The sequence below is a fragment of the Allomuricauda sp. M10 genome, from assembly GCF_020782875.1.
Lineage (GTDB): Bacteria > Bacteroidota > Bacteroidia > Flavobacteriales > Flavobacteriaceae > Flagellimonas.
This window is the reverse complement of the sequence record NZ_JAJGBN010000004.1, coordinates 57672-115116: the sequence shown is the minus strand read 5'-3', so window position 1 is coordinate 115116 and position 57445 is coordinate 57672. Positions and strand designations below refer to the sequence as shown.

The window sequence follows — 57445 nt, the reverse complement described above, 5'->3', positions numbered from 1 at the left end:
CCAGATATATTGAGGCCCGACTTTCCAAGTTTGCCTTGGAAGTGGTATATAGTCCAAAAATCACAGAGTGGCAACTTTCGTATGACGGCAGGAAAAAGGAACCCATCAACCTTCCCGTTAAATTTCCTTTGTTATTGGCACAGGGAGCGGAGGGAATTGCCGTGGGGCTCTCCACTAAGATTTTACCACACAATTTTGTGGAGTTGATCGATGCTTCGATTAAACATTTAAAAGGTCAGCGTTTTACCCTGTATCCCGATTTTCCAACTGCAGGGATCATCGATGTAACCAATTACAATGAAGGTCTTCGAGGCGGTAAGGTCAGGGTTCGGGCCAAAATATCCACTTTGGATAAATACACTTTGGTCATCACGGAAATCCCTTACGGCACCAATACATCCACTTTGATTGATTCCATTCTCAAGGCTAACGAGAAAGGAAAAATCAAAATCAAAAAAATAGAGGACAATACGGCAGCCGAAGTGGAAATTTTGGTCCATTTGCCCCCGGGCATTTCACCGGATAAAACCATTGATGCGCTATACGCCTTCACGGCTTGCGAATCTTCAATTTCACCATTGGGCTGCATCATTGAGGACAACAAACCCAACTTTGTTGGAGTTAAAGAAATACTTGAACGTTCCACTGATAATACAGTTGAATTACTGAAATCTGAGTTGGAGATCCAACTAAGCGAATTGGAGGAACAATGGCATTTTGCTTCCTTGGAGCGCATCTTTATCGAGAACAGGATCTATCGCGATATCGAAGAAGAGGAAACTTGGGAAGGAGTGATTGCGGCTATCGATAAGGGACTTCAACCCCATATTCAACATTTGAAACGCGCTGTAACTGAAGAAGATATTGTTCGGTTGACGGAGATTCGGATCAAGCGTATTTCCAAGTTCGATTTGGAAAAGGCACAGCAACTCATTGAGGGACTGGAAGAAAAGATTGCCCAGACCAAGCATCACTTGGAGCATTTGATCGAGTTTGCCATAGATTATTTCAAGGAACTCAAAAAGAAATATGCAGCGGGCAGGGAACGCAAGTCCGAAATCAAGATTTTTGATGATATCGAAGCTACCAAGGTGGTCATCCGAAACACCAAACTCTACGTGAATAGGGAAGAAGGCTTTGTTGGAACTTCCCTGAAGCGCGATGAATATGTAACAGATTGCAGTGACATAGACGACATCATCGTGTTCACCGAAAAAGGCGAAATGATGATCACCAAAGTCGATTCCAAGGTTTTCATTGGCAAGAACATCATCCACGTGGCCGTCTTCAAGAAAAAAGACAAACGCACCATCTACAATATGATCTATAAGGATGGCAAGGGAGGTCCTAGTTATGTAAAACGGTTCAACGTTACGGGAATCACCAGGGACAAGATGTACCCCATGGCTGGTGATCAACCTTCCGCTGAGGTACTTTATTTTTCAGCCAATCCCAATGGAGAAGCAGAGGTGGTCACAGTTTTATTGAGACAATCCGGTAGCGTAAAGAAATTGAAATGGGACTTGGATTTTGCCGACGTGCTTATCAAAGGTCGGGCATCCAAAGGAAATTTGGTCACCAAGTATCCCGTAAAACGTATCGAGCTTAAAGAAAAAGGGGTTTCCACACTGAAGCCACGTAAGATTTGGTTTGATGATGTGGTCAGTCGTTTGAACGTAGATGGCAGGGGAGAACTGTTGGGTGAATTTAAAGGAGACGATCTTTTGTTGGTCATCGACCAAAAAGGGATGGTCAAGACTATCGCACCCGATTTGCTTACCCGATTCAATGACGACATGATCGTGCTGGAAAAATGGAATCCGAACAAACCAATCTCTGTTGTTCATTACGATGGGGAGAAAGACCGATATTTTCTGAAACGATTCTTGGTAGAAAACCCCAACAAGGAAGAATTGGTCATTTCCGAAAGTCCAAAATCCCACATGGAATTGGTGACAACGGATTGGCGACCCATGATCGAGGTTGAATTTGTAAAACCTCGAGGCAAAGATGCCAAACCCAATCTAGAAGTCAATGTCGAGGAATTTATTGCCATAAAAGGTATAAAAGCTCTGGGCAATCAATTGACAGCGGAAAAAATTAAGGGGATCAATGTTTTGGATCCATTGCCATACGAAGAACCGGAAGAAGTTAAGACTGAGGACATTGAAGTCGTGGATGAAGAAAACATAGAAGATGACGATATGGATATAGATACAAAAAATGAAGGTTCCGATCAAACTTCTTTGTTTTGAACCTTTTTCTACCTATATTTTCACACAGAGACACACACCTAAACCGACGCTTAATACATCTATATGGATTTCACCAACCCGCTGGTCTACGGCGTACCAGTATTTATTGCCTTTATTTTAGTTGAATTGACTTATAGCAAAACCCACGGAGACGACCATCTGTACAATTGGAAGGATTTGGCCGCCAGTGGATTCATGGGAATCGGCTCCGCCATATTGGGTCCGCTTTTTAAAGTAGCCTTTGCCATAGTCCTGTTTGAAGGAGTTTACGAGCTGTGCAACCCTTTGGTTGATGGAGTTCGTGAAAATGTGCTGGGCTATGAATCCTTTGGTTACGCCTGGTACATTTGGATCCTTTGTCAATTGGCCGATGATTTCACGTATTACTGGTTCCACAGGGCCAACCATGAAATCCGGATTCTTTGGGCGGCACACATTGTGCACCACTCCTCGGACAATTTTAATTTGGGTACAGCGGTGCGTAACGGGTGGTTCACCATTTTGTACAAACCCTTCTTTTATGCCTGGATGCCAGCAATCGGTTTTCCACCAGAAATGGTAGTGGTATGTCTGGGCATTGAAGCGCTTTGGCAATTTCAGTTGCATTCCGTTTACATTCCCAAATTGGGCTTTTTGGAAAAATTCATGAATACCCACACCATGCACCAAGTGCACCATGCACAAAATGTGGAATACTTGGATAAAAACCATGGAGGTTTCCTCAATATTTTCGACAAGATGTTCGGCACATGGAAAGAATTGGACGATGACATCGATGTGAAATATGGCGTTATCCATTCACCGGATTCCTTCAATCCAGTCGTAATTCTAACCCATGAATTCAAGGACATCTGGAATGACGTGAGGAAAGCGGACAAGTTTTCACACAAATTGATGTACATCTTCGGTCCTCCGGGTTGGAGTCCAGATGGAAGTACATTGACCGTAAAAGAACAGCAACGATTGTTTAAAAAGCACAAACATAGCAATCCCGGCTTGGTTTACCAACGACCGAATTAATCTTTTAATGATTCTCGATAACTTCCTGTCCTTCTTCAGGTTGGGAGTTTTTCCTAATTCTTAGGTTTAAGAATTCGACCATGAGCGAGAACGCAATGGCGAAATAAAGATACCCTTTGGGTATGGCGCCAACTTCGTTCCCAAAAACAATTAAATGGGATAGGTGTGCCGATTCGGCAATCAACATAAACCCGATCAAGATTAAGAATGATAATCCCAGCACTTGAATGGAAGGGTGACGATTGACAAATTCCCCAACAGGATTTGCAAACAACATCATGATTACTACCGAGATCACAACGGCAGTAATCATCAAAATCAATGCATCCGTTGGATTTGGGGAGATTCCGTTGGTCATACCGATTGCTGTTAAAATCGAATCGAAGGAAAAAACAATGTTGATTACGGTAATCTGAACAATGGCATTCATCAAGGATGAAGACCTGGATTTTTCCACTTCACGCTCGTCGTGACCACGATCTTCTATTTTTTCATGTATCTCCTTGGTACTTTTATAAAGCAAGAACAAGCCACCCGCGAACAAAATAATGGCCTGCCAGCTTATTCCACCCGTTACCCAAGATTCATTTAATATCCAAAACGGCTTCTTCATTTTGGTAAGCCAGGTGATTCCGAACAACAGCACAATCCGCATCACCATAGCCAGTACAAGACCAATATTGGTTGCTTTTTTTCTGTTTTTCTTCTCCAGCTTGCCAGCAGCAATAGATATGAAAATAATGTTATCAATCCCTAGTACAATTTCAAGAAAAGTTAGGGTCAAAAGTGCCATCCAGGCATCTGGGCTTGAGAAGATATCGAACATGGTCAGTGTATTTTGTATGCGGTTCCTTTAAATTTACGTGTATCGCCAATGGCGTTGTATTCAAATGTATAAGAAGAATCTGTGGTAGTCAAAATTTTAATGTGGATAGATTTTTCTTCGGACATGTTTTTAGGATTCAAATTTTTGAGAACATATTCACAGTCATTTATCCATCGAACACTTGAAGAATCCTTTTTTCCTTCGAATTCATCAACTTCCATATTTTCGGTTCGATAAAAAACGGTTTGTTTTTCCTCGCCGTTAATAGTGGTCGTAAAAGAGAATTTCCCAGTCTTAAAATCACTGCAATTACGTTGGGGAGGCTGTTTACAGGCTCCGATTAAGGCAAGAAGACTCACAATTAAAAGATGTTTTCCCATGACCACAAAATAACGGAAAGTACTTGAAAGGGTCAATCAATTTTTGGATGGAATGATTCAAAAGTTCCATCGGGGTAGAATATCACTATTTTGACTGGATTATATCCATCACCAACATTCTTTACAGCCTGAAGTGGCATTTCATTTTTCATGGGAAGTTCAGAATCCAAGACAGGTTCAACCTGTTTAACCTCGCTTGATTCAATCTGGTAGTTGGAGGTGGGAAAATCTCCTTCCCCTTTTAATAACCAATATAGATTTACATCAGGAAATGTTTGGACCAATTTTAAAACAAAGTCCAGACTCGGTTTGTTCCTTCCACTTAATAGGTGAGAGATACTGGAACGCTGCACGCCAATCTTATCGGCAAATGCAGAAACCGTTAAACCATAAAAGTCGATTACCGCTTGAATCCTTGAAACTAACCCTTCGTTCACAAATGTAAATTTATACTCTTCAAAGATAATGCAATTTTAATTTGATTATAGAAAACAAGCCATCCGAAACCTCCTTGATTTCAATTATACATTGAAAGACATACTATTTATGTGCTGATATTTAAATATTTAAGAACAAGAGTTAAACATCTGTTTACTTTTGTGACATCTTAGCTGCTGTCGGGCCTACAACAATCATAATACTGTTTACACATGTGATGAGTGTAGTGTAACAAATGTAAATTAGTTGTTGTTTACTTTTGTGACCTTTACTTGATACCATATATGATCCAGCATTCCGATTATAAGGAAGCAACCATCCAAGGACGCTATGTTACCATGGACAAGTTGCAACAACATTGTTTTACCAAATTGAAGTCAGAAACCATCATTATAGGTTTTTCCGTACTAGGAGTTCCTATCCCTGCTTTTACTTTGGGACATGGGAAACAGAAGGTTTTGATGTGGTCCCAAATGCACGGAAACGAATCCACCACCACAAAAGCGGTTTGGGACATGGTCAATTTTTTAAACTCCCCAAACGAAATGGCCAAAACCATTTTAGAATCCTGCACCTTGATGATTGTTCCCATGCTGAATCCGGATGGCGCCAAAGCCTATACACGGGTAAATCATAATGAAGTAGATCTGAACAGGGATGCCAAAAATCTATCCCAACCCGAAAGTGTGGCATTAAGAACTTTGTTTCAAAAATTTAAACCCGATTTCTGTTTTAACCTTCACGATCAGCGCACCCTCTTTAGTGCCGGAAAGACAAACAAACCGGCAACGGTTTCCTTTTTATCCCCGGCCAGTAATATGGAAAGGGATATTACACCTTCAAGGGAAGTGGCCATGAAACTGATTGCCGCCATGAACCAGACTTTGCAAAAAATGATCCCGGGCCAGGTGGGGAGGTTCGATGATGGCTTTAATGATAATTGTGTGGGCGATTCGTTTCAAATGGAAAAAGTACCGACCTTATTATTTGAAGCCGGGCATTTTCAAAAGGATTACGAAAGGGAAAAAACCAGGGAATTCCTATTTTATTCTTTATTGGAAGCATTGCAAACCATTGCCGCAGATAAAATTTCCAATTACTCCATTGATGATTATTTTGCTATTCCAGAGAACGACAAATTGTTTTTTGACATCATTGTCGAGAACCCACAGGTGACCAATCCTATTATTATGGACACCGATAGGGTTGGAATCCGCTATAAAGAGGTGTTGTACGGGGATAAAATACATTTTGAACCCGAGGTGGCAGAAGTTGGTGCACTTGAAGGGTTTTACGCACATCAAACCATTGAAGGTGCTGATTTACTGGATTTTGACAATGACCCCGCTAAACAGGCCATTAGAGCAATCCTCTCGTCTATAAACGAATAATGAAGTAATTATATCGTGAGCTTGCGTTTTATTTAAAAAAGAACCATTTTTATTACGTAAATTTCCTTTTTTAACTAATTTAGCTGAAAATTTCAATGTAATGAATAAAGTTAAGCTTGACGAGATTGATCACCAGATACTGGATATGTTGATTGACAACACCCGTACTCCCTTTACAGACATCGCCAAAAAGCTGTTGATTTCAGCTGGTACGGTGCATGTACGTGTTAAGAAAATGGAGGAATCTGGGATCATCAAAGGTTCATCCCTTACCTTGGATTATGTAAAACTAGGCTATTCCTTTATAGCTTATGTGGGTATTTTTCTTGAGAAAACCCATCAGACCAAGTTTGTATTGGAGCGCTTGAACCAGATACCATATGTGACCGTTGCACACATCACCACAGGCAAATTCAATATTTTCTGTAAGATTAGGGCAAAGGATACCACCCATGCCAAAAACATTATCTTCAAGATTGATGATATTGATGGTATCAGCAGAACAGAAACCATGATTTCTTTGGAAGAGAGCATCAACGACAAAAAACGTTTGATGCACACCATTTTCAACGAGATGTAATTTAATTTCGATAGATGCTAGTTTCGGATTTATCGATTTCAGAATACAATCCTTTTTACCAAACCTATATCAACGCATTGGGCAATGTTGACCTAATGAATGAATTGGTTCAAGGTAAAAAGGATTTTTTGATGTTGTTGGAACAGATTCCAAATTCAAAATTACCTTTTTCCTATGCTGAAGGAAAATGGACCTTGGCAGAAGCTTTGGTTCATATGATCGATACGGAACGTATTTTCCAATATCGGTCATTGCGTTTCGCCAGAAATGATAAAACCGACTTGGCCGGATTTGAACAGGATGAGTATGTGCCCAATTCTAACGCCAAGAACAGGGCCATAAAGGATTTAATGGAAGAATATTCCTCTGTTAGGGATGCCACCTTGACCCTTTTTAAGTCATTTAACGAAGAGATGCTCAAGAGGATGGGAAAAGCGAACGGTTTCCCGATGAGTGTTCGTGCGATGGGATTCATCATCAATGGCCATCAGGCACATCACATGAAAATCATTAAGGAGCGGTACTTGCCCTAGTTAAAAAAGCCCTTCGTTATCGGCTTCTTCAGTATCAAATTCCGGAGAAGGAAAAGAATCATGGTCCACTTCGGCCATTTCCTCAGGTTCCAGGTCTTTATCCAGTTCCCTTTCAATAGTTTCCTCAAAATTGGAGATGAATTGGCTAAGGCTTTTGCTGATTTTCACTAGATAGATGGTATCCTCCGTGCGTACCTCTACGGCTTCAAGAATTTCTCCATCTGGTTTTCTAATGGTAATGATATCATCATCCCCATATCCATCTGGGTAAGAGTCGATTAAAATGGCGGCCACCTTGTGGTCCAACTTTTTGTAGTCAATCAAAATCCGTTTCACAATGGTTAGTTATTACATATTCCTAAACTAGGAAAATTCGGATTTGACCCACTCAAAGAGTTGCCAACGCAAAAAAATAGTATATGTATTGCTTATTCCCTGTAGTAAGCAAATGCTTCTTCGAAAAGATTTTCAGGAACTTTAACATCCGTTACCGCCACACCGATGGATTGCAACAGCACAAAGTTGATGTTGCCGTGGGAATTTTTCTTGTCGTATTTGAGTAGTTTTAAAATAGAATCGATATCATGGTCATCAAACTCCTCTTTATCAAAATGTTGTAAAAACGTTTCCTTGATTTCGTTCAACGAAAGTTTGGGCAGGCCTGTTAATTTATGAGATAAATATCCTTCCAGAATCATACCCACAGCAATGGCCTCTCCATGCAGCAAGGTCTTTTTGTCATAGTTTTCCAAACAATAGGATTCTATGGCATGGCCCAAGGTATGTCCAAAATTCAAGATTTTACGAATGCCTTTTTCAGTCGGATCTTGCATGACCACCTCATTTTTTATGGCGATGGATTTTTGAATGTTGACTGCAGCCTCGAATGCATTTTGGGTTTTCAACAAGTCCCAATAGGCTTTGTCTGTAATCAATCCATGCTTCAACATTTCGGCATAACCACTACGGGTCTGTCTTTCGTCCAGGGTTTTTAGAAATTCAGGAAAAATCAATACCATTTGAGGTTGGTTGATCACTCCGATCTGGTTTTTCAACGATCCAAGATCCACTCCTGTCTTTCCGCCGATGGAAGCATCAACCATAGACAAAAGGGTAGTGGGGATGTTGATAAAGTCTATACCACGTTTAAAGGTAGAAGCTACAAATCCTCCAAGATCCGTAAGTACCCCACCGCCTAGGTTGATCAACAGACTTTTACGGTCGCCATCAAATTGGGAAAGATGTTCCCAAACTTGCATACAGGTTTGAATGTGTTTGTTTTCCTCCCCAGATTCAATTTCAAAAATGGAATCAATGGTGCCCGCGAACATTTTTTCAAAGCTCGGCAAGCAATATTTTTTGGTGTTCTCGTCCACCAATAAAAATATTTTAGAATAATCATATTTGGCAACATGCTGGTTCAGTGCCGCTTGTGCAAGCTCATCAATATGAACCTCGTAAGATTGTGCTTTTACCGATTCCATAATTCAAATTTCACCGCTAAATAAAGATTATTTTATGGATAAGATTATGCATTCCGTACTTATCTTTGAATCTTTAATCGGAATACAAATAATGCAACCTAATTTTGAGAATACCGCAATAGCATTTGAGCTCAAATCCGACTCCCAGTTGGAGCGCGCTTACTTTTTGTTCAAGATGATCGCCAACGAACCTTTGGTCAGGATTGGTACCGCAGTGACCAATTTTGCCATCAAGGCACACTTGCCTGTGGATGGTCTGATCAGGGCTACCGTATTTGATCATTTTTGTGGGGGCGTGAATGAAGAGGATTGCCTTCCGATCATTGATAAGATGTACGAAAAGGGAGTCTGCTCCATTTTGGATTATTCCGCTGAAGGCAAGGAAGTGGACAATCAATTTGATTTTGCATTACAAAAAACCCTTGAAATTCTTGATTTCGTCAAGGAAAAAGATGCCATTCCTTTTGCTGTTTTCAAACCAACCGGGTTCGGCCGCATGAAATTGTTCGAAAAAATGAGCATCGGCCTGGATCTGACCAGCGGCGAAACGGAAGTTTGGAACAGAATCGTAAACCGATATGAAAAAGTCTGTAAAAAGGCCCACGATTTGGATGTGGCCCTGCTGATTGATGCCGAAGAAAGTTGGATGCAGCAAGCTGCCGATGACCTTGCTTTGGAAATGATGCGCAAGTACAACAAAGAAAAAGCCATTGTTTTCAATACCTTCCAGATGTACCGTTGGGACCGATTGGATTACATTAAAAAACTACATGCCCTTGCCAACGAAGAAGGCTTTAAAGTAGGGGCCAAAGTGGTTCGCGGTGCCTATATGGAAAAGGAGAACGAACGTGCCCAAGAAAAAGGCTATAAAACCCCGATCTGCAGTAACAAACAGGAAACCGATCAAAATTTTGATGCGGCGATCAACTATTTGATGGACCATTTGGATTGCTTCAATGTATTTGCAGGTACCCATAACGAGCAAAGCTGCCATAAATTGATTGATTTAATGGCGGAAAAGGGGCTGGAGCCCAATGAACCAAGGGTTTGGTTCGGGCAATTGTTCGGGATGAGCGACCACATTACCTATAACTTAACGGCCGCCAACTACAATGCGGTAAAATATGTGCCCTATGGCCCAGTGAAAGATGTAATGCCCTATTTGATCAGAAGGGCAGAGGAGAATACTTCCGTAGCGGGTCAAACATCAAGGGAGCTCTCACTTTTACAAAAAGAACGGAAGCGTAGGAAGTTGGAGGATTAACCCTCAAAACAGCTCTAATTCAAACAAATAACTGGATAAAAAATAAAATTTATTATCCCTGAATTGTAACAATTTGGCATATTTCAACACAAATAAGTCAAATCTTACATCTATGGAATTGGACCTACTTAAAGAAAAATGGCAAAAACTGGATTTTGTTCCCCAAGACAAAATCGCAATTGATACCACCCCCTCCAAAAGCCATACGAAATTAGCTTTTGGTACAATTACAAAAAGACTTTTCATTTTTTCATTGATTGAATTCTTCCTATGGGGAATACTAGGCATTGGGTTTCAACTATACTTTAAAGAATACACCCCACCTTCATTTTTGAAATTTGAACCTCTGATTTATTTAGAGAAAGTAAACTATGTAATTCTAGGTGTATTTGTGACGGCCTTCCTTGTTTCTTTCAATACCATTCGAGCACTTGACGGCGTTAAAGATCTCATAGTTAACATTTTAAAAACAAAAAGAATAGTAAATATTTATATTTATTATAATCTGGTTGTTTTCGTCATCACCTTTTTGACCAGTTTTATTTGGGAACTGTCCTATAATGAAGAAATCAAGAGTGTACTAGAAAATAAAGCGGCATTTGTCTATTTGGTGATAATGGTTTTTGGAACTGCTTTTACTTTTGCATTCACCTACTTAATTTATAAAGTATACTTCTTCACTTATGGAAGGTTTATTATCGATTTCAAAAAACTTGCTAAGAATTTAAAGAAGTTAGAAGATGAGATTGTGCAATAAAAAAGCCGACATTTAAAGCCGGCTTTATTCCTAGATTTTAATTTCTTAGATCAGAGCATCAATGATAGTTACAATGATTTCTGCTAATTTTTTAGCTAATGCAGCCATAATCCATAAATTTGTAGGTTAAACATTTTGACTTAATTCAGTCAACTTCTACAGGAAAAGTATTACAGATTATAAAACTTCAATCTATAAATTGATAGATGATGCTTTTGGATTAATGAAGGCTTTATTCCAGTTGATGATTATTCTTTTTGGATTGATTCTATCTTGACTTGGTCTGTACAATTTGTAGCTTTTAAAATAAATTTTTCGTTTTCAATTGTATTCGAAATAACATACACCTTACAAGGCTCTGCTTTGGTATCGCTTTTGCCGAAATCCACATCGCCATCGGTCAAGAATTGAAGGATAAGTGTAGTGTCCCGATACTGTTCGGGTAAGGATTCCCCAAAGGTCAAAGGTTTGGACCTCATGTCCTTGAGCACCCGACAATTGGGTAGGTAACAAAACTCTATGCCATTTTCCCCGGATTTTTTCTTTAAAAAGAAAACCAAGAATACCAATCCAATGGATAGCCCTACCAAATACCATCCCAACCGCTTCAAAAAACCCATCTAGCTTAAAAAATAAGAAAATTAATATCGTTGTAACTCATGCCGAACCAATCGCCCACCGATTTATTGGTCAAAATACCGTGGTACATGTAGAGACCGTTACGGAGTCCTTTATCAAATCGAAGGGAATGTTCCAAACCACCTTCTTCCCCAATTTTAAGCAAATATGGGGTGAAAATGTTACTGATGGATACAGAGGATGTTCTAGGGTATCGGGACGGAATATTGGGAACACAGTAATGGGTGACCCCGTATTTTTCATAAGTGGGTTTGGTATGCGTGGTGACTTCGGAAGTTTCAAAACACCCACCCATATCAATGCTCACATCAATGATCACGGCGCCTTTTTTCATATGTTCCACCATAGTACTGGAAACCACCACGGGAGAACGGTCCTTACCGCGTGTAGCCCCGATGGCCACATCGCACCGTTTTAGAGATTTGATTAAGTTTTTGGGCTGTATGGTAGAGGTGTACAAAGTCCTATTTAAATTGGTCTGCAAGCTTCGCAACTTGCTAATGGAATTGTCAAACACCTTTACATTGGCGCCCAGTCCCAAAGCGGAACGTGCGGCAAACTCGCCCACGGTTCCTGCTCCAATAATGACTACTTCCACAGGCGGCACACCACTGATATTTCCGAACATGAGACCGTTTCCCTTATTAGTGTTCGCCATTAATTCCGAAGCGATCAAAATGGAAGAAATCCCGGCAATCTCGCTCAAGGAACGAACTGCTGGATAATTTCCGTCTTCGTCCTTTATAAATTCAAAAGCAATGGCTGTCAATCGTTTTTTGGCCAAGGCCTCGATATATTCTTTCCGTTGTGTTTTGATCTGCAGGGCAGAAATCACAATTGTTTGGGGATTGATAAAATCAATTTCGTTGAGGGTAGGGGGCTCCACCTTTAATAGGATGGGGCAAGAAAACACTTTTTTGGTGTCCCTGGTAATTTCGGCTCCTGCATTGGTATAGTCAATGTCCGAGAAATTAGCGGCATCCCCTGCACCGGATTCGATCAACACCCGATGGCCATGAGCCGTAATGGCATTGACAGCGTCCGGGGTTAGACAGATTCGTTTTTCCTGATATTGGTTTTCCTTGGGAATACCGATGAAAAGTTCCCCTTTTTGTTTGATGACCTCCAAGGTTTCTTCCTGGGGCAACAATTGTTGTTTGCTAAATGGGGAGGACGGTTGGTTCATAGGCCGCAAAAGTGTTCAACATACCAAATTGGTAAGGAACAAATTTACATTTTTTTCGAAAGGGTTTTTTGGCGTTCTTCCAATTTCTCCCTTTCCTTTCTAAGTTCCTCTTTTTCCTTTAAAATCTGAAGTTCCGTATCCATGGCTTCCAAATCAATACCGTGTACGTGCTTGTCCACCAATTTCAACCTGATGAAATACACAATGGGCACCACTACCATGGTAACGGCAATTACATATAGGATTTCGTTTTCGTCAACTTTTTTGGAAGAATAATTTAAAACACTGTAAAGCTGAAAGCTGTACATGGCTATTGGAATAAGAATTGCATGGTACCACCAGTTTTTGGAAGTTACGAACCAAATCACTAACAATAGAAATGGAACCAACTTGCTGAAATAGTAATAAAACGCAGTGCTAATCAACCCAAAGTCGTTCTCCTTAAATTCAATACCCAAAAAGGTCCATGTAGTAGCATCAGGGGGGAGGTACTTGTAGCTATAGAACACTAATGGGGATATAGCAATAAATAATGCTATGGCCCCTTCTATAATAAAACGTTTCTTTATCGTAGACTTTTTGCTCATTACATTGTTAACTGAAAAAGTCCAAGATTATTGTAAAAAAAAAATCCCTTTTCGAAAAAAGGGATTTTTAAACGTACTGGATGATAAGTTTAGATTTTGATAATCTTATCCTTATCAATACTAGCCTTTTGGTTCTTGTCAATACTTGCAGTCGAAACAGCGGTCATTGCCAAAAAAGCAACAGCTAGCAATCCAAAAAAAACTTTTTTAGTGTTCATCGTAAAAGAGTTTTTGGTTAATAAATGAATTCATTCACAGGACAAATGTAGGAAAATATTTCAACTTCACCTACACTTCATCGATAAATTTGGTTTTTTAACGTAAAAACCGAACGGTTTATCGAATTGGACTTGTTCCGTAAAAGAATACGTTGAAGATAATGGGATCTCGCATTAACAAACATTTAACTCGATTGAACGCGTATTTTCATCGATAAAATGCAGAAAAACACTTACAGAATCTTCTGGCAGCAAAGACTGGATTTTTTCGGGCCATTCAATGAACAACCACTTGCCCGAGTTCAGATAATCCTCAAACCCGATGTCCAATGCTTCCATTTCATCGTTCAGCCTATAAAAATCGAAATGATAGGCCAGGGGACGGCCAGCGGCATCATCATATTCGTTCACCAATCCAAAGGTGGGGCTATTGGCTACATCCACTGCACCCAGTTCTCGTATCAGCTGTTTTACGAGGGTAGTTTTACCGGCACCCATTTCGCCATACAAACAAATGGTTTTGTTGGGAACTGCAGCCAAGAGCGTTTTGGCCACTGCGCCAATGCCCGATAATTGAAAGGTTGTTTTCAAAAGGAATTATTTTGGGTCCAAAACTACAAAAGGAACAATCATTTCTTCCAAAGAAACCCCACCATGTTGGTAAGTGTTCCTATAATAACTCACATAATGGTTGTAATTATTGGGATACGCAAAGAACAGGTCGTTCTTGGCAAAGATGAAACTGCTGCTCAAATTAATGTTGGGCAAATGGATTTCCTGTGGATTTTTGGTGGCCAACACCTCTTTATCTTCATATGTAAGGCTCCTTCCCGTTTTGTATCGAAGGTTTAAACTGGTTTCCCGATCCCCGATCACTTTGGATGGCTGCTTTACGTTGATGGTGCCGTGGTCCGTGGTCAAGATCAATTTCATCCCTAAACTTTGGGCCTGTTGAATGATTTCCAACAATGGGGAATTCTTGAACCAACTCAAGGTCAATGAGCGATAGGCCTTGTCATTGGAGGCAAGTTCCTTTACCACGTCCATTTCGGTTTTGGAATGCGATAACATATCCACAAAATTGTAGACGACCACCGTCAAATCGTTTTCCTTTTGAGACCTGAAGTTTTGGGCCAGTTGTTTACCTTGTTTAAGATTGTTGATTTTATGGTACTCCCATTTTAAGTTGAGTCCCAATCGTTTTAATTGCTCGCCTAAAAATTCGGCTTCAAAAAGGTTCTTACCACCCTCATCGGTGTCATTTTTCCACCAATTGGGATAGCGTTTTTCCATTTCCAACGGCATGAGTCCAGCAAAAAGGGCATTCCTTGCGTATTGGGTGGCCGTAGGCAAAATACTGTAATAGGAAGACTCCTGTTTCTTCTTATAATGAACGGAAAGGGTTTCTTCAAACGCCAACCATTGGTCATATCTTAGGTTGTCGATGACGATCATCAGGGTCTTGTTGCCTTCCAGTTCGGGTTGCACTTTGTTGCGGAACAGGGTGTGCGACATGATCGGGGCATCCCCATCCTTGAACCAACTTTTGTAGTTCTTGTCCACAAACTTGCTGAACTGGTTATTGGCTTCCACTTTTTGGGATTCCAAGATCTCGAACATGCCAGAATCCTCAATTTGCTCCAATTGCAACTCCCAATAAATCAGTTTTTTATAGAGTTCGGCCCATTCTTCATGGCTGTTGACCATAGAAAGGTCCATGGCAATTTTTCGAAACTCCTGCTGATAATTAGCCGTGGTTTTTTCGGATATCAACCTAGAGTTGTCCAAACTCTTTTTGAGGGACAACAATATTTGGTTGGGATTTACCGGTTTAATAAGGTAATCGGCAATTTTGGAACCGATGGCCTCATCCATAATATATTCCTCCTCACTTTTGGTGATCATCACTACGGGAATGGAGGGTTCGTATTTTTTAATCTCGTTCAGGGTCTCAAGACCGGAAAGCCCTGGCATGTTTTCATCCAAAAAAACAATGTCGAAAAAATTTTCCCTGATTTCCTCCAAGGCATCTTGTCCGCTTTGACTTGTAACTACTTTGTAATTTTTGTTTTCGAGGAAAATGATGTGAGGTTTTAGTAGGTCTATTTCATCATCGACCCAAAGAATTGTAATCTTGTTCATATAGTAGTTATCTTTGTGGCATTAAAACAAAAATCCTTGGTAAAAACCAATAAGCTTAACGTTTTTAACGATCCAATTTACGGTTTTATTGGAACTCCAAACGAACTAATTTTTAGGCTGATATCCCATCCCTATTTCCAAAGATTGCGGCGGATATCACAAATGGGCATGTCCTACATGGTATACCCCGGCGCTCACCATACCCGGTTCCACCACGCTTTGGGAAGCATGCATTTGATGACCAAGGCCATTCAGGTATTAAAGGTTAAGGAAGTAGAAATTACGCCCGAAGAAGAAAACGGACTGCTTTGTGCCATTTTACTCCATGATATTGGTCACGGCCCTTTTTCACACGCTTTGGAAGGTTTTGTGGTGAAGGATTTGAGCCATGAAAAAATATCCCTTCTATTTATGAAGGAGTTGAACGAGGAGTTCGGTGGTCAGTTGGATGTGGCTATTTCCATATTTAAGGGAGACTATCCCAAACCTTTTTTGAACCAGTTGGTGTCCAGTCAATTGGACATGGACCGATTGGATTACCTGAAACGCGACAGTTTTTATTCTGGTGTTACGGAAGGCAACATCAACTCCGAACGGCTGATTTCCATGCTGAATGTTGTAGATGGTAATTTGGTGGTAGAGGAGAAGGGGATCTATGCCGTGGAGAAATTCCTGATGGCCCGAAGGTTCATGTATTGGCAAGTGTACCTGCATAAAACCGGATTGGTAGCGGAACAATTGTTGGTCAGGATCATGCAACGTGCCCGTTTACTTTTGAAACAAGGCGATCAGTTATCCGCCAGCAAACCCTTGCTGTTTTTCTTGAACCAAAACGGTGCCTTGACCTTTGACCAACAAATTCTCAAAACTTTTTCTGAGTTGGATGATGTGGATATCATGAGCGCATTGAAAAACTGGCGCAACCATGAAGATTTTGTGTTATCCAAAATGTGCGGAATGCTTTTGGACCGTAGACTTTTGCATGTGAAGATAAAGGACCAGCAGACCGCGCCTCAAAAATTGAATCAAAAATTATTGGAGGTCGTTGAAAAATACGATCTTTCAGAAGAAGAAGCCGCTAACTTTGTGTTTGAGGGCGAGATCTCTAACAAGGCCTACAATCAGAAAAGGCAGGCCATTTACATTCTTAAAAAGAATGGCAGAATCACGGATGTGCTCAAGGAGTCGGATCAACTTAGCCTGAAGGCACTTTCCAAAACGGTTACCAAATATTACAGCTGCTATCCAAAGGAAGCTGTTTAACAAATTTTGTTACTTTTGCACAAATGAAATTCACAGCTACCCAAATTGCCGGAATACTAGAGGGGGAAATTGAGGGAAATCCTCAAATCGCTGTCCATAAATTGTCTAAAATCGAGGAAGGTGAAAAAGGCTCTTTGACCTTTTTGGCCAATCCGAAATATACCGCCTACATTTACTCCACCAAAGCTTCCATTACCATTGTGAACAAGGACTTTGTTCCTGAACAAACCTTGAGTACCACTTTGATCAAAGTGGAAGATGCCTACAAATCTTTTTCCAAATTATTGGCCTATTACAATCAAGTGAAGAACAATAAGATTGGAATAGAGAACCCATCCTATATTTCAGGAAGTGCCCATTATGGTGAAGGGTTTTATTTAGGCGCTTTTTCCTATTTGGGAGAAAATGTGAAGATTGGGGACAATGTAAAGATCTACCCCAATGTTTTCATCGGTGACAACGTAAACATCGGAAATGATGTGATTGTTTTTGCCGGGGCCAAGATTTATTCGGAAACGGTTATCGGGAACAATTGTGTGATCCATGGCGGGGCCATCATCGGTGCCGACGGATTTGGATTCACCCCAAATGCCAATGGAGAATACAGCAAGGTACCCCAAACGGGCAACGTAATTTTGGAAGATAATGTGGACGTAGGAGCGGGCACAACCATTGACCGTGCCACTTTAGGTTCCACCATTTTAAGACGAGGCGTTAAGTTGGATAATCAAATCCAGATTGCCCACAACGTGGAAATTGGCGAACACACTGCCATTGCTGCACAAACAGGAATTGCAGGTTCCACCAAAATTGGAAAAAATTGCCTTATCGGAGGTCAAGTCGGGATTGTAGGTCATATCACCATTGGAGATAGGGTCAGGATCCAGGCGCAATCCGGTATCGGTAGAAACATAAAAAGTGATGAAGTACTCCAAGGTTCTCCAGCCTTAAATTATGGGGACTTCAACAAATCATACGTACATTTTAAAAATTTGCCCAAACTAGTAAATCAAATCTCCACCATACAAAAAAAGGTTGAAGGTGAACAAAATGAGCAATAAACAACGCACCATTGAAAAGAAAGTGACACTACAGGGAGTAGGGTTGCATACAGGCGAGAACGTAACCATGAGTTTTTTGCCTGCAAAGGAAAATCACGGGTTCGCGTTTAAAAGAATAGACCTTGAAGGTGAACCGATCATTGAGGCCGATGCCAATTATGTGGTGAACACCCAAAGAGGCACCAATTTGGAAAAGAACGGCGTTAAAATTCACACTTCCGAGCATGTTTTGGCAGCGTTGGTTGGACTTGAGATCGACAATGTCCTAATCGAATTGGATGCTCCCGAACCTCCAATCATGGATGGTTCTTCCAAGTTTTTTGTAAAAGCTTTGGAAGAAGCAGGTATCGTGGAACAAGACCAAGAGCGCGAGGAATACATCGTAAAAGATGTCATCTCTTATAAAGATGAGACCACCGGCAGCGAGATTACAGTAATTCCCGCAGATCATTACCAGGTGACCACTATGGTCGATTTTGGCACCAAAGTATTAGGGACTCAAAATGCCACCTTGGAAAAAATGTCCGACTTTAAGGAAGAAATTGCGGATGCCCGCACCTTTAGTTTTCTTCATGAATTGGAAATGCTGTTGGAACATGGGTTGATTAAGGGCGGTGACCTGAACAATGCCATCGTATATGTGGACAAGGAAATTTCCGATTCCACGATGAAAAAATTGGAAAAGGCCTTCAATAAAAAGAAGCTTTCCGTAAAACCCAATGGTATCTTGGACAATCTTACCCTTCATTATCCAAATGAGGCGGCTAGGCACAAGTTATTGGATGTGGTAGGGGATTTGGCATTGGCCGGAACCCGAATCAGGGGTAAAGTAATTGCCAATAAACCTGGACACTTCGTAAACACCCAGTTTGCCAAAAAGCTGTCGAAGATTATCAAAATAGATAAAAGAAATAAGGTCCCAACTTATGATTTGAACCAAACTCCTTTGATGGATGTGACCCAAATCATGAAAATGTTGCCGCACCGATCTCCATTTTTATTGGTGGACAAAATCCTGGAACTTTCCGATTCCCATGTGGTTGGGGTAAAGAACGTGACCATGAACGAACCCTTTTTCGTGGGTCACTTTCCTGGAGCACCGGTAATGCCAGGTGTACTTCAAGTGGAAGCGATGGCCCAGACCGGTGGTATCTTAGTGCTGAGTACAGTGCCTGATCCTGAAAATTACTTGACGTTCTTCATGAAAATCGACAATGTGAAGTTTAAGCAACAAGTGGTTCCTGGGGATACCTTGATTTTCAAATGTGATTTGATCTCTCCCATCAGACGGGGAATCTGCCACATGCAAGCCTATGCCTACGCTAACGGAAGATTGGTTTCTGAAGCGGAATTGATGGCTCAGATCGTAAAAACAAAAAACACAGAATCGTAGATGAACCAACCTTTAGCATACGTTCACCCTGGGGCCAAGATTGCCAAAAACGTGGTAATCGAGCCTTTTGCTACCATACATAACAACGTTACCATTGGTGAAGGAACCTGGATCGGCTCCAACGTCACCATTATGGAAGGCGCTAGGATTGGTAAAAACTGTAATATTTTCCCGGGAGCAGTCATTTCGGCAATGCCCCAGGATCTAAAATACCAAGGTGAGGAAACTACTGTTCAAATTGGCGATAACACCACTATTCGTGAGTGTGCCACCATCAATAAGGGCACTTCTGACCGAATGAAAACCGTAATCGGCAACAATTGTTTGATCATGGCCTATTGTCACGTAGCCCACGATTGTGTGGTGGGTGATGGTTGCATTTTCAGTAACAATTCTACTTTGGCGGGCCATGTTACCATTGGTTCCAATGTGGTTTTGGCGGGAATGGTAGCAGTACATCAGTTTGTGTCCATTGGCAACCATGCCTTTGTAACTGGTGGTTCCTTGGTCAGGAAAGATGTTCCTCCCTTTGTAAAGGCAGCAAGAGAGCCACTTTCCTATGTGGGTATCAACTCCATCGGGTTGAGAAGAAGGGGGTTCGACGCGGAAAAGATTCGCGAGATACAGAACATTTACCGTATCCTTTATCAAAAAAATTATAACAATACGCAAGCAGCATCCATTATAGAAGCAGAAATGGAGGCCACCCCGGAGCGCGATGAGATTCTTCAATTCATCAGAGATTCGCAAAGGGGTATCATGAAAGGCTATTTTAGTTCAAATTAATTTTATGGCAAATACTTCTGATATTAGAAAAGGGTTGTGCATCCGTTACAACCATGATATTTACAAAATTATAGAGTTTCTTCATGTGAAACCAGGTAAAGGTCCTGCCTTTGTCCGCACCAAATTGAAAAGTGTGACAACAGGTAAAGTGTTGGATAATACTTTTTCCGCTGGACATAAGATTGAAGACGTCCGTGTGGAAACCCGCACCTACCAATATTTATACCCGGAAGGTGAAACCTTCCATTTCATGAACACGGAGGACTACAACCAAATCTCCTTGCCAAAGGATTCCCTTGATGCACCTGATTTGCTGAAAGAAGGAGAGGTTGTGACCATTATCTTCAATGCAGAGGATAATAGCCCATTATCAGTGGAGATGCCTGCAAGTGTTATTTTGGAAGTGACCCATACTGAACCAGGGGTTAAAGGAAATACCGCTACTAACGCCACCAAACCAGCAACTGTTGAAACAGGAGCCCGTATCAATGTACCCCTTTTCATCAACGAAGGGGATAAGATCAAGATTGATACCGAAAAAGGCGCTTATCTGGAACGAGCTAAAGAGTAGGGGATGAAATTTCCGAAAGTCCACACCCTAAAGGAAATTGCGGAGCTTATCGGTTCCACTTTTGTTGGAGAGGAAACGTTTCCGGTACATGGCATGAACGAAATCCATGTGGTGGAAGCAGGTGATGTTGTCTTTGTGGACCATCCCAAATATTACGATAAAGCCCTGCAATCCAAGGCTACCATCGTTCTCATCAACAAAGAAGTGGATTGCCCAGAAGGAAAGGCATTGCTGATTTCGGACGATCCATTTCGGGATTTCAATAAATTGACCCGGCATTTCAACCCTTTTGTTAGTGCAAACAGTAACATTTCCAGTACGGCTGAAATAGGGGAGGGAACGGTCGTTCAACCTGGTGCGTTTATCGGCAATCAAGTGAAGATTGGCAAGAATTGCATCATCCATCCGAATGTTACCATTTATGATGGTTGTATCATCGGAGATAATGTAACCATTCACGCTAACACGGTTTTGGGTGCAGATGCCTTTTACTATAAAAACAGGCCTACAGGCTTTGATAAATTAGTTTCAGGGGGAACAGTGGTCATTGAAAACAATGTGGATATCGGCGCTTCCTGTACTATTGATAGGGGCGTAACCGCAGCTACGACAATCAAAGAAGGTTCTAAACTGGACAACCAGATCCAAGTGGGCCATGATACCATCATCGGAAAAAAATGCTTGATCGCTTCCCACGTTGGAATTGCGGGTTGCGTTGTCATTGAAGATGAAGTGATTCTTTGGGGCCAAGTAGGGATAACCAGTGGTATAACCCTTGGAAAAAAGGCTGTCATTCTGGCCCAATCAGGCGTGTCAAAATCCTTGGAAGGGGGCAAAACCTATTTTGGAAGTCCGGCCGAAGAAGTCCGAGAAAAGTTAAAACAAATGGCATCGGTTAAGCAGATTCCCGAAATCATGCAAAAACTGAAAAAGAATTAAAAAATCAATAGATTAAAACTTTAGTAAACCATATTTTTGCACCTATATTAAGTTAAACCTATGAGCGTCTTAGTAAACAAAGATTCAAAGATAATTGTACAAGGATTTACCGGTAGTGAAGGAACCTTCCATGCCGAGCAAATGATTGAATACGGAACCAATGTAGTGGGCGGTGTAACTCCCGGAAAAGGTGGCCAAGAGCACTTGGGCAAACCAGTTTTCGATACTGTGGCGGATGCCGTGAAAGAAGTTGGTGCCGATACCACGATTATTTTTGTTCCACCAGCGTTTGCTGCAGATGCTATTATGGAAGCTGCCAGTGCAGGTATCAAGGTGATCATCACAATTACCGAAGGTATCCCAGTGGCGGATATGGTAAAAGCTTACGATTATATTCAAGATAAAGACTGCACCTTGATAGGTCCAAACTGTCCAGGAGTCATCACTCCAGGGGAGGCCAAAGTAGGTATCATGCCTGGTTTCGTCTTCAAAAAAGGAAAAGTGGGGATTGTTTCCAAATCAGGAACCCTTACTTACGAGGCTGCCGATCAAGTTGTGCGTCAAGGTTTGGGAATCACTACGGCCATCGGTATCGGTGGGGACCCAATCATTGGAACCACGACCAAAAAAGCGGTGGAATTGTTGATCAACGATCCTGAAACAGAATGTGTGGTAATGATCGGTGAAATCGGTGGACAATTGGAAGCCGAAGCAGCTAGATGGTACAAAGCCAGCGGTAGCAAAAAACCGATTGTTGGTTTCATCGCCGGTGAAACTGCACCAGCAGGTCGTACCATGGGTCACGCCGGAGCTATTGTAGGTGGTAGCGATGATACTGCCCAAGCCAAGAAAAGAATTATGCGCGAATGTGGTATCCATGTAGTGGATTCTCCAGCTGAAATTGGCGCCAAAGTAAAAGAAGTGGCGGGATAACAGACCGTTAAATCTATTCTAAATCCCGTTTTTTAGCGGGATTTTTTTTCGTCTAAACCTAAAACAACAACTATATTTGGTGGATAACCATTCAAACACAATCATCTTATGAAACTTTTGGAAGGGAAAAATGTAATCATTACAGGAGCTAGTCGCGGAATTGGAAAAGGAATTGCCGAAGTATTTGGAAAACAAGGGGCCAATGTGGCCTTTACCTATAGTTCCAGTGAAGCACCAGCTTTGGAGCTGGAAAAAGAACTCACCGGAATGGGTGTGAAAGCCAAGGCTTACAAGAGCAATGCCGCCAGCTATGCAGATTCAGAAGCACTTGTGGCCCAAGTCCTGGAAGATTTTGATGGAAGAATCGATGTGTTGATCAACAATGCAGGTATCACCAAAGACAACCTTTTGATGCGTATGGGTGAGGAAGATTTTGATTCCGTGATTGAAATCAACCTGAAATCCGTTTTTAACATGACCAAAGCCGTTCAGCGCACCATGTTGAAGCAGCGCAAAGGTTCCATCATCAATATGAGTAGTGTGGTTGGGGTGAAAGGAAATGCCGGACAGACCAACTATGCTGCATCAAAGGCAGGTATGATCGGTTTTACAAAATCAGTGGCCCTCGAATTGGGATCCAGGAATATCCGTTGTAATGCAATTGCGCCTGGTTTCATCGAAACCGAAATGACCGATAAATTGGATGAGAAAACCGTACAAGGTTGGAGGGATGCCATTCCACTAAAACGTGGTGGATCACCTGAAGATGTAGCCAACGCCTGTTTGTTCTTGGCTTCTGACCTTTCTGATTATGTTACCGGTCAAGTGTTGAACGTGGATGGTGGCATGCTAACATAGAATGGATGGAATTGCGCACGGTACTCCTTATTGTTCTTGCAGCGGTTGCCGCGCTCATCCTAGTTTTTTATCAATACATCTATAAAAACCCACGCAAGGGGAATTTAAAAATCATATTGGCCGCAATGAGGTTCCTGACCTTGTTTTGCGGCCTTTTGCTTTTGATCAATCCAAAGCTTGTCAACAACGACTATTATTTGGAAAAAAGCAATTTGGTATTGTTGGTGGATGATTCTTCCTCTATGGATGAAGCCACATCCAAAGAGGAGTTTTCGGAAATTGTGGAAAAGATTCGCTCTAATCCACAACTGAACAATCGGTTTACCATGCATCAATATGCCTTTGGTTCCAATTTAGACGCAACGGATTCCATTCGGTTTGATCAAAACAACACTGATATTGCCAATGCGCTTTCCACGGTAGATCAAATTTTCCTCAATGGAACCAATGCTGTGGTTCTTTTTTCGGATGGAAACCAAACATTGGGTCGTGATTACGAATATCTCAATTTGAACCATCTGACTGTTGATCCGGTTGTGGTGGGCGATACTACGCAATTTGAAGATTTGGCAGTTGGCTTGATCAATGTCAACAAATATGCCTTTCTTAAAAACAAGTTCCCTGTTGAATCCACCATTCTTTATCGAGGTGCCAAGCCTGTTTCGGGAAGTGTATCCATTTCCATCAATGGAAAAAAGGTGCATCAGGAGCAGATCAATTTAAATGCAACCAAGAACAGTCAAACCTTGAATACTTTGGTTGAGGCAGCATCCGTAGGTATTAAGACCATAAAAGTGGAAGTAAGCTCATTGGAAAATGAAAGGAACACTTCAAATAATAGTAAGGAATCGGCCATCGAGGTCATTGATGAACAGACCAATGTGGTGATTGTTTCCGATATTTTGCATCCTGATATCGGAGCACTCAAAAAATCCATTGAGGCCAATGAACAGCGTTCCGTTTCTATAGTAAAACCCAATGTGGGTGCTAAGGAATTAGAAGATGCAGACATATTGATCTTGTACCAACCCACCCGAAGTTTTAGGGAGGTGTATACTTTTCTTCAAAAATCGGGGCTCAATTATTTTACGATTACAGGCAGCAAAACAGACTGGAACTTTCTGAACCAAGCGCAAAACAGCTTTTCCAAGGACAACAACAATCAAATGGAAGATATTCTTCCGGTTTTGAACAATGCCTTTGGCATTTTCAATTTGGGTGATTTTTCAGTGGAAGGATTTCCACCACTAATTGGAAGTCTTGGCGACATATCTGTATTAAGGGAATCGTCCCCCTTAATGTTTCAACAAATTCGGGGGGTTGATTTGGACAAGCCTTTGTTCACTATTATTTCCGAAGGAAAGCAAAGGGAAGCAGCCCTTTTCGGTGAAAATCTCTGGAGGTGGAGAGCACAAAATTTCCGTAATGAGCAAAGTTTCCAAAAGTTTGATGCATTTATGGGAAACCTCATGGTCTATTTGGGTTCCAATAATCAAAGGAGTAGGCTGGAACTGGACTATTCGCTGGTTTATGATAACGCAGGCATGGTGAAAATCAGGGCTTCTTATTTTGATGAAAGTTACCAGTTTGATGCCAACGCCCGGATAACCATCAAAGTGGAAGGAAAAGAAAATCAATTTGTTAGAGAGGTGCCCATGCTATTGAGAGGTTCTTATTTTGAAGTGGATTTAAGTGACCTTCAGGCCGGGGATTATAATTTTACGGTCACCGTTGCCGGAGAAAATCTAAGTCGCTCCGGAACTTTCAAGATTTTGGATTTCAACCCGGAGAAGCAAATGTCTTCGGCCAATTATCTAAAGTTGAACCGATTGGCACAAAAAAATCAAGGAAAGCTATACTACGTAAACCAAGTAGACTCGCTCATTAATGATTTGGCCACTTCAACACAATTTTTACCTGTTCAAAAGAGCAGACAGAATGTTGTATCTTTAATAGATTTCCGTATTTTGCTCGGATTGATGGCCCTTACCTTGGCTTTGGAATGGTTCATCAGAAAATACAACGGACTAATTTAAAACCACATAAACATGGACAAACTACCTAAAATTGCACTTCCTGCAATTGCGGCAATTATTTTCTTGATTATCCTCATTTCCAAATCGGCGGTTACCATTGGTTCTGGTGAAGCTGGTGTTCTTTATAAAACTTTCGGGGGAGGAGTGGTAACCGATCAACCGCCTTTGGGAGAAGGTTTTCATTTGGTTGCTCCCTGGAACAAAGTATATGTTTATGAAGTGCGGCAGCAAGAAGCTTTTGAGAAAATGCAGGTTTTATCATCAAATGGTTTGGAAATAAAATTGGATGCTTCCGCATGGTTCCAACCAAAATATGAAGACTTGGGCAAATTGCACCAAGAGAAAAGTGAACAGTACAAAGACCGAATCCTTCTTCCTGCCATACGTTCGGCAGCCAGAAGCGTCGTAGGTAGATATACTCCCGAACAATTATATTCCAGCAAAAGGGACGCCATTCAACAAGAAATTTATGAGGAAACGAAAACCATTGTGGATGGACAGTATATTCAATTGAATGAGATCTTGGTGAGGGATGTAACCCTTCCGGCCACCATCAAGGATGCCATTGAGCGTAAATTGAAACAGGAGCAGGAATCCCTCGAATATGAATTTCGATTAGTGACCGCCCAAAAAGAAGCAGAACGCCAGCGAATCGAGGCTCAAGGTAAAGCGGATGCCAATAAAATTTTAAGTGCTTCCCTTACGGACAAGATTCTTCAGGACAAGGGAATAGAAGCTACTTTGAAACTTGCCCAGTCCCCAAATGCCAAAGTAGTGGTGGTGGGATCAGGCGATGACGGACTCCCTTTAATTTTGGGAAATAACTAATTTCCCCTTTTTTGATAAAAAAATATGTTCTACATTTGGACTGTAATGAGAAATAAGAACGTACATCACCACCATTTTTATACTTGCCCTCAAGCGAGATAGAAATGTATTGTTGTATATAAAATATATTCTAACCCGTTTGAGAAATCAAACGGGTTTTGTTTTTGTACCCATTTGGTTTTTCGAACACAAAAGTTGAAGACATGACAAAAATTCGGATTGCTGTACAAAAGAGCGGTCGTTTAAATGAAGACTCCCTTCAGATCCTAAAGGATTGTGGTATTTCCATCGACAATGGCAAGGACCAACTCAAGGCAACAGCCGCAAACTTTCCTTTGGAGGTTTTCTATCTGCGCAATGGCGATATTCCCCAATATTTAAGGGACGGGGTAGTGGATATTGCCATCATCGGTGATAACGTTTTGGTTGAAAAAGGTAAGGACATTGCCGTGGCGGAAAAGTTGAATTTCTCCAAATGCCGCGTTTCACTGGCTGTTCCAAAGGGGGCAAAGTACAATTCCGTGAAAGATTTTGAAGGTAAAAAAATCGCCACTTCCTATCCAAATACCGTAAACGAATACCTGAAATCCAGAGGGGTTACCGCTGATCTGCACTTGATCAATGGTTCCGTGGAAATTGCACCCAACATAGGTCTGGCATACGGAATTTGCGATATTGTATCCAGCGGAAGCACTTTGTTCAAAAACAATTTGAAGGAAGTCGAAGTGATCTTGAAAAGTGAAGCGGTTTTGGCCGTTTCCCCTAAAATTTCAGACGAGCGAAGGGAAATCCTAAAGAAAATCCAATTCAGGATCCAATCGGTACTTCAGGCGCGTCAGAACAAATATATTTTGCTGAATGCCCCCAATGACAAATTGGAAGAGATCATTTCCATTTTACCAGGGATGCGTAGCCCTACGGTATTGCCTTTGGCAGAAGAGGGGTGGAGCTCGGTTCACTCCGTCATCAAAAGGGATACGTTTTGGGAAGTGATCGATGCCCTGAAACAGGCAGGAGCAGAGGGAATATTAGTTTGTCCAATCGAAAAAATGGTAATGTAATCAACAATGGAACCTCAATTCACCATCAAATGGATTCCAACGGAAAATCTCAATAGTATTCTTCCTTTGGCCTATATCTTGAACAGGGAAACCATTCCCATGGATGTGCTGCAAAATCGCTTGAATGAAATGATTCCGATGGGATACAAGTGCATCGGGGTGTATGACGAAGACGAATTGATCGGTATATGTGGGGTTTGGGTATTGAACAAACTGTATGCCGGTAAACACGTGGAACCGGACAATGTTATAATTTCACCACAATATCAAGGGAAGGGCATTGGAGATTTAATGTTGAATTTTTTGGATGACTATGCCCAAGAAATGGGTTGTGACCGTGCCGAAGTGAATTGTTATGCCAAAAATGTAAGAGGCAAAAAATTCTGGGAAGATCAGGGATATGAAGCCTTGGGCTTTCACTTGATCAAAATATATTGAAAATGAACAAGATTTTTTATCCAAATAAAAAAGACTGGGCAGGGATACTCAAACGACCGACCCAAACGGTGGCCGATATTGAGCAAACAGTGGAGGCTATTTTTAAAGCCGTTCAAAAAGATGGTGATCTGGCCATCAAAAAGTATACAGACCAGTTTGACCATGTGCAACTGGATTCTATTTTGGTGACAGAAAAGGAAATCCAAACAGCATCCGATTTAGTTCCAACCGATTTGAAAAAGGCCATTTCCTTGGCAAAAAATAATATTGAAAAGTTTCATGCCGCCCAGAAAACATCCAAAGTAGAAATGGAAACCATGCCGGGGGTGTTGTGTTGGCAAGAAAAAAGACCGATACAAAAAGTGGGGCTTTACATTCCAGGAGGCACGGCACCATTATTCTCAACAATCTTAATGTTGGCCATTCCGGCAAAACTGGCAGGTTGTGAAGAAATCATTTTGTGCACGCCACCGGACAAAATTGGCAATGTAAACCCAACCATCTTGTTTGCCGCTCAACTCTGTGGGGTAACCAAGATCTTTAAAGTAGGTGGTATTCAAGCGATTGCCGGAATGACCTTCGGAACAGAAACCATTCCCAATGTGTATAAAATATTCGGGCCTGGGAATCAGTTTGTTACAGTCGCTAAACAATTGGCCACCAAATATGGAGTCGCTATAGACATGCCAGCTGGACCAAGCGAACTTCTGGTTGTCGCCGATGATTCTGCCAATGCCGCCTTTGTTGCTTCGGATTTGTTAAGTCAGGCTGAGCATGGAACGGATAGCCAAGTAATCCTGGTTTCCACTTCTGAAAAGTTGATCAAAGCCGTTGAAAAGGAAATCGAATCTCAAATAAAAATATTGCCCAGAGTAACCATAGCGGAAAAATCAATCCAAAACAGCAAGTTGATCTTGGTGAAAGACGATGAGTCGGCTATGGATTTGATCAACGAATATGGCCCGGAACACTTTATTGTTTGTGTAGAAAATGAAGCATTTTACCTTCAAAACATTCAAAATGCCGGTTCGGTTTTCATTGGAAATTATACACCTGAAAGTGCTGGGGATTACGCTTCGGGGACGAACCACACACTTCCTACTAATGGCTATGCCAAACAATATAGTGGGGTGAACTTGGCCAGCTTCATGAAAAGCATGACCTTTCAAAAAATATCCAAGGAAGGAATAGAAACCATTGGTTCTTCCATTGAGTTGATGGCGGACGCTGAAGGCTTGCAAGCCCATAAAAATGCAGTGACGCTTCGCCTAAATACCATAAAACCAAACTAAATGTCAGGTCGAGCGTAGTCGAGACCTCAATGATATGACTAAAACCTTCAATATAAACAACATCGTCAGGAAATCTGTTGTGGCATTAAAACCCTACTCTTCGGCACGGGATGAATATGTTTCCGATGGATCGACCATGATTTTTTTGGATGCCAATGAAAACCCTTTTGAAAATGGCGTCAACCGCTATCCAGATCCATACCAAAGGAGCTTGAAAGCGGTTCTTGCTGAACAAAAAGGAGTGTCGGAAGGTAATATGCTTTTGGGCAATGGTAGCGACGAGGTTTTGGATTTGATTTATAGGGCTTTCTGTGAACCCAATCAAGATAATGTCATCACCTTGCCACCTACTTATGGCATGTACAAAGTATTGGCAGGAATCAATGCTGTTGAAAACAGGGAAGTGTTGTTGACCGCCGATTTTGAACCTGATGTTCCAGCAATTTTGGAAGCGGTTGATGAAAACACCAAATTAATTTTCATTTGCTCACCCAATAATCCAACAGGCAATTCCTTTACAAAGGAAAGTATTGAAAAGCTTTTGGAAACCTTTAGTGGATTGGTGGTCATTGATGAGGCCTATATCGACTTTTCCAACCAAGAAAGTTGGTTGAACAATTTGAAGCAATATCCCAACCTGATTGTAACCCAAACCTTGTCCAAAGCCTATGGACTGGCGGGAATCCGGTTAGGTATTTGTTATGCCTCGGAAGCAATCATTTCCATTTTAAATAAAATTAAACCGCCCTATAACGTCAACCAATTGACCCAACAAAAAGCTTTGCAACGGGTTTTGAATGAGGATGCCGTGCAACAGGAAGTCGTTCAAATTTTGGAGGAGCGTTCCAATTTGGAACAGGCTTTACAAAACTTGGAATTCGTGGAAAAACTATATCCTTCAGATGCCAATTTTGTACTCGCCAAGGTTGATAATGCCGATAAGCGTTATCAGCAATTATTAGATCAACATGTGGTGGTGCGAAACCGCAGCACCCAACCTCTATGTGAAAACACCCTAAGGTTTACGGTAGGGACACCAACTGAAAACAAAGTATTGATAGCCATTTTAAAGCAACTATAAACATGGGCAAAAAAGTATTATTCATTGATCGTGATGGAACCATTATCAAGGAAACCATTGATGAACAAATTGATTCTTTTGAAAAATTGATCTTCTATCCAAAGGCTTTCACCTTTTTGGGGAAAATTGCCAAGGAACTGGATTATGAACTGGTCATGATCACCAATCAAGATGGTTTGGGCACCGACATTTTTCCAGAGAACACTTTTTGGCCCGTACATAATTTCATTGTCAACGCATTTGAAGCGGAAGGAGTTGTTTTCGATAATGTCTTTATTGATAAAACGTTTGCAAAGGACAATGCCCCGACCCGTAAACCGGGAACTGGAATGCTCACGTCCTATTTTTCGGAAGACTATGATCTTGCCAATTCTTTTGTGATTGGCGACCGGTTGACCGATGTGGAATTGGCCAAAAACCTAGGAGCAAAAGGTATCTATATCAATGATGAAACCCATTTGGGAACAGGGGAAATCACGGTGAAACGAGAAGAGTTGGATTCCTACATCGGCTTGGAGAGTAACGATTGGGAAAAGATTTATGAGTTTTTGAAACTGAAAAATCGTGTTGCCGAAATCAGTAGAAAAACCAACGAAACGGATATCCAAATCAAGTTAAATCTGGACGGTACCGGTAAAAGTGACATTAAAACAGGATTAGCCTTTTTTGATCACATGTTGGACCAGTTGGCCCGTCATGGACAAATGGATCTAACTATTAAAGTCAACGGAGATCTGGAGGTGGACGAACACCACACTATTGAGGATACCGCTATTGCCTTGGGGGAAGTATTTTCCAAAGCGTTAGGCAACAAATTGGGCATTGAGCGCTACGGGTTTTGTTTACCCATGGACGATTGTTTGGCCCAAGTCGCCATAGATTTTGGAGGAAGGAACTGGCTGGTTTGGGATGCCGAATTCAACAGGGAAAAAATTGGTAAAATGCCCACTGAGATGTTTTTACATTTCTTCAAATCGTTCTCTGATGGGGCCAAGGCCAATTTGAACATTAAAGCGGAAGGTACCAATGAACACCATAAGATCGAGGCCATATTCAAGGCATTTGCTAAATCCATCAAAATGGCGGTAAAACGGGATGTGGAAAAAATGGTTTTGCCATCAACAAAGGGAATGCTGTAATGAAAATAGTGATTATCGACTACGGTGCAGGGAATATCCAAAGCATCATCTTTGCCATTAAACGATTGGGATATGATGCGATATTGTCCCATGATGCTAAGGAAATTCAAGATGCGGACAAGGTAATTTTTCCTGGAGTAGGTGAGGCCAGTTCGGCCATGGCCAAATTAAGGTCAAGTGGTTTGGATATCCTAATTCCAGAATTAGAACAACCTGTTATGGGTATCTGCCTAGGCATGCAGCTTATGTGTCATTCATCAGAAGAAGGAAATACAAATGGACTTGGCATTTTTGACCTCGATGTGAAGAAATTTTCGAATCAGGTAAAAGTGCCGCAGATTGGCTGGAACCAAATCACAGATTTAAAAACAGATTTGTTCAAGGGTATTCCCGATAAGTCCTACATCTATTTGGTTCACAGTTTTTATGCCCCAAAAGGCAAGGAAACTATTGCAACTTCCGAATATGGCTTGAAATACAGTGCTGCCCTTCAAAAAGATAATTTTTATGGGGTTCAGTTTCACCCAGAAAAGAGCAGTGATGTGGGAAGTGCCATTTTGAATAATTTTTTAACGGTTATCTAGATGGAATTCTATATTTCAGAGGACAAAGGAAAATTGGATGTCCCAAAGATTCACCAAGAAGTTACATCCACCTACTGGGGAGGAGGTAGGACCATGGACCAAACCTTGATGACCATTGACAAGTGCGTCTGTTTTGGTGTTTACGCCGATAAGGATGAACAAGTTGGTTTTGCCAGATTATTGACAGATTCCTTGATATTCGCCTACATTATGGATGTGGTTATCTTTGACCCCTATAAAGGCAAAGGATTGGGTAAAATGTTGGTGAAACATATCTTGGAACGACCCGATATTCAAATAGTTAAAACGGTAGCCTTAAAGACGAAGGATGCCCATAGTTTTTACGAAGCATTCGGATTTAAAAGGGTTGGAAATTCAGAAATGTGGTTGGCCATTGACCGCGCCAAATATGATTAACGTATGAGATTGATTCCTGCCATAGACATCATTGAAGGAAAATGCGTCCGACTCTCCAAAGGGGACTACGGAACCAAAAAAGTTTACAATGAAAATCCCGTGGAAGTTGCCAAACAATTTGAGGCACACGGCATTCAATACCTTCATTTGGTAGACCTGGATGGAGCAAAATCAAAGCACATCGTCAATCATAAGGTCTTGGAAAGCATTGCTTCCCAAACCAGTCTTAAAATCGATTTTGGCGGAGGTCTAAAATCGGGTGAAGACTTAAAAATTGCCTTTGAAAGTGGTGCTTCCCAAATTACCGGGGGAAGTATAGCCGTGAAGGATAAGGAAACTTTCTTGGAATGGTTAAAAACTTATGGGTCGGAAAAAATCATTTTGGGAGCTGATGCCCATAACGAAAAGGTGGCCGTTTCAGGATGGCAGGAAGAATCTAAGCAAAATCTAGTACCTTTTATACAGAACTATCAGAGGGAAGGCATTCAGTATGTCATTTGTACCGATATCAGCAAAGATGGCATGTTACAAGGACCTTCTTTCGAGTTATACCAAAAAATTCTGTCCCAAACCGAATCGGGGTTGAAGTTTATTGCCAGTGGAGGTATTTCCACCTTTGACGAACTCCCAAAACTGGCCGGAATTGGCTGCGAGGGTACTATTATTGGCAAGGCCATTTATGAAAATAGAATCAGTTTAAAACAATTGGAACAATACATTCTTGACAATGGATAAGGAAAAACAACTTCAGGATGAACTGACTTGGAACGTGGGCTATCGGATGAACGAAAGCCTTCGGATGATCAAAATTTGCTTGGACAAATTGCCAGAAGACAAAATTTGGCAGAAACCGAACGAGTCCAGCAACAGCATTGGAAATTTGATGTTGCATTTGTGTGGAAATATTACCCAATATGGGATTGCTTCCATCAAAAATGAAGAAGACAACCGCAAACGAGACGAGGAATTTTCAGCAACCTCTGGATTTTCAAAAGAGGAATTGTTCAAAAAACTCAGCGATACTGTGGAAGAAGCCAAAAGAACTTTTTATGAGGCTCCGTTGCAGGAATTGCTCCGCAAACGTTCCGTTCAGGGGTTTAATTTTTCAGGGGTCGGGAACATTATCCATGTAACAGAGCACCTATCATACCACACTGGACAGATTGCCCTTTGGACCAAGCTATTGGAAAATACCGATTTGGGCTTTTATGATGGGGTAGACTTGAATGTGAAGAACGAATAACATCATGCCGAACTTGTTTGGACATCATAAATGATGAATCAGAGTTTTGTCTACATATTGACCAACAAGTTCAGAACAACATTCTATATTGGGGTGACCTCCAATTTGGCCAAAAGGGTTGTGGAACATCGAGAAGGAAGAGGTTCAGCGTTTACTAAAAAATATATACTTACAGATTTGGTGCATTTTGAAGTTTTCTCGGATATCAATCAAGCGATTGCAAGGGAAAAGCAATTAAAGAACTGGCACCACGACTGGAAAGTTAATTTGATAAAAGAACAAAATCCATCTTTGGAAACCTTAGATTATTAGAATCAGACCCTGAAACAAGTTCAGGGTCACGATTGAAAATCAAAGATAGTTTTCGAAGAAAACGTCATACCGAACTTGTTTCGGTATCACATAAACCAGAATAAACCAATCACGAGACCCTGAAATAAATTCAGGGTGACGATTAAAGTCAAAAGATAGTTTTCGAAGAAAACGTCATGCCGAACTTGTTTCGGTATCACATAAACCAGAATAAACCAATCACGAGACCCTGAAACAAGTTCAGGGTGACGATTGAAAATCAAAGATAGTTTTCGAAGAAAACGTCATGCCGAACTTGTTTCGGCATCACATAAACCAGAATAAACCAATCATAAGATCCTGAAACTAGTTCAGGTAACAAAAATTTATGCTCACAAAACGAATCATACCTTGCTTGGACATCAAAAACGGACGCACCGTAAAAGGTGTCAATTTTGTGGACCTTCGGGATGCCGGAGATCCGGTGGAATTGGCATCCATTTATGCTAAAGAAGGGGCGGACGAATTGGTCTTTTTGGATATTTCGGCCACAGAGGAAAAACGAAAGACCTTGGCGGAACTGGTCTACCACGTAGCGGAGACCATCAACATTCCATTTACAGTGGGTGGGGGCATTTCTTCCGTGGAAGATGTGGATATATTACTCAAAAATGGTGCGGACAAAGTTTCCATCAACTCCTCAGCGGTAAAAAGACCGGAACTCATCAACGAGTTGGTGGCCAAATTCGGTTCCCAGTGTATTGTGGTCGCCATTGATGCCAAACAGGTTGATGGTGTCTGGAAAGTACATTTGGTGGGCGGTAAAGTGCCAACTGAAATCAACTTGTTTGATTGGGCCAAAGAAGTGGAAGAACGAGGTGCGGGGGAGATTTTGTTCACTTCCATGGACCATGATGGCACTAAAAATGGATTTGCCAATGAAGCTTTAGCACAATTGTCCGAATTAGTGAACATTCCCATCATTGCATCTGGTGGTGCCGGAGCCATTTCCCATTTTACCGATACCTTTATAGATGGGAAGGCTGATGCTGCCTTGGCGGCCAGTGTGTTCCATTTTAAAGAGATTGAAATACAAGATTTAAAGAACGAACTAAGGGAAGAAGGGATTCCCGTTAGAATTTAAGATATGAAATGCCCTCACACCTGATTAGGTTTATCAGCCGAAATAATGTGGCATTGCATCTGACCATTAAAAACAAATAAAAAAGAACAGATGAAAATTGACTTTACCAAAAACCCAGAAGGTCTTGTGCCTGCCATCATTCAAGATGCGAAGACCAAAACCGTATTGATGCTGGGCTATATGAACCAAGAAGCTTTTGACGTAACGCAAAAGAGTAGAAAGGTGACCTTTTTTAGTCGATCTAAGCAACGCCTTTGGACTAAAGGTGAGGAAAGTGGACATTTCCTGAACCTGGTCGATATAAAAGTAGATTGCGACAACGACACCCTTTTGGTTACTGTGAATCCCGTTGGGCCCACCTGTCACAAAGGGACGGACACCTGTTGGGCAAAAGAAAATGCCCAAGCTTACGGCTTTTTATCCACCTTGGAAAAGATTATAGAATCCCGAAAAAACGATCAGGACAATCCGGACAGCTATGTGGCTTCATTATTCCGAAAAGGCATCAACAAAATAGCCCAAAAAGTAGGGGAGGAAGCCGTGGAAACCGTCATTGAGGCCAAGGACACCAATGATGACCTTTTCTTGAACGAGAGTGCCGATCTATTGTTCCATTATTTGATCTTGTTGCAGGCCAAAGGCTATACATTGGATGATATTGCCAATGTCCTTGAAAAAAGGCACTAAGTGCTGGACATTAAATGGGTGGCCCAATCATTTTGAAAATGGAATCGTAACCCACTGAAATGAAACCGGCAACCATTCTTCTTGGTCGTTTTTTGTAAAAACCTGATTGTTTTGGGTGTAAACCAGTTGAATTTCAATAGGTTCTTTTTTTACATTTTTCTTTTTCATCAGTCCAAATGTTTTTTATACCGGTTACGGCCCATATTAAAAACACCCAGTTTGACCCCAATACCTCCGGAAAAACCATTGATCCTATCCACTGGGCTTTGCGCCAACTCAATTCTACTGGAGACTCTATACCTGAAACCAGCCTCCAATTGAACATATCTGGAAATGTTGAACAATACATTCATACCCGGCTCCAACACAAACACGGCATCAATATCATCATCATCCAAATCGACGTTCTCATCATTCACCACTGCATTGTGATCCACATAGCCTACGCCACCGCCACCGATCAAAATGGGAAAGGATAGGCTTACCCTGTTCTTGCCAAACAATATAGGTTCCAAATGTAACCCTCCATATACGGCGACAATATCATCGTTATTGTTGGTTCTCGGATTGAAGATATTTTGCTCGGAATACAGTATGTTGGCCATAAAACCTACTTCAAACTGTCTGTTGGCCACGTAGGCCACTTTTAATCCTCCGATATAGGTATCCTCTCCCTCGATTTCGCCAAAGTAGGTGGATAACCCCAGATAGACACCGTGCACCACATTCTTTCGGTCATTGAATGTAATGTATTGTCCATCGTCGTCTTGGGCGAACCCCATCATACCAAGCAATAGGAAAAAAAGTAAAGAAGTTGTTTTTTGATTGTTCATTTTTATTGATTTTCTGATTGATTCTGTTTTAAAGACAATGTATTTGGCAAAAGGTTGCATTTAGTGTTTTTTTAATTGTTTATGGTCACAATTCCCTTTTCCCCTTGTATGGAAATACTCCCTTTCCGTTCCTTTCCATAAGTGGCATCAATTTTTCGAAGCCTGCGGCTTTTGTCCAACATCTCGGAGCTTACGTTCTCAAAAGATTTGGGGAGCCGTACCACACCTTGCTCCAAGGTTGCCGTAAAGCGGTGGGGGAAATTGGTAACTGTTAGGGTAATATCCGCAGATTCTTGCTGTATGGCAATTGTGGCAGATGGATTTGTGATGGCATACACTTGAAAATCCGCAATCTTCATATTCATATCCACATCACCCGTCAACCGTTCCAATTTGAATGTGGTGAATTCCAGGTTTCCAAACAGAGACCCTGCTTCGTTTATAGCGATATGGTCCTTGTTCGAATACACCTCCAAGGAATTCACCAAATTGATATGGATTTCTGTACCATCACTTCGCAAACGTAGGTTTTTGGAATTTTCCATGTTCAATTCCCCTATTTTCAAGTCTATATCCGCATAGTTCAAGTCCTTGGCGCGGACTTTCCCATACCTCAAAACAATATCCGCCTTGTTCAGATTTTCCCCGATCCACAAATCACCGTGTTCGATTAAGGTATTGAGGGTTCCCATACAATTCTCAATGACCACATCCCCAAAACGGTTGGTGATCTTGAGTCCGGCTTTTACAGGAAGATAGACCTCATAATCTATTTGTACATGGCTGCGATCAAAGTCAATGGGGTTGGCCTTATTTAAAATATCGGCAAACCATCCTGTATTTTTATTGCCGATTTCCGAAACAATGGAAATATAGCCGTTACTGGTTTTGATCTTTGGGTTGATACGCTCCAGTAAATCCTCTGCATTCTCCTTTTTACGATGGTTTACCGTAACCGAAATGTTCATCAGAACTTTGTTCTGATCCCATCCCTTAAGCGTAATGTTCCCATATTTGTTCTCCAACTGAAACTCGCCAGAGTTCGTGAACGGGAAACTCTTTTCAATGGTTTTATATACCTTTTCCTGTGCCTTGGCAGAATGCACCGAAATCAGCAGCAAGGCCATCCATAGGACCTTTCTATAACGTATATCCATAATCATCTTCATTCGGTTTTTTAGATTCGTTTAATTGGTGTAACAAATTATCAATGAGCTCGATACGCTTCTTGTAGTTGCCCACAATGGCTTCCAGCACTCGTTCATTGTCAAGGTTTTTTTGCATTTCCTTCTTAAGGACTTCATATTCAGCGTCAAGTTCATCCATGAAGGACAGAAACTCTGCTTTGTTTTCTTCGGAAAGGGACTGATTGTTCTTTACCAATTGCACTTGGTAGGAGACCAAATCTTTGTAATACATATCTATTTCCATCAATTCTTTGGAGGCGTACTGTGTTTTGTTGGCATTGTTGTTCAACACCGCCAGTCCAAAAAACGAAGCAATGCCCAACAACAGTAACACCGAAGCAGCCACGCGAAACACGGGTCTTTTCCAGAGAGGGATTACCTTGGGTTTCTCTTGATGCAGTTCTTCTGAAATCTTGGCCCACATTTTGTCCTTGTCCGCCCTTCGTTCGTTGAATTGGGCTGCATGGTCCCTAATATGCTTTTCAAAATTGTCCATTACAGTTCATTGATGATTTCCAATAATTTTTTCTTGGCCCTGTGGTATTGTGATTTTGAAGTACTGGTAGAAATACCCAAAATCTCCCCAATTTCCACATGGTCATATCCTTCAATCAAATACAGATTGATGATTTCCCGGTAACCGTCCGGGAGCAGGGCGATACCCTTCTTCACTTTGTTTATATCCGTGGCCTCGGCCTCCACAGGTTCGTCATCCGTCAAGTGGAACTCATGGGCTTCCATGGGCACTACGGGGATACGTTTGGCTTTTAGGTGGTTGATACTTTTATTGATGACAATCCGCTTCAACCATGAACCAAAACTACTTTCATACTTAAAGTTGTCTAGGTTTTTAAAGGCATCCACAAAGCTGTCCTGTACAATATCCTCGGTATCTTCCGCATTGCCCAAAAAGCGGAACCCCACGTTGTACATAGCATCCACATAGCAGGAATACAGCTCGTATTGCGAGTTGCTATTGCCGGCTTTGCATTGCTCCACTATGGCCTTATGCGTAAATCGGATGTCGGTTTCCAATAGTTTAGGTTGATGCCTTGTCTCTTGCTAAAGACAACCGCAAAAGTAAAGGGTTGCACCATGAAGAAAAAAAACTTGTAAAAATCTGTCGATTGTAAAATTTGGAAAGAAAGATCCCATAAAAAAGCCCATGTATGCAACCCTTCCTTTTTTGACCTGTCTATGATGGTGAAAATTTCAAGTACAACCATCAAAACATCAAAAAATGAACAGGAAATCACAATTGGACCCAGCAATCAAATGTACCGTTTGGTTGCTGTGGTTTTTCTTTTTGGGCTGTATCCTAGCCATAGGCCAGACCAATCACACCATTAGCGGCACCATTACCGACAAAAGCAATGGGGAGACCCTATACGGGGCTTCCGTGTTCTTGGACGGCACTACCATTGGTGGGGTCACCAATGAATATGGATTTTACTCCGTTACGGCTCCGGAAGGCGATTATGTGTTGAGCATTTCATACATGGGGTACAGCGAAATCCGAATGAAAATCCATTTGAACCGCGACATTAAAAACGATGTGGAAATTTCCGAATTCTCGACCGAGCTGGATGAAGTGGTCGTCACCGCAGACGAACCGGAACGCGCCATATTGCGAAAACCTGAAATGAGTGTGGTGAAGATGAATATAGGTACCGTTAAACAGATGCCCGTGGTTTTGGGGGAATTGGATGTGTTGAAATCCCTTCAAATGCTACCTGGCGTTACCAATAACGGAGAGGGGACTGGAGGGTTCCATGTAAGGGGCGGAGCACAGGACCAGAACCTCGTACTGCTTGACGAGGCCATCATTTACAATACTTCTCACATGTTCGGGTTCTTCTCGGTCTTCAATGCAGATGCCATTAAAGATATGAAACTATACAAAGGCGGCATTCCGGCTAGCTTTGGGGGCAGGGTATCTTCCGTATTGGACATTCGACAAAAAGATGGGAACAGCAAAAACTTTGAACTGAACGGGGGTATCGGGGTTATTTCGAGCCGACTGACGGCAGAAGGGCCTATTTTTGGGGACAATGGTTCCTTTTTGGTCGCCGGTCGCCGGTCCTATGTCGATTTGTTGCTCAAGGCTGCGGGGGAAAAAAACAGCGTCAGTTTCTACGATCTTAATCTAAAGACCAATTACAGTATCAATCGTAATAACAAGCTTTTTTTGAGTGGTTATTTTGGCCGCGATGCCTTTAAACTGGGTAACGCTTTTGATAGTAGTTATGGGAATTCCACGGGCAATCTGCGTTGGAACCATATATTTAATGACCGATTGTTTTCCAATCTTTCTGCTATTTTAAGTCGATATGACTACGACTTGGAGTTCGCACAGGAGGAATTTGATTGGGTGTCTTCCATTACCAATTATAACCTTAAGTATGACTTTAAATATTATTTAAGCGACGCCTTCAAATTGGATTTTGGCATCAACGGTATTTATTATGATTTCAATCCTGGGGAAGTAAGTCCCACCGCCGAAACATCACCCGTGAATCCGTTAAAACTGGACCAGAAAAAAGCTCTTGAAAGTGGGTTGTATCTAAGTGCAGAGCACAAACTCAGTCCTAAACTCACGGCACAGTACGGCTTACGATACAGTGCTTTCTCCCGATTGGGCGGACAACCCATCAACACCTATGCAAACGATCAGCCCGTGGTATACAATCATGAGTTGGGCATTTATGAAAGGGGGGAAGCAATAGGGGAGACCAATTTCGCTAAAAGTGATGTTATTAAAAGCTTTGGTAATCTTGAACCCAGGGTTTCATTGGCTTATCTCCTGGATGAGGAATCATCCCTAAAAGCAGGTTTTTCCCGCACTGCCCAATACATTCATTTGTTGTCCAATACATCGTCCGCAACTCCTTTGGATGTTTGGACTCCCAGCGGTCCCTTTATCAAGCCCCAGTTGTCCAACCAATATGCGTTGGGATACTTTCGCAATTTTACGGACAAGATGTATTCACTGGAAGTAGAGACTTACTATAAAACCGTGGACAATAGAATTGATTACATAGATGGCTCCGATCTGATCGGTCAAAATACCATTGAGACCGAAGTTTTGAATGGCGAAATGCGGGCCTACGGATTGGAACTCCTCCTTCGGAAGAATGAGGGCGATTTTACGGGATGGATTGCGTACACCCTTTCCAAATCGGAACAGAGGACCTTGGGAGGAACGGCTGGTGGTCCCGGTATCAACAATGGTGAGTGGTACAATACATCTTTTGATAGAACCCATGACATATCCATATCGGGGGCCTATCATTTGGACGATCAATGGAGTTTTGGGACCAATCTGGTTTTTCAAACGGGTAGACCGGTAACTTATCCCAATGGGCAATACGTGTACGAAGATTTGTCCATAGCCAGTTATGCTCCCCGTAATTCGGATCGTTTGCCAGCTTACCATCGCTTGGATGTTTCGGTCAATTACAAACCCAGAAAATATCAGAATAAACGCTTTAAGGGAGAATGGGTACTTAGTATTTATAATTTGTACAGCAGAAAAAATGCCGCTTCCATCTCCTTTGGACAAAACTTGGAAACCGGGGCCAACGAAGCCACCCGAACCGCCATTTTTGGAATTGTACCCTCATTGACCTACAACTTTAAATTTTAAATCATGAAAACATTGAAAAAAATCATATTGGCCATTATTGTTATTGCTTTTGCCTCGTGTGAAGACGTGGTGGATGTGGAAGTACAAGAAGGCCCAAAACGACTGGTAGTGGAGGCATCCTTGGATTGGGAAAAGGGAACCGAAGGAAATATTCAGACCATCCGCTTGCGCGAATCCACTCCATTTTTTAACACCTATACCGACACTGGGGTCATAGGCGCCTCCGTAGTGGTAACGAATGATAGTAGTGGCAACAGCTACATTTTTGCCGATCAGGGCAATGGCGAATACCAGACCACGAGTTTTGAACCCGTTCTGGAACAGACATATTCTCTTAGGATCGAATACAATGGGGAGGTGTATACCGCAACCGAGACCATGACCCCCGTGACTGATATCACCCGTGTTTTTCAGGACCGTGAAGATGGATTTGACGACGAGGTATTGGAAGTCCATGTAGTGTTTAATGACCCAGAGGAAGAGGGGAACAATTACCTGTTCAAATTTCACAGGGAAGGTGATCTGTTACCCGATTTGGAAGAAGGGGAGGATGAATTCGTGAACGGCAATGAAATTGATTGGTGGTATGAAATCGAGAAAGATGAAGATACCGATACAGAGCCTTTTAAACCTGGCGATGTAGTGAATATTGAAATGCACGGGATTTCAAAAGCTTATTACGATTATATCAAGATTTTAATCTCCCAATTAGGCGGTGTTGGTCTTTTTGAGTCTACCCCAGTAGCCGTAAAAGGCAACTGTATCAATACTACAAATCCTGACAACTATGCGTTTGGGTATTTCAGGTTAACACAGGTTGTAAAGACGAGTTACACCTTTGTGGAAGAATAATTTAGGTTGATTTGATGCCAAGCGTCGGGTTTCTAGGGCTCGGCGCTTTTTTTGTCCGTAGCGTTAAGTTTTTTCTAAAGCCCTCGCCGTTACAGGGAAATGCTTTAATTTTATGTAATGGCTATGAACACAAGAAAAGGATTTCGTTTTACAACGTACGAAGCTCCGGACCAAACCCCATTCGAAAAACTCTTCGAGATTTTTCAGGAACTGATTACCCATACTTCGGGTGATGTGGAGGAAGCTTTGGACTGGCTCCGTGAGCTGGACAAAGAATACGAGCTTACCGATGACGATTACACCATTGATGATTTTATAGAAGACCTCAAAGCCAAGGGTTACATCCGCGAAGAATTTGACATGGATGGCGAAAAGGGCGGCGATGATGGGGAAGAAGGCGATGAAAATCCGGCAGGTGGAGGCCTGTCCATGACGGCCAAATTGGAACGCATGCTGCGTCAACGCGCCTTGGACCAAATCTTCGGGAAGATCAAACGAAGTGGTTCCGGCAACCATCGCACGGGAAAATCGGGCAGGGGAGACGAGCATACGGGAGAGTTTCGGGAATATCGCTTCGGGGATTCATTGGAGCATATTTCCATGACGGAAAGCTTGAAAAATGCCCAAGTCAACCATGGATTGGACACTTTTTCCATGAGCGAAGAAGATTTGGTGGTAGAGGATACCCAGTACAAGGCGCAAATGAGCACTGTGCTGATGATCGATATCAGCCACAGTATGATTCTGTATGGTGAAGACCGCATCACTCCTGCAAAAAAAGTGGCCATGGCATTGGCTGAATTGATTACGACCCGCTATCCCAAGGACACCTTGGATATTTTGGTTTTTGGGAACGATGCTTGGCCCATTCCCATCAAAGATTTACCCTATTTACGAGTAGGGCCGTACCATACCAATACCGTTGCTGGATTACAATTGGCTATGGACATGCTCCGCAGAAAACGGAACACCAACAAGCAGATTTTTATGATTACGGACGGGAAACCTTCGTGTATTCGACTTCCTGATGGGAACTATTATAAAAATAGCGTAGGACTTGACGAATACATCGTGGAGAAATGCTATACCATGGCGCAACAGGCCAGAAAATTACACATTCCCATCACCACTTTTATGATTGCCGAAGACCCATACTTAATGAAGTTTGTGCAAGAATTTACCAAAGCGAATAAGGGCAAAGCCTTCTATACGGGATTAAAGGGATTGGGTGAAATGATTTTTGAAGATTACGAACAAAACAGGAAACGAAGAATTAAAGGATAAAGACCATATGAAATTGGATCATAACAAAATAAAGACACTCGGGGAATTAAAATCGGCTGGATACCAAAGCAAAAGCATCAAAGATGAGTTGCGCGAAAACCTCTTGGCCAAAATCTCCAAAAAGGAAGAAGTTTTTGAAGGGGTTTGGGGTTATGAAAATTCGGTGATTCCGGAATTGGAGCGAGCCATTCTATCCCGGCACAATATTAATTTATTGGGCTTGCGCGGACAGGCCAAGACCAGATTGGCCCGTTTGATGGTACAATTGTTGGATGAATGGATGCCCGTTGTGGCAGGTTCCGAAATCCATGACGATCCATTGAACCCCATTTCTAGGTTTGCCATTGAATTGATAAAGGAAAAAGGCGACAACACCCCAGTGGAGTGGATCCATCGGGATGAGCGCTTTTTCGAAAAACTGGCAACACCCGATGTTACCGTAGCCGATTTGATCGGGGATGTGGACCCTATCAAAGCGGCCAACCTTCGCCTTTCCTATGCGGATGACCGAGTGATCCATTTTGGGATGATACCAAGAGCCAATCGTTGCATCTTTGTAATCAATGAATTGCCCGATTTACAAGCTAGGATCCAGGTGGCCCTTTTCAATATCTTGCAAGAAGGGGATATTCAAATCCGTGGTTTTAAACTACGATTGCATTTGGATATCCAATTTGTTTTTACGGCAAACCCCGAAGATTATACCAATAGGGGAAGCATCGTGACTCCATTAAAGGATCGGATCGGTTCACAGATACTTACGCATTATCCTGAAAGTGTAGAAATTGCCAAAAAAATCACCAAGCAAGAGGCCCAATTGGACAGCAGGCAATCGGACACTATTTATGTGCCAGAAATTGCTATGGACCTATTGGAACAGATTAGTTTTGAAGCCCGAAAAAGCGAATACGTGGATGCCAAGAGTGGGGTAAGTGCCCGAATGAGCATTACCGCTTTTGAAAATTTATTAAGTACGGCAGAACGCAGAGCTGTATTGGCCGGAGATGCCAAAACATCTGTTCGTTTGAGTGATTTTATGGGGGTTATCCCATCCATCACCGGAAAAATTGAATTGGTTTATGAGGGCGAGCAGGAGGGAGCAGGCTTTGTGGCCGAAACCTTGATCGAGGATGCCATCAAGTCGTTATTCCCCAACTTTTTCCCAAAGATAGACAAACTACAGCGTAAGGAACAGGAAACCGAATATGATGAACTCGTCAATTGGTTTTTTGACAGTGAAGGCTTTGATCTTTTGGATGATGAATCCGAAACTTCCTATAAATCGAAACTCGATTCCATTGGCCCGCTCAATCAACTCATCAAACAATACCAACCCGAAATATCCAAAGAGGATTCCTATTTTCTAAAGGAGCTGTTACTTTGGGGATTGGTGGTCCATAAAAAACTTAGCAAACACCGCTTTGAACAAGGATTCCAGTTCAAAGACCTGTATGGCAGTTATATTCGTGGATTATAACTTTAGTTTTATTGCCAGATGTTAAGGTTGTCGTTGTAGTTCTCAAAATTATAGGCCCCCACGTACTTTTTTCTTAACCAAAAAGTATAGATGGTAAGAATGGGTAAAATACTATAGAGCACTAATGTTAAGGTGGCGATAGGTTTGAATGTTGCAGGAATTACATGCTCCCCAAATTCAGCAATGGAATTGAGCACCGTGATACTGTCATAAATTTTGAACACATATACGCCCAAAACAGCATACAATGCATATTCAATATTACGCATTTTGGGATCGGGCAACTCGCCTTCTGATATTTTGAACCAAACCACATACAAATACAACAAATGAACCGCTGCAAGAACCGGGAAAAGGTAATTTTCAGCTTTTAGGAAGTAGAATTTATTGGTGTATACCCCGTAAAAGTCCAAAACGATCAAAACCAATAAAACGGCCAATGAAGCCAATATGTCTCTTTTCCAGGTGATAATTTTTGAAATTGCATTCATATCAAAAGTGATTTGGGAATCTAATTTGATATAAAGTAAGGGGATAAAAATGAAAGGATTTAATCTAATCGACAAACAGTGGGCAATGTCAGATAATCAGAAAAATCTGATAATAAAACCTAATTATTCTGCCAGCTAAAGTGAATTGAAAATCAGTCGAAAAGATTGGAAGACAGGTAGCGGTCACCTCTGTCGCAAACAATGGATACAATAGTCCCACGATCCAACATTTCTGCCAATCTAAAAGCCACCGTGGCAGCACCTCCGCTACTCATGCCGGCAAAAATCCCTTCCTCCTTAGCCAGTTTTTTGGCCATTAGGGTGGCATCTGCTTCGCTGACTTCCATTACGGTATCCACCTTTTTGGGATCAAAAATTTTGGGCAAGTATTCTTGGGGCCATTTTCGAATACCCGGTATTTTGGATTCATCCGTGGGCTGTACCCCAACAATCTGAACATTCGGGTTTTTCTCCTTTAAAAAAGTGGAGGTTCCCATGATAGTTCCCGTGGTTCCCATACTGGATACAAAATGGGTGATTTGCCCTTCAGTATCCCTCCAAATTTCAGGTCCAGTTGTTTTGTAATGCGCTTTCCAGTTATCGTCATTGGAAAATTGGTTCATCATGATGAATCCCTCGTTCATTACTTTGGATTCCGCATAATCGCGTGCACCTTCAATCCCAACATCGGCTGGCGTGAGGGTCACTTTTGCGCCATAAGCACGCATGGTCTGAACCCGTTCTATTGTAGAATTTTCAGGCATGACCAATTCAATATCCAACCCGAAAAGACTGGCAACCATGGCCAAGCCAATCCCTGTGTTTCCACTGGTGGCCTCTATCAATTTGGATTCCTTGGAAAAATCTCCCCTTTCTAAACCGCTCTTGATCATGTTATAGGCAGGGCGATCTTTTACACTGCCTCCGGGATTATTCCCTTCCAGCTTAAATAGGACTTTAACGTTAGGATTGGTATTCAATACTTTGGACTCCACCAAAGGGGTGTTGCCAATAAGGTCTAAGATGCTTTTAGACATTTGGAGCTGTCTTTATTTTGATTTCTGGTGTATGGAAAACGGTTGAATTTGGCGGTACAGAAGCGGTCACCCAGGCGTTACCCCCGATGATGGAATTTTCACCCACAACGGTTTTGCCACCCAAAATGGTTGCATTGGCATAAATGGTAACATTGCTCATGATAGTGGGGTGCCTTTTGGTCTTCTCCAAGTTTTTGGCCACATATAAGGCTCCAAGCGTTACACCTTGATAAATTTTTACGTTGTCATGTATAATGGCGGTTTCCCCAATGACCACACCCGTAGCGTGATCGATAAAGAAGGATTTCCCGATTTTTGCACCGGGGTTGATGTCCACACCAGTCTGTCTATGGGCATATTCGGTCATCAACCTTGGAATGAGGGGCACATCTTGAACATAAAGTTCATGGGCCAAGCGGTAGATGGCAATGGCATAAAAGCCAGGATAGGCCATATAAATCTCGCGGATGGAAAGTGAAGCAGGATCACAATTAAGGATTGCCTCGGCATCCAGATTCAATTTTTCCAAAATCCCGGGCAATTCCGAAACGTAGTTGTCCCAAAGTTGGTCACTGGGTCGTTCCAATTCCCAACAGGCCATATCCACCAATCGGTTGAATTGATTTTCCAGCAATTCCAAGTTCACCGCAACTGGCGTATTGGCATCAAAAAGGGTATAAAAAAGAGTATCCGTAAAATCTTCCGTTTCTTGCTTCAATCTGAAATCAAGATGGGGCAACTTCTTGTGCCTGTTCAGCTCTGCAATGATTTTTTTCTTGTCCATACTACTTCTTATTGTCTTAAAATTAGACAAATCCTTACCACGGCCTATCAGAAAAGGCTAACTTTAGTTTAAAAATAACATATTATCGATATATGGCTGTTCAGACTACGATTTCCAAAGAAGCATTTGATTTTTTAAGACAACTTGAAAAGAACAACAATAAGGAATGGTTCGAAGCGAACAAGAAGACGTTTAAAAAGCATGAAACGGCCGTGAAGGGGTTTTACGAAGCGGTAAAGGACAAGCTGAACCATCACGACGAGATCGAAAAGATGAAAATGTTCCGCATTTATCGGGATGTACGTTTTTCCAAGGACAAAACACCATACAAGACCCATTTTGGAGGGTCCTTTTCCCGATTGGGCAGTCATTTAAGGGGAGGGTATTATCTACATTTAAAACCGGGCGGATCATTTTTGGCCACCGGTTTTTGGGACCCCAACAAAGAAGACCTCTTCCGCATACGAAAGGAACTGGAAATGGATGCCTCGGAATTCCGAAAAGTGATCGGGCAAAAATCCTTGAAATCTATTTGGGGAGAATTGAAAGGAGACACTGTTAAAACAGCTCCGAAGGGTTTTGATAAGAACCACCCTGACATTGATTTGATCAAGTACCAACAGTTCATTTTTACACGGGACCTCACGGATGCAGAAGTACTATCCGATTCCTTCTTGGATGAAGTGGACAAATCTTACCGCGCCATTAGGCCCTACTTTAACCTGATGAGCGACATCCTGACCACTAATTTGAACGGTGAATCAATCCTGTAACTGGGCCTGATGATCCAACAATTGGACTTGGTCTTTGAGCCGTTCGATGACCATGTTCATCATACGTTTGTTCAACGAGGAAGAATTGGTGATGTAATCTTGGTATTCTTCCACCGTAAACTGGCCAATGACCATTCCCTTAAGGGAATTCCTGAATTTGATGTCCTTTTGGATGGCCCCTTCAATAAATTGCATCTTGCGCTCCAACGAAAGCTCATGAAAAGCTCCCTTATGTTTGGCGATGTAGTTCTTAAAGGCCTCCACCAATAAAAGGTTTTGAAGTTTGATGACGGGCCGTAACGTTTGGTTCTGGAAACGCTCATCAAAACCCATTGCGCTGTTGAAATGTGTCTGTGGAATGTCTGGGCGGATGTCCAAAAGACTCTTGGATCGTGAATCCATGGCAACTTGTTTTAATAAAGTTACATAATCGGAAACCGCACCCTTTTAGCTAATGCATTAGTTGTTAACGATGTTATGAACAGACCTTTTTAAATTTATATATTTAAATCCCAATCCAAATCACCTATGAAATTCGGCAAAGTAGACCACCCAGAACATATTGATTTCACCATCCCGAAGGACCATCCGGATACGTCTGTGGTACTCTCTAAATATGGGTCCGAAGGGGAACCCAATGTCTTTGTGGGCTGCGCCAAATGGAATCGGCAGGATCTTAAGAATTTTTACCCAAGAGGTACAAAAGACGAATTGCAGTATTACTCTTCCCAATTCAATTGTATAGAACTCAATGCCACGTTCTACCGCATCTTTCCTTCGGACACCTATGAAAAATGGTACGACAAGACTCCCGAAGGTTTCAAGTTTTTTCCAAAAATGACCAATGAGGTGAGCCATCTCCGCCGATTGAACGATCAAGTGTACCCTGTGGTGGACCGTTATTTGGAAGTGACCGCTTTACTCCGGGAAAAAATGGGCACCATCTTTTTGCAGATGCACAACAACTTCGACCCAAAAAACTGGGATAGGGTAGTGCGCTTTGTGGAGTACTGGCCGAAAGAGTTTCCCTTGGCCATGGAGTTCCGCCACACAGATTGGTTCACCGATGAAACCGTGGCCCAAGAACTGTATCATTTACTGGAAGAGAACAACATTGCCAATGTGTTGGTAGATACCGCAGGCAGGAGAGACCTGATGCATATGCGGTTGACCAACAATGAGGCCTTTATCCGTTATGTGGGCGCCAACCATCCGTCCGATTATCCGCGTTTGCAGGATTGGGTAAAACGATTGTCTGCTTGGAAAGAGCAGGGATTGGAGAACATCCATTTTTTTGTGCACCAAAACTTGGAATTGGAATCCCCATTACTTTCTGCCCATTTGATCAAGCAATTGAATCCCGCCCTGGGTTGCAATCTAACTATACCGGCAACTTTAAACCCACCGCAACAGGGTCTTTTTGACTAAACCCAAAATTTTCATCGATTTAAAAATCCTTCGTCAATAAAATTATAGACTCCGTAGTGCTTGGTAATGAATAGTTTGAAATTCATAATTGCATAAATTTAGTAGGGTAATGTAGAAACAAGCGATCGGGTATTGAAGTACCTTTGTCCTGTATTTTAAAAAGTTTCACAATGCGATTTCATACACGAAAATGGGTAAAACCAGAAGATTTGAACGCCAATGGAACGCTGTTTGGCGGAAAGGTCCTTTCATGGATCGATGAGGAGGCTGTAATGTACAGCATCATACAACTTGAAAATAAAAAGGTAGTTACCAAATATATGTCCGAAATCAATTTTATGAGCACCGCGGTAGAGGGTGACATCATTGAGATCGGAATCGACGTGATAAAATTCGGGGTCACCTCCATTTCCCTCAATTGTGAGGTGCGAAACAAGATGACCCACGAAAGCATTGTCACCGTGGACAATATTATTTTGGTAAACCTGGACGACAAAGGCAATCCAAAGGCCCATGGCAAAACCAAGATCGAGTACGTTAAGGACCGATTGGCCAAGAAGGAAAAAGAGGAAAACGTTTAGTTCAACGTTTTGGCAATTGCCTGAACCTCGTCCAATACCCTAAGAAGGTTACCACCCCACAATTTGGCGATATCTTCTTCGGTATAGCCGCGTTTTACCAGTTCCAAGGTTACATTGAAGGTCTCGGAGGCATCTGACCAGCCTTCAATTCCACCACCTCCATCAAAATCGGAGCTGATACCCACATGGTCTATCCCGATCAATTTCACCATGTAATCAATGTGGTCCACAAAGTCGGAAACATTTACTGCAGATGGGGCATTGGGGTCTTTTTTGGCAAGTTCCTCGGAAATGCCCATTACCTTTTGGTAGTTTGCAAAAAAGGTCTCGCGCTGCTCTGGTGTCAAGGTCCTGAACTGGGATCTTTCGTACCACTCAATACCCAAAGAATCGGCTACTTTTTTGTTGATTTCTTGCAGGTATGCGGAGCGAGCATCATTTTTTTCGGTGTTGAGATATGATCCAAAAGCGACAGTTTGAACCACACCACCGTTCTTTTTCATCATCAGAAGTTGTTCATCATCCAAGTTACGGCTGTGGTTGCACAATGCCCTTGCCGAAGAATGCGAAGCAATGATCGGTGCCTTGGAAAGTTCGATCATTTGGACCATGGCTTCTTTGGAAGGGTGGGAGACATCTACCATGATTCCCACTCGGTTCATCTCCGCAATGGCCTGTTTGCCCAAATCACTCAGACCGTGGTACAACCAAACACTGTCTTGTTCCCCGGTATTGGAATCACTGAATTGGCTGTGACCGTTATGCGCCAAGGACATGTATCTGGCACCCAATTTTTGATATTCTTCAATTTTGGAAAGATCCTCACCAATAGGGTAGGCGTTCTCTACCCCGATCATGGCCACTTTTTTACCCGAAGCGGCTATTTTTCTAACATCATCGGAAGTCAGGGCCAACCCGATTTGATCAGGAGCAATCTCTTCACAAAGTTTATGGATGGCCTGGAATTTGGCCATGGCATTTTCAGAAGCCTTGGCATATCCTTCAGCGGTAAGGGTATCTTGTCCGGTGTAAACAATAAACCAGGCTACATCCAGGCCGCCTTCCTTCATTTTGGGAAGATTTACTTGGGTTTTCAGGTTTTGGGTATAGTTGATGCTGTCCGTAAAGTTAGCTACGTTAATATCATCATGTGTATCGATGGTGATCACGGAATCATGGATCCTTTGGGCCATTTCTTCCATTGTTTCGGTTTTTTCAGGTTTTTTCTCTCCGCAGGAAATGAAAAGGAGAACACTACAAATAAGGTATAAATATTTCATCAGGTTGGTTTTTATACATACAAATAACGCAATTTGACAACAAATTCCGAATCCTACGGAACATTAAATTGTTATCCCTCTTTTAATTGGACATTTTTAGTGTATCAACAATTATTACCTCTTAAAATTGGGAACACGGGAATTACTCAACTATCTTGAAAAATTGGAAATCGGATTAAGCTCTTTCTCTTATGAAGAACTGGGAGTTGTGGAGGCAGGGGAACTGAAAAAATCCTTCGAAATCTTTAAACACGGCCTGGAAGACAAAGTTTTTGGCGTATCCGAACTGAAACAACTGGAAGATCTTTACAAAAGAATGGGGATTTTGGAACCTCAAAGGAAATCTGCCTCATTCGATAAACCGATAACCAAAGATCCCATTTTTCAATTGTTGGATGCATTGGAAAATACCCCACTGAACAAAACACAACTGGAGCTGACCAAGGCCCTGAAAAAAGCTGCCGAAAAACTGGTCAAAATAGATAAAAATACCCCCGAATCTATGCCAAATCACTTTCAATATATTGAGAAGAGTCTTGTAACGGGCTACTCGGAACACAAGATCAATCTAAAACCGGTTTTGGAAGACTGCATGGGCCGCATGGAGTTATTGGAAGAACTGGTAAGGATGTTCAAGCACAACGTACTGGAATTCATCGGTAGTTCTAAAATTCACCTGTTGAACGAAGATTTTTCGGCATTGGCCCTTTGCTGCCAAAAAGTGGGACCCAACCTTAGGATGATGAAGACCTATGAACTTTTGGAGATCGTGCAACAAATATCGCTGTTGAGCAAAACGGACAACGATTCCAAACACCTCGCTTTTCTATACGAACAATTTGTGACGGAATACCCCATGATACAGGAGCAGGTAGATTTTGAGATGGAGCTCTTCCGAACCATGTAAAACCAAAAAAATGACCGCCGAACTTCCAACATACCTACAGAGCGTTTTTTATCCGTTGTTCCAACATGCCAAGGACTTGGAATGCAAGTTAATGTTGATAGAGCAAATGCTGGAGATAGGGGACAAGAAGGAAATTCCTTTTTTGACTGAGTTGGAAGGTCATGATAATCCCAAAATCAGCAACAAGGCTTTTGAGATCAGGACGGCGTTACAATCCAAACTGGGTGTAATGACACCTGCCGAAAGGAGCAGATTGCCCATGAACCTTTGTTTCATTTATGATGAATTCAACATAAGACCGAGCAAAGTGGATCCCGATCTGGATTTTGAAGTGACACTGGATATTTTGGAAAATGACCAATAGAATCGTTTCACAACCAATGGTAAGAATTTCACCACAAAAAATTGTTTTGATATAATCTTTCGAATAGATTCACGTTATAGGAATACCCAAACATCAAAACCCCGAAAACGCATGTTATACGATACCTACGGAGAAGAATATTTGGCATTTCTTCAGGAACTGAACGAAATCCTGAGCTTGAACGAACTTGCCGAACTTGATTACCTATAGTGGACCAAAACCCCAAATTTTGTTTCGATGAAAAATTTTAACCAAGAAAACACAGCTTACTTAAATTTCATTCAAGATTTGAATGCAATGCTCACCGATTTTGATATCAATCTGTTGAGTCATCCATAGTTACTGTTTAAGTGAATATCATGGAAAAGGGGATGTTTTGTACATCCCCTTTTCTATTTTTAATTAGGCCATTAACCCAAATACGATTTTAAAATTTTGCTTTTGGAGGTATGCCTTAGTTTTCGGATGGCCTTTTCCCGTATCTGTCGTACCCGTTCCCTGGTAAGGTCAAAAGTACTACCTATCTCTTCCAACGTCATGGAAGGTTGGTTCCCGATACCATAATAGAGCCTAACCACATCCGCCTCTCTTGGAGACAACGTATCCAAAGCTCGGTTGATTTCGGTAAACAACGACTGGTGCATAAGTCCTTTATCCGGTTTGGGGGAGTCCCCGGCCCTGAGTACATCATATAAATTGGAAGTTTCCCCTTCCTTTAAAGGCGCATCCATAGAAACGTGTCTGCCAGAATTTCGAAGGGATTGTTTTACCTCCGTCACGCTCATATCCAGTTCCTTGGCAATTTCTTCTGCGGAAGGCGGACGTTCATGGGCCTGTTCCAAATAAGAAAAAGTCTTTTTTATTTTGTTGATGGACCCAATTTTGTTCAAGGGCAAGCGTACGACCCTAGATTGTTCCGCCAAAGCTTGCAGAATGGACTGTCTGATCCACCAGACGGCATACGAAATGAATTTAAACCCACGGGTCTCATCAAACCGTTTGGCCGCCTTCACCAAACCCACATTACCCTCGTTGATCAAATCCGGTAAGGTAAGCCCTTGGTTTTGGTATTGTTTGGCCACAGACACCACAAATCTCAAATTGGCATTCGTCAGTTTTTCCAAAGCAACTTGATCGCCCTCCCTGATCCGTTGTGCCAACTCCACTTCCTCCTGTGCGGTGATCAGGTCGATCTTGCTGATGTCCTGAAGGTATTTGTCAAGGGATTTGGATTCGCGATTGGTTACTTGCTTAATGATTTTTAACTGCCTCATTCGAAAAATGGTTTCATAGTGTTACAAGCTTTCATTATACGTTTTTACGGGTAGAATTCCAAGTGCAAAATGTTATTCTTATCAAAATGTTATGAGTGGAATTGCATTATCATCAAAAAATTCTGTTAAACACCAATTGTTGATAGTATCTTAATAGAAAACCGCAAGTACCTCTTCCCATAAGCCCAAAAAACTCCTAATTTTGTAGGGTTTTTTAATTTGAAACCCATAATCCATTTTTCCTTTGGAGGTAAACAGAAAAAATCACAAGAAAACCCTTTACGATTACCAGCAAGAAGATCTCCGCAAGATTTTCAAGCATTTGGATGATCTCCCATCTGGCACGAACATTCTGTACCAGTTACCTACGGGAGGAGGAAAAACAGTGGTCTTTTCCGAGATTACCCGAAGGTTCATCACCCAAACAGGAAAAAAAGTGATGGTGTTGACCCACCGCATTGAATTGAGCAAACAGACCTCGGATATGCTCCATGGATTCGGGGTGCCGAACAAGGTCATCAATAGTGAAGTAAAGGAGCTTTACGATCAAGATGACTATATGTGCTTTGTGGCCATGGTGGAAACCTTAAACAACCGCTTGCAAGAAGAAAAGGTCAGTATAAAGAACATTGGTTTGGTGATTATCGATGAGGCCCACTACAATTCCTTTAGGAAACTGTTCAAATATTTTGAACATGCCACCATTCTTGGGGTCACGGCAACGCCATTGAGTTCCAACATCAAATTGCCGATGAAGGACCATTACAAGCACCTGATTATTGGTGAGTCTATAAAATCCTTAATCGAGAAACAGTTTTTGGCCAAGGCCAACCTCTATAATTATGATGTAAGCCTCAAAACTTTAAAATTGGGGATTCATGGGGATTATACCGTTAAATCTTCGGATGAGTTTTATGGTAACCACAGCATGTTGGGTAAGCTCTTGTCCGCTTATGAAGAGATTGCGAAGGGTACCAAAACATTGATCTTCAATAATGGGATCAACACATCGCTTTATGTTTATGAAACGTTTAAGAAAGCGGGGTACAACATCCGACACTTGGACAACAAGAATACGGCCACTGAAAGGAGGGAAATACTGGATTGGTTTGCCGAGACTCCTGATGCCATCCTCACATCGGTCAGTATTTTGACCACCGGATTTGATGAACCATCCGTAAAGTCCATCATCCTGAACCGGGCAACAAAATCGTTGACCTTATATTTTCAAATGATCGGCAGGGGATCTAGGATCATTCCTGGCAAGGATGATTTCAATGTCATCGACTTGGGTAACAACTTGGCCCGTTTCGGTCCTTGGGATGCCCCAATCGATTGGCAGGAAATTTTCCATTTCCCTGACTTTTACTTGGAGAACATCAAAAATGATGAGGAAATTGAGCGGGATTTTGTCTATGAAATGCCCGATGAACTTAGGGCCAAGTTTAGCAAATCGGAGAATATCACGTTCGATATAAAGGAGGAATATAAAAAGATATTTGCGCAGGGGAAAAAGTCCAAATTGGTTTTGGAACTCAGCATTGAGCAGCATGCCCAAATATGTGTGGAGAATAGTGAGGACGTGTTTGACGCTAGAATTTTGGCCAAGGAACTCAAGGAAGATATCGCCTTTAGGGTAAAGCAATATTCGTATTGCATCATGAACAACACCAAAAACTACAAGGAGTGGTTGGAAGAAGATTATGAGAGGAAACTGCGATCCAGTATTTCCAAAAAATTCGCGATGAGGATGTAGCGGTCTGGACAATTAGCAATTAGCAATGAACAATTAACAATGAACAGTCAACAATGTCATTCTGAGCAAAGCGAAGAATCCCTTTTCATGAAGAGCCAAGACCATGATTCTTGGATTATTGGAATGTTAGATTTTTGTAAGGTATGAACTTGATACTTATCTCTTGTGTCTTGACTCCTGTGTCTTGTTCCTTGTATCTTGAATCTTGTTTCTTTTTCTTGGATCCCATCCCTAAACGATCACCCGCAATGTCATTCTGAGCGAAGCGAAGAATCCCTTTTCATGAAGAGCCAAGACCATGATTCTTGGATTATTGGAATGTTAGATTTTTGGAAGGCATGAACTTGATACTTTTCTCTTGTGTCTTGATTCTTGTTTCTTGACACTTGTTTCTTTTTCTTGAATCCCATCCCTAAACGATCACCCGCAATGTCATTCTGAGCAAAGCGAAGAATCCCTTTTCATGAACGGCCAAGGCCGTGATTCTTGGATTATTGGAATGTTAGATTTTTGGAAGGCATGAACTTGACACTTGTTTCTTGAATCTTGTGTCTTGATTGTTGTATCTTGACTCTTGTTTCTTTTTCTTGGATCCCATCCCTAAATGATCACCCGCAATGTCATTCTGAGCGAAGCGAAGAATCTCTTTTTCATGAATGGTCAAGACCGTGATTCTTGGATTATTGGAATATTAGATTTTTGGAAGTCATGAACTTGACACTTATCTCTTGTGTCTTGATCCTTGTATCTTGACTCTTGTTTATTTTTTCTTGGGTCCCATCCCTAAATGATCACATACAATGTCATTCTGAGCGAAGCGAAGAATCTCTTTTCCATGAATGGCCAAGGCCATGATTCTTGGATTATTGGAATGTTAGATTTTTGGTAGGCATGAACTTGACACTTGTTTCTTGGCTCTTGTGCTTGATTCTTTTATCTTGCTCCAGTCCTTCCAAGTTGACTAAAATATGACCAAAACCATATTCGTTATTGGCCATGTGTGGCCGGAACCCAATACCACTGCAGCAGGTTGCCGCATGATGCAGTTATTGGAAACCTTTTTGGAATATGGTTTTATGGTGACATTTGCCTCAACGGCTGGAAAAACCGAATACAGCAAAAATCTTGGTGAGATTGGAATTAAAGAGAAGTCCATTGAACTGAACCACCCTAGTTTTGATGAATTTATTAAACAATTGCAGCCAGATGTCGTGATTTTTGACCGATTTATGGTAGAGGAGCAATTTGGTTGGAGAGTGGCTGAATTTGCCCCAAACGCCATTCGGATATTGAATACAGAAGATCTTCACTCTCTAAGAAAGACTAGAGAAGAGGCCCATAAAAGCCAACAAGAATTTGATTTATCCAAGTGGGTCAAACACGATATGACCTTGCGTGAAGTAGCCAGTATTTATCGATGCGATGTATCCTTGATGGTGTCCACTTTTGAAATGGACATTTTACAAGAACGGCTCCAAGTTCCCAAAAATCTTTTGTGTTGTTTGCCTTTGATGATGGAAGTGCCTTCGGCCCAAAAGATAAAGGGATGGCCCAGTTTTGAAGAAAGACAACATTTTATAGCGGTTGGAAATGGAAAACATGCCCCAAATGTGGATTCCATCAAAATATTGAAGGAAGAAATCTGGCCACTCATCAAAAAACAGTTGCCTGTAGCTGAGATACATATTTATGGAGCCTACTTACCCCAAATGGTACAAGAAATGCACAACCCTAAGTTGGGATTTC

At 41.8% G+C, this 57445-nt stretch carries 60 protein-coding genes and 1 pseudogene (2 of these 61 only partly in view); 40 read left to right on the top strand and 21 right to left on the bottom strand.

Going from position 1 to position 57445, the window contains the following annotated elements:
- Together LKX84_RS11710 and LKX84_RS11705 are read left to right on the top strand one after the other, a co-directional pair.
- On the top strand, window positions 1-2255 hold the 3' portion of the coding sequence (locus LKX84_RS11710) for a DNA gyrase/topoisomerase IV subunit A (RefSeq protein WP_228237351.1). Its footprint begins 373 nt before the window's first position; only the last 2255 of its 2628 coding nucleotides appear in the window; its start codon lies beyond the left edge, outside the window; it ends in the stop codon at window positions 2253-2255.
- A 63-nt stretch (window positions 2256-2318) separates the two neighbouring features.
- Window positions 2319-3275: a sterol desaturase family protein gene (locus LKX84_RS11705; protein ID WP_228237350.1), complete on the top strand. Its 957-nt coding sequence runs from the start codon at window positions 2319-2321 to the stop codon at window positions 3273-3275.
- Between the two features lie 4 nt (window positions 3276-3279).
- On the opposite strand, the gene LKX84_RS11700 is transcribed toward LKX84_RS11705, so the two are convergent.
- From LKX84_RS11700 to LKX84_RS11690, 3 genes are read right to left on the bottom strand one after another with little or no spacing between them, the layout of a single operon-like run.
- The gene (locus tag LKX84_RS11700) at window positions 3280-4101 is read right to left on the bottom strand and encodes a TerC family protein (RefSeq protein WP_228237349.1); all 822 of its coding nucleotides are present in this window, start codon (window positions 4099-4101) and stop codon (window positions 3280-3282) included.
- A 2-nt stretch (window positions 4102-4103) separates the two neighbouring features.
- On the bottom strand, window positions 4104-4481 hold the full coding sequence (locus LKX84_RS11695; RefSeq protein ID WP_228237348.1) for a DNA topoisomerase IV: 378 nt from the start codon (window positions 4479-4481) through the stop codon (window positions 4104-4106).
- Between the two features lie 32 nt (window positions 4482-4513).
- A complete protein-coding gene (locus tag LKX84_RS11690) occupies window positions 4514-4918 on the bottom strand; it encodes a helix-turn-helix transcriptional regulator (RefSeq protein ID WP_228237347.1) in 405 nt (134 codons plus the stop codon).
- A 285-nt stretch (window positions 4919-5203) separates the two neighbouring features.
- Between LKX84_RS11690 and LKX84_RS11685 the strand changes: the two genes are divergently transcribed.
- The 3 genes from LKX84_RS11685 to LKX84_RS11675 all read left to right on the top strand — a co-directional run bounded on the left by LKX84_RS11685 (window position 5204) and on the right by LKX84_RS11675 (window position 7423).
- Entirely contained in the window at window positions 5204-6310 is a 1107-nt protein-coding gene (locus LKX84_RS11685) for a M14 metallopeptidase family protein (RefSeq protein WP_228237346.1), read from the top strand.
- Between the two features lie 100 nt (window positions 6311-6410).
- Complete coding sequence (locus LKX84_RS11680) at window positions 6411-6890, top strand: Lrp/AsnC family transcriptional regulator (RefSeq protein ID WP_163633976.1); 480 nt, start codon at window positions 6411-6413, stop codon at window positions 6888-6890.
- A gap of 14 nt (window positions 6891-6904) precedes the next feature.
- Window positions 6905-7423 carry a DinB family protein gene (locus tag LKX84_RS11675; RefSeq protein ID WP_228237345.1) on the top strand — a complete coding sequence of 173 codons (519 nt, stop codon included), beginning with the start codon at window positions 6905-6907 and terminating at the stop codon, window positions 7421-7423.
- Here the strand turns inward: LKX84_RS11675 and LKX84_RS11670 are convergent, their stop codons facing one another.
- On the bottom strand, window positions 7424-7759 hold the full coding sequence (locus LKX84_RS11670; RefSeq protein WP_228237344.1) for a hypothetical protein: 336 nt from the start codon (window positions 7757-7759) through the stop codon (window positions 7424-7426).
- Between the two features lie 92 nt (window positions 7760-7851).
- Window positions 7852-8907 carry a 3-dehydroquinate synthase gene (gene aroB, locus LKX84_RS11665; RefSeq protein ID WP_228237343.1) on the bottom strand — a complete coding sequence of 352 codons (1056 nt, stop codon included), beginning with the start codon at window positions 8905-8907 and terminating at the stop codon, window positions 7852-7854.
- A 91-nt stretch (window positions 8908-8998) separates the two neighbouring features.
- Here aroB and LKX84_RS11660 point away from each other — a divergent pair, with 91 nt between their 5' ends.
- Window positions 8999-10171, top strand: a complete 1173-nt coding sequence (locus tag LKX84_RS11660) for a proline dehydrogenase family protein (protein ID WP_228237591.1) — start codon at window positions 8999-9001, stop codon at window positions 10169-10171.
- Window positions 10172-10283: 112 nt separating this feature from the next.
- Window positions 10284-10928 (top strand): hypothetical protein, encoded by a 645-nt coding sequence (locus LKX84_RS11655; protein WP_228237342.1) that lies wholly within the window; start codon window positions 10284-10286, stop codon window positions 10926-10928.
- 248 nt (window positions 10929-11176) lie between these two features.
- Here the strand turns inward: LKX84_RS11655 and LKX84_RS11650 are convergent, their stop codons facing one another.
- The 5 genes from LKX84_RS11650 to LKX84_RS11630 form a co-directional block, all read right to left on the bottom strand.
- Window positions 11177-11548, bottom strand: a complete 372-nt coding sequence (locus tag LKX84_RS11650; protein ID WP_228237341.1) for a DUF4258 domain-containing protein — start codon at window positions 11546-11548, stop codon at window positions 11177-11179.
- A gap of 5 nt (window positions 11549-11553) precedes the next feature.
- Complete coding sequence (locus LKX84_RS11645) at window positions 11554-12753, bottom strand: alanine dehydrogenase (RefSeq protein ID WP_228237340.1); 1200 nt, start codon at window positions 12751-12753, stop codon at window positions 11554-11556.
- Between the two features lie 44 nt (window positions 12754-12797).
- Window positions 12798-13340 (bottom strand): hypothetical protein, encoded by a 543-nt coding sequence (locus tag LKX84_RS11640; RefSeq protein ID WP_228237339.1) that lies wholly within the window; start codon window positions 13338-13340, stop codon window positions 12798-12800.
- Between the two features lie 392 nt (window positions 13341-13732).
- Complete coding sequence (gene tsaE / locus LKX84_RS11635) at window positions 13733-14149, bottom strand: tRNA (adenosine(37)-N6)-threonylcarbamoyltransferase complex ATPase subunit type 1 TsaE (RefSeq protein WP_228237338.1); 417 nt, start codon at window positions 14147-14149, stop codon at window positions 13733-13735.
- Between the two features lie 6 nt (window positions 14150-14155).
- Window positions 14156-15700, bottom strand: coding sequence for a PglZ domain-containing protein (locus LKX84_RS11630; RefSeq protein ID WP_228237337.1), 1545 nt, complete (start codon window positions 15698-15700; stop codon window positions 14156-14158).
- A gap of 36 nt (window positions 15701-15736) precedes the next feature.
- Here LKX84_RS11630 and LKX84_RS11625 point away from each other — a divergent pair, with 36 nt between their 5' ends.
- The 22 genes and pseudogenes from LKX84_RS11625 to hisIE all read left to right on the top strand — a co-directional run.
- Complete coding sequence (locus LKX84_RS11625; RefSeq protein WP_228237336.1) at window positions 15737-16963, top strand: HD domain-containing protein; 1227 nt, start codon at window positions 15737-15739, stop codon at window positions 16961-16963.
- Between the two features lie 23 nt (window positions 16964-16986).
- Window positions 16987-18024, top strand: a complete 1038-nt coding sequence (lpxD, locus tag LKX84_RS11620) for a UDP-3-O-(3-hydroxymyristoyl)glucosamine N-acyltransferase (RefSeq protein ID WP_228237335.1) — start codon at window positions 16987-16989, stop codon at window positions 18022-18024.
- Window positions 18014-19417 (top strand): bifunctional UDP-3-O-[3-hydroxymyristoyl] N-acetylglucosamine deacetylase/3-hydroxyacyl-ACP dehydratase, encoded by a 1404-nt coding sequence (locus LKX84_RS11615; RefSeq protein WP_228237334.1) that lies wholly within the window; start codon window positions 18014-18016, stop codon window positions 19415-19417. Before lpxD ends, LKX84_RS11615 begins: the two co-directional genes overlap by 11 nt.
- Window positions 19418-20203, top strand: coding sequence for an acyl-ACP--UDP-N-acetylglucosamine O-acyltransferase (gene lpxA, locus LKX84_RS11610; RefSeq protein WP_163634017.1), 786 nt, complete (start codon window positions 19418-19420; stop codon window positions 20201-20203).
- A 4-nt stretch (window positions 20204-20207) separates the two neighbouring features.
- The gene (gene efp, locus LKX84_RS11605; protein ID WP_228237333.1) at window positions 20208-20774 is read left to right on the top strand and encodes an elongation factor P; all 567 of its coding nucleotides are present in this window, start codon (window positions 20208-20210) and stop codon (window positions 20772-20774) included.
- 3 nt (window positions 20775-20777) lie between these two features.
- The gene (locus LKX84_RS11600; RefSeq protein ID WP_228237332.1) at window positions 20778-21713 is read left to right on the top strand and encodes a UDP-3-O-(3-hydroxymyristoyl)glucosamine N-acyltransferase; all 936 of its coding nucleotides are present in this window, start codon (window positions 20778-20780) and stop codon (window positions 21711-21713) included.
- 60 nt (window positions 21714-21773) lie between these two features.
- On the top strand, window positions 21774-22646 hold the full coding sequence (gene sucD, locus LKX84_RS11595) for a succinate--CoA ligase subunit alpha (RefSeq protein WP_228237331.1): 873 nt from the start codon (window positions 21774-21776) through the stop codon (window positions 22644-22646).
- A gap of 108 nt (window positions 22647-22754) precedes the next feature.
- Window positions 22755-23504 carry a 3-oxoacyl-[acyl-carrier-protein] reductase gene (fabG, locus tag LKX84_RS11590; protein ID WP_228237330.1) on the top strand — a complete coding sequence of 250 codons (750 nt, stop codon included), beginning with the start codon at window positions 22755-22757 and terminating at the stop codon, window positions 23502-23504.
- A 5-nt stretch (window positions 23505-23509) separates the two neighbouring features.
- The gene (locus tag LKX84_RS11585; protein WP_228237329.1) at window positions 23510-25540 is read left to right on the top strand and encodes a VWA domain-containing protein; all 2031 of its coding nucleotides are present in this window, start codon (window positions 23510-23512) and stop codon (window positions 25538-25540) included.
- Window positions 25541-25552: 12 nt separating this feature from the next.
- Entirely contained in the window at window positions 25553-26368 is an 816-nt protein-coding gene (locus LKX84_RS11580; RefSeq protein WP_228237328.1) for a prohibitin family protein, read from the top strand.
- A 203-nt stretch (window positions 26369-26571) separates the two neighbouring features.
- Window positions 26572-27429 (top strand): ATP phosphoribosyltransferase, encoded by an 858-nt coding sequence (hisG, locus tag LKX84_RS11575; RefSeq protein WP_228237327.1) that lies wholly within the window; start codon window positions 26572-26574, stop codon window positions 27427-27429.
- A 6-nt stretch (window positions 27430-27435) separates the two neighbouring features.
- A complete protein-coding gene (locus tag LKX84_RS11570; protein WP_228237326.1) occupies window positions 27436-27867 on the top strand; it encodes a GNAT family N-acetyltransferase in 432 nt (143 codons plus the stop codon).
- Window positions 27868-27869: 2 nt separating this feature from the next.
- Complete coding sequence (hisD, locus tag LKX84_RS11565) at window positions 27870-29159, top strand: histidinol dehydrogenase (protein WP_228237325.1); 1290 nt, start codon at window positions 27870-27872, stop codon at window positions 29157-29159.
- 34 nt (window positions 29160-29193) lie between these two features.
- The gene (gene hisC / locus LKX84_RS11560) at window positions 29194-30240 is read left to right on the top strand and encodes a histidinol-phosphate transaminase (protein WP_228237324.1); all 1047 of its coding nucleotides are present in this window, start codon (window positions 29194-29196) and stop codon (window positions 30238-30240) included.
- A 2-nt stretch (window positions 30241-30242) separates the two neighbouring features.
- Window positions 30243-31379: a bifunctional histidinol-phosphatase/imidazoleglycerol-phosphate dehydratase HisB gene (gene hisB / locus LKX84_RS11555; RefSeq protein ID WP_228237323.1), complete on the top strand. Its 1137-nt coding sequence runs from the start codon at window positions 30243-30245 to the stop codon at window positions 31377-31379.
- On the top strand, window positions 31379-31963 hold the full coding sequence (gene hisH, locus LKX84_RS11550; protein ID WP_228237322.1) for an imidazole glycerol phosphate synthase subunit HisH: 585 nt from the start codon (window positions 31379-31381) through the stop codon (window positions 31961-31963). The genes hisB and hisH overlap by 1 nt, the downstream gene beginning before the upstream one ends.
- Window positions 31964-32380, top strand: a complete 417-nt coding sequence (locus LKX84_RS11545) for a GNAT family N-acetyltransferase (protein ID WP_228237321.1) — start codon at window positions 31964-31966, stop codon at window positions 32378-32380.
- Window positions 32381-32383: 3 nt separating this feature from the next.
- The gene (gene hisA / locus LKX84_RS11540; protein ID WP_228237320.1) at window positions 32384-33115 is read left to right on the top strand and encodes a 1-(5-phosphoribosyl)-5-[(5-phosphoribosylamino)methylideneamino]imidazole-4-carboxamide isomerase; all 732 of its coding nucleotides are present in this window, start codon (window positions 32384-32386) and stop codon (window positions 33113-33115) included.
- On the top strand, window positions 33108-33623 hold the full coding sequence (locus LKX84_RS11535; protein WP_228237319.1) for a DinB family protein: 516 nt from the start codon (window positions 33108-33110) through the stop codon (window positions 33621-33623). The genes hisA and LKX84_RS11535 overlap by 8 nt, the downstream gene beginning before the upstream one ends.
- A gap of 30 nt (window positions 33624-33653) precedes the next feature.
- On the top strand, window positions 33654-33935 hold the full coding sequence (locus tag LKX84_RS11530; RefSeq protein ID WP_317206473.1) for a GIY-YIG nuclease family protein: 282 nt from the start codon (window positions 33654-33656) through the stop codon (window positions 33933-33935).
- Window positions 33936-34302: 367 nt separating this feature from the next.
- Window positions 34303-35058, top strand: a complete 756-nt coding sequence (hisF, locus tag LKX84_RS11525) for an imidazole glycerol phosphate synthase subunit HisF (protein WP_228237318.1) — start codon at window positions 34303-34305, stop codon at window positions 35056-35058.
- Between the two features lie 78 nt (window positions 35059-35136).
- Window positions 35137-35745: pseudogene (gene hisIE / locus LKX84_RS11520) on the top strand (bifunctional phosphoribosyl-AMP cyclohydrolase/phosphoribosyl-ATP diphosphatase HisIE); the annotation flags it as partial.
- Window positions 35746-35772: 27 nt separating this feature from the next.
- On the opposite strand, the gene LKX84_RS11515 reads toward hisIE, so the two are convergent.
- From LKX84_RS11515 to LKX84_RS11495, 5 genes are all read right to left on the bottom strand, one after another.
- On the bottom strand, window positions 35773-35913 hold the full coding sequence (locus LKX84_RS11515) for a hypothetical protein (protein ID WP_228237316.1): 141 nt from the start codon (window positions 35911-35913) through the stop codon (window positions 35773-35775).
- The gene (locus tag LKX84_RS11510; protein WP_147378606.1) at window positions 35913-36578 is read right to left on the bottom strand and encodes a hypothetical protein; all 666 of its coding nucleotides are present in this window, start codon (window positions 36576-36578) and stop codon (window positions 35913-35915) included. The genes LKX84_RS11515 and LKX84_RS11510 overlap by 1 nt, the downstream gene beginning before the upstream one ends.
- A 71-nt stretch (window positions 36579-36649) precedes the next feature.
- Window positions 36650-37741 (bottom strand): hypothetical protein, encoded by a 1092-nt coding sequence (locus tag LKX84_RS11505; protein WP_228237315.1) that lies wholly within the window; start codon window positions 37739-37741, stop codon window positions 36650-36652.
- Window positions 37719-38261 (bottom strand): hypothetical protein, encoded by a 543-nt coding sequence (locus LKX84_RS11500; protein WP_228237314.1) that lies wholly within the window; start codon window positions 38259-38261, stop codon window positions 37719-37721. The genes LKX84_RS11505 and LKX84_RS11500 overlap by 23 nt, the downstream gene beginning before the upstream one ends.
- A complete protein-coding gene (locus tag LKX84_RS11495) occupies window positions 38261-38800 on the bottom strand; it encodes an RNA polymerase sigma factor (RefSeq protein ID WP_228237313.1) in 540 nt (179 codons plus the stop codon). Before LKX84_RS11495 ends, LKX84_RS11500 begins: the two co-directional genes overlap by 1 nt.
- 205 nt (window positions 38801-39005) lie before the next feature.
- On the opposite strand from LKX84_RS11495, the gene LKX84_RS11490 reads away from it, so the two are divergent.
- From LKX84_RS11490 to LKX84_RS11475, 4 genes are all read left to right on the top strand, one after another.
- Window positions 39006-41411, top strand: a complete 2406-nt coding sequence (locus LKX84_RS11490) for a TonB-dependent receptor (RefSeq protein ID WP_228237312.1) — start codon at window positions 39006-39008, stop codon at window positions 41409-41411.
- A gap of 3 nt (window positions 41412-41414) precedes the next feature.
- A complete protein-coding gene (locus tag LKX84_RS11485; protein WP_228237311.1) occupies window positions 41415-42263 on the top strand; it encodes a DUF4249 family protein in 849 nt (282 codons plus the stop codon).
- A gap of 117 nt (window positions 42264-42380) precedes the next feature.
- Entirely contained in the window at window positions 42381-43547 is a 1167-nt protein-coding gene (locus LKX84_RS11480; RefSeq protein WP_228237310.1) for a vWA domain-containing protein, read from the top strand.
- Window positions 43548-43554: 7 nt separating this feature from the next.
- Window positions 43555-45024 (top strand): magnesium chelatase, encoded by a 1470-nt coding sequence (locus LKX84_RS11475; protein WP_228237589.1) that lies wholly within the window; start codon window positions 43555-43557, stop codon window positions 45022-45024.
- 8 nt (window positions 45025-45032) lie between these two features.
- Here LKX84_RS11475 and LKX84_RS11470 read toward each other — a convergent pair whose 3' ends face one another.
- The 3 genes from LKX84_RS11470 to epsC form a co-directional block, all read right to left on the bottom strand.
- Window positions 45033-45515 (bottom strand): hypothetical protein, encoded by a 483-nt coding sequence (locus tag LKX84_RS11470; protein ID WP_228237309.1) that lies wholly within the window; start codon window positions 45513-45515, stop codon window positions 45033-45035.
- Between the two features lie 152 nt (window positions 45516-45667).
- A complete protein-coding gene (gene cysM / locus LKX84_RS11465; protein WP_228237308.1) occupies window positions 45668-46552 on the bottom strand; it encodes a cysteine synthase CysM in 885 nt (294 codons plus the stop codon).
- Complete coding sequence (gene epsC, locus LKX84_RS11460) at window positions 46545-47336, bottom strand: serine O-acetyltransferase EpsC (protein ID WP_228237307.1); 792 nt, start codon at window positions 47334-47336, stop codon at window positions 46545-46547. Before epsC ends, cysM begins: the two co-directional genes overlap by 8 nt.
- Before the next feature lie 92 nt (window positions 47337-47428).
- On the opposite strand from epsC, the gene LKX84_RS11455 reads away from it, so the two are divergent.
- Entirely contained in the window at window positions 47429-48109 is a 681-nt protein-coding gene (locus LKX84_RS11455) for a DUF2461 domain-containing protein (protein WP_228237306.1), read from the top strand.
- On the opposite strand, the gene LKX84_RS11450 is transcribed toward LKX84_RS11455, so the two are convergent.
- Window positions 48098-48511 carry a glyoxalase gene (locus tag LKX84_RS11450; RefSeq protein WP_228237305.1) on the bottom strand — a complete coding sequence of 138 codons (414 nt, stop codon included), beginning with the start codon at window positions 48509-48511 and terminating at the stop codon, window positions 48098-48100. The genes LKX84_RS11455 and LKX84_RS11450 overlap by 12 nt on opposite strands.
- Window positions 48512-48637: 126 nt before the next feature.
- Between LKX84_RS11450 and LKX84_RS11445 the strand changes: the two genes are divergently transcribed.
- Entirely contained in the window at window positions 48638-49537 is a 900-nt protein-coding gene (locus LKX84_RS11445) for a DUF72 domain-containing protein (protein ID WP_228237304.1), read from the top strand.
- Window positions 49538-49707: 170 nt separating this feature from the next.
- On the top strand, window positions 49708-50118 hold the full coding sequence (locus LKX84_RS11440) for an acyl-CoA thioesterase (protein ID WP_163634085.1): 411 nt from the start codon (window positions 49708-49710) through the stop codon (window positions 50116-50118).
- Here LKX84_RS11440 and LKX84_RS11435 read toward each other — a convergent pair.
- Entirely contained in the window at window positions 50115-51398 is a 1284-nt protein-coding gene (locus LKX84_RS11435) for a dipeptidase (protein WP_228237303.1), read from the bottom strand. The genes LKX84_RS11440 and LKX84_RS11435 overlap by 4 nt on opposite strands.
- A 127-nt stretch (window positions 51399-51525) precedes the next feature.
- Between LKX84_RS11435 and LKX84_RS11430 the strand changes: the two genes are divergently transcribed.
- The gene (locus LKX84_RS11430; RefSeq protein ID WP_228237302.1) at window positions 51526-52305 is read left to right on the top strand and encodes a hypothetical protein; all 780 of its coding nucleotides are present in this window, start codon (window positions 51526-51528) and stop codon (window positions 52303-52305) included.
- A 10-nt stretch (window positions 52306-52315) separates the two neighbouring features.
- On the top strand, window positions 52316-52669 hold the full coding sequence (locus LKX84_RS11425) for a hypothetical protein (RefSeq protein WP_228237301.1): 354 nt from the start codon (window positions 52316-52318) through the stop codon (window positions 52667-52669).
- A 410-nt stretch (window positions 52670-53079) separates the two neighbouring features.
- Here LKX84_RS11425 and LKX84_RS11420 read toward each other — a convergent pair whose 3' ends face one another.
- Window positions 53080-53943 carry an RNA polymerase sigma factor RpoD/SigA gene (locus tag LKX84_RS11420; protein WP_228237300.1) on the bottom strand — a complete coding sequence of 288 codons (864 nt, stop codon included), beginning with the start codon at window positions 53941-53943 and terminating at the stop codon, window positions 53080-53082.
- Between the two features lie 244 nt (window positions 53944-54187).
- Here LKX84_RS11420 and LKX84_RS11415 point away from each other — a divergent pair, with 244 nt between their 5' ends.
- Window positions 54188-55699, top strand: coding sequence for a DEAD/DEAH box helicase (locus LKX84_RS11415; RefSeq protein WP_228237299.1), 1512 nt, complete (start codon window positions 54188-54190; stop codon window positions 55697-55699).
- Between the two features lie 968 nt (window positions 55700-56667).
- On the top strand, window positions 56668-57445 hold the 5' portion of the coding sequence (locus LKX84_RS11410; RefSeq protein WP_228237298.1) for a glycosyltransferase. 461 nt of this gene lie beyond the right edge of the window; only the first 778 of its 1239 coding nucleotides appear in the window; its start codon is at window positions 56668-56670; the stop codon falls past the right edge of the window.

Excerpts from the sequence above, each read along its gene's own strand:
- LKX84_RS11705 (WP_228237350.1), top strand. The coding sequence starts at position 2,319 with ATGGATTTCACCAACCCGCTGGTCTACGGCGTACCAGTATTTATTGCC.
- LKX84_RS11700 (WP_228237349.1), bottom strand. The coding sequence starts at position 4,101 with ATGTTCGATATCTTCTCAAGCCCAGATGCCTGGATGGCACTTTTGACC.
- LKX84_RS11695 (WP_228237348.1), bottom strand. The coding sequence starts at position 4,481 with ATGGGAAAACATCTTTTAATTGTGAGTCTTCTTGCCTTAATCGGAGCC.
- LKX84_RS11685 (WP_228237346.1), top strand. The coding sequence starts at position 5,204 with ATGATCCAGCATTCCGATTATAAGGAAGCAACCATCCAAGGACGCTAT.
- LKX84_RS11680 (WP_163633976.1), top strand. The coding sequence starts at position 6,411 with ATGAATAAAGTTAAGCTTGACGAGATTGATCACCAGATACTGGATATG.
- LKX84_RS11675 (WP_228237345.1), top strand. The coding sequence starts at position 6,905 with ATGCTAGTTTCGGATTTATCGATTTCAGAATACAATCCTTTTTACCAA.
- aroB (WP_228237343.1), bottom strand. The coding sequence starts at position 8,907 with ATGGAATCGGTAAAAGCACAATCTTACGAGGTTCATATTGATGAGCTT.
- LKX84_RS11660 (WP_228237591.1), top strand. The coding sequence starts at position 8,999 with ATGCAACCTAATTTTGAGAATACCGCAATAGCATTTGAGCTCAAATCC.
- LKX84_RS11655 (WP_228237342.1), top strand. The coding sequence starts at position 10,284 with ATGGAATTGGACCTACTTAAAGAAAAATGGCAAAAACTGGATTTTGTT.
- LKX84_RS11650 (WP_228237341.1), bottom strand. The coding sequence starts at position 11,548 with ATGGGTTTTTTGAAGCGGTTGGGATGGTATTTGGTAGGGCTATCCATT.
- LKX84_RS11645 (WP_228237340.1), bottom strand. The coding sequence starts at position 12,753 with ATGAACCAACCGTCCTCCCCATTTAGCAAACAACAATTGTTGCCCCAG.
- LKX84_RS11640 (WP_228237339.1), bottom strand. The coding sequence starts at position 13,340 with ATGAGCAAAAAGTCTACGATAAAGAAACGTTTTATTATAGAAGGGGCC.
- LKX84_RS11630 (WP_228237337.1), bottom strand. The coding sequence starts at position 15,700 with ATGAACAAGATTACAATTCTTTGGGTCGATGATGAAATAGACCTACTA.
- lpxD (WP_228237335.1), top strand. The coding sequence starts at position 16,987 with ATGAAATTCACAGCTACCCAAATTGCCGGAATACTAGAGGGGGAAATT.
- LKX84_RS11615 (WP_228237334.1), top strand. The coding sequence starts at position 18,014 with ATGAGCAATAAACAACGCACCATTGAAAAGAAAGTGACACTACAGGGA.
- lpxA (WP_163634017.1), top strand. The coding sequence starts at position 19,418 with ATGAACCAACCTTTAGCATACGTTCACCCTGGGGCCAAGATTGCCAAA.
- efp (WP_228237333.1), top strand. The coding sequence starts at position 20,208 with ATGGCAAATACTTCTGATATTAGAAAAGGGTTGTGCATCCGTTACAAC.
- LKX84_RS11600 (WP_228237332.1), top strand. The coding sequence starts at position 20,778 with ATGAAATTTCCGAAAGTCCACACCCTAAAGGAAATTGCGGAGCTTATC.
- sucD (WP_228237331.1), top strand. The coding sequence starts at position 21,774 with ATGAGCGTCTTAGTAAACAAAGATTCAAAGATAATTGTACAAGGATTT.
- fabG (WP_228237330.1), top strand. The coding sequence starts at position 22,755 with ATGAAACTTTTGGAAGGGAAAAATGTAATCATTACAGGAGCTAGTCGC.
- LKX84_RS11585 (WP_228237329.1), top strand. The coding sequence starts at position 23,510 with ATGGAATTGCGCACGGTACTCCTTATTGTTCTTGCAGCGGTTGCCGCG.
- LKX84_RS11580 (WP_228237328.1), top strand. The coding sequence starts at position 25,553 with ATGGACAAACTACCTAAAATTGCACTTCCTGCAATTGCGGCAATTATT.
- hisG (WP_228237327.1), top strand. The coding sequence starts at position 26,572 with ATGACAAAAATTCGGATTGCTGTACAAAAGAGCGGTCGTTTAAATGAA.
- LKX84_RS11570 (WP_228237326.1), top strand. The coding sequence starts at position 27,436 with ATGGAACCTCAATTCACCATCAAATGGATTCCAACGGAAAATCTCAAT.
- hisD (WP_228237325.1), top strand. The coding sequence starts at position 27,870 with ATGAACAAGATTTTTTATCCAAATAAAAAAGACTGGGCAGGGATACTC.
- hisC (WP_228237324.1), top strand. The coding sequence starts at position 29,194 with ATGACTAAAACCTTCAATATAAACAACATCGTCAGGAAATCTGTTGTG.
- hisB (WP_228237323.1), top strand. The coding sequence starts at position 30,243 with ATGGGCAAAAAAGTATTATTCATTGATCGTGATGGAACCATTATCAAG.
- hisH (WP_228237322.1), top strand. The coding sequence starts at position 31,379 with ATGAAAATAGTGATTATCGACTACGGTGCAGGGAATATCCAAAGCATC.
- LKX84_RS11545 (WP_228237321.1), top strand. The coding sequence starts at position 31,964 with ATGGAATTCTATATTTCAGAGGACAAAGGAAAATTGGATGTCCCAAAG.
- hisA (WP_228237320.1), top strand. The coding sequence starts at position 32,384 with ATGAGATTGATTCCTGCCATAGACATCATTGAAGGAAAATGCGTCCGA.
- LKX84_RS11535 (WP_228237319.1), top strand. The coding sequence starts at position 33,108 with ATGGATAAGGAAAAACAACTTCAGGATGAACTGACTTGGAACGTGGGC.
- LKX84_RS11530 (WP_317206473.1), top strand. The coding sequence starts at position 33,654 with ATGATGAATCAGAGTTTTGTCTACATATTGACCAACAAGTTCAGAACA.
- hisF (WP_228237318.1), top strand. The coding sequence starts at position 34,303 with ATGCTCACAAAACGAATCATACCTTGCTTGGACATCAAAAACGGACGC.
- LKX84_RS11515 (WP_228237316.1), bottom strand. The coding sequence starts at position 35,913 with ATGAAAAAGAAAAATGTAAAAAAAGAACCTATTGAAATTCAACTGGTT.
- LKX84_RS11510 (WP_147378606.1), bottom strand. The coding sequence starts at position 36,578 with ATGAACAATCAAAAAACAACTTCTTTACTTTTTTTCCTATTGCTTGGT.
- LKX84_RS11505 (WP_228237315.1), bottom strand. The coding sequence starts at position 37,741 with ATGATTATGGATATACGTTATAGAAAGGTCCTATGGATGGCCTTGCTG.
- LKX84_RS11500 (WP_228237314.1), bottom strand. The coding sequence starts at position 38,261 with ATGGACAATTTTGAAAAGCATATTAGGGACCATGCAGCCCAATTCAAC.
- LKX84_RS11490 (WP_228237312.1), top strand. The coding sequence starts at position 39,006 with ATGAACAGGAAATCACAATTGGACCCAGCAATCAAATGTACCGTTTGG.
- LKX84_RS11485 (WP_228237311.1), top strand. The coding sequence starts at position 41,415 with ATGAAAACATTGAAAAAAATCATATTGGCCATTATTGTTATTGCTTTT.
- LKX84_RS11480 (WP_228237310.1), top strand. The coding sequence starts at position 42,381 with ATGGCTATGAACACAAGAAAAGGATTTCGTTTTACAACGTACGAAGCT.
- LKX84_RS11475 (WP_228237589.1), top strand. The coding sequence starts at position 43,555 with ATGAAATTGGATCATAACAAAATAAAGACACTCGGGGAATTAAAATCG.
- LKX84_RS11470 (WP_228237309.1), bottom strand. The coding sequence starts at position 45,515 with ATGAATGCAATTTCAAAAATTATCACCTGGAAAAGAGACATATTGGCT.
- cysM (WP_228237308.1), bottom strand. The coding sequence starts at position 46,552 with ATGTCTAAAAGCATCTTAGACCTTATTGGCAACACCCCTTTGGTGGAG.
- epsC (WP_228237307.1), bottom strand. The coding sequence starts at position 47,336 with ATGGACAAGAAAAAAATCATTGCAGAGCTGAACAGGCACAAGAAGTTG.
- LKX84_RS11455 (WP_228237306.1), top strand. The coding sequence starts at position 47,429 with ATGGCTGTTCAGACTACGATTTCCAAAGAAGCATTTGATTTTTTAAGA.
- LKX84_RS11450 (WP_228237305.1), bottom strand. The coding sequence starts at position 48,511 with ATGGATTCACGATCCAAGAGTCTTTTGGACATCCGCCCAGACATTCCA.
- LKX84_RS11445 (WP_228237304.1), top strand. The coding sequence starts at position 48,638 with ATGAAATTCGGCAAAGTAGACCACCCAGAACATATTGATTTCACCATC.
- LKX84_RS11440 (WP_163634085.1), top strand. The coding sequence starts at position 49,708 with ATGCGATTTCATACACGAAAATGGGTAAAACCAGAAGATTTGAACGCC.
- LKX84_RS11435 (WP_228237303.1), bottom strand. The coding sequence starts at position 51,398 with ATGAAATATTTATACCTTATTTGTAGTGTTCTCCTTTTCATTTCCTGC.
- LKX84_RS11425 (WP_228237301.1), top strand. The coding sequence starts at position 52,316 with ATGACCGCCGAACTTCCAACATACCTACAGAGCGTTTTTTATCCGTTG.
- LKX84_RS11420 (WP_228237300.1), bottom strand. The coding sequence starts at position 53,943 with ATGAGGCAGTTAAAAATCATTAAGCAAGTAACCAATCGCGAATCCAAA.